Origin of the sequence: Methylobacterium sp. 37f (assembly GCF_023093475.1) — a bacterium.
Classification (GTDB): Bacteria; Pseudomonadota; Alphaproteobacteria; order Rhizobiales; family Beijerinckiaceae; genus Methylobacterium.
On sequence record NZ_JAGHKN010000007.1, the window covers coordinates 1 to 57,671 of the forward strand.

The 57,671-nt window shown below is 67.1% G+C and carries 41 protein-coding genes and 1 tRNA gene (1 of these 42 running past the window's edge); 24 read left to right on the top strand and 18 right to left on the bottom strand.

The window, feature by feature from the left end; genetic code table 11:
* Positions 1 to 397 precede the first annotated feature (397 nt).
* From J7U37_RS06625 to J7U37_RS06635, 3 genes are all read left to right on the top strand, one after another.
* Complete coding sequence (locus tag J7U37_RS06625) at positions 398 to 1,675, top strand: site-specific integrase (RefSeq protein ID WP_247635200.1); 1,278 nt, start codon at positions 398 to 400, stop codon at positions 1,673 to 1,675.
* A gap of 76 nt (positions 1,676 to 1,751) precedes the next feature.
* Positions 1,752 to 1,845: transfer RNA gene (locus tag J7U37_RS06630), tRNA-Met, on the top strand.
* Between the two features lie 99 nt (positions 1,846 to 1,944).
* Positions 1,945 to 3,696 carry a site-specific integrase gene (locus J7U37_RS06635; RefSeq protein ID WP_247635201.1) on the top strand — a complete coding sequence of 584 codons (1,752 nt, stop codon included), beginning with the start codon at positions 1,945 to 1,947 and terminating at the stop codon, positions 3,694 to 3,696.
* Positions 3,697 to 4,012: 316 nt separating this feature from the next.
* Here J7U37_RS06635 and J7U37_RS06640 read toward each other — a convergent pair whose 3' ends face one another.
* On the bottom strand, positions 4,013 to 6,298 hold the full coding sequence (locus tag J7U37_RS06640; protein ID WP_247635202.1) for a leucine-rich repeat domain-containing protein: 2,286 nt from the start codon (positions 6,296 to 6,298) through the stop codon (positions 4,013 to 4,015).
* Positions 6,299 to 6,886: 588 nt separating this feature from the next.
* On the opposite strand from J7U37_RS06640, the gene J7U37_RS06645 reads away from it, so the two are divergent.
* From J7U37_RS06645 to J7U37_RS06655, 3 genes are all read left to right on the top strand, one after another.
* The gene (locus J7U37_RS06645) at positions 6,887 to 7,612 is read left to right on the top strand and encodes a recombinase family protein (RefSeq protein WP_247635203.1); all 726 of its coding nucleotides are present in this window, start codon (positions 6,887 to 6,889) and stop codon (positions 7,610 to 7,612) included.
* 36 nt (positions 7,613 to 7,648) lie between these two features.
* Positions 7,649 to 8,851 (top strand): HNH endonuclease, encoded by a 1,203-nt coding sequence (locus J7U37_RS06650; protein WP_247635204.1) that lies wholly within the window; start codon positions 7,649 to 7,651, stop codon positions 8,849 to 8,851.
* Between the two features lie 187 nt (positions 8,852 to 9,038).
* Complete coding sequence (locus tag J7U37_RS06655; RefSeq protein ID WP_247635205.1) at positions 9,039 to 9,539, top strand: DUF488 family protein; 501 nt, start codon at positions 9,039 to 9,041, stop codon at positions 9,537 to 9,539.
* 54 nt (positions 9,540 to 9,593) lie between these two features.
* On the opposite strand, the gene J7U37_RS06660 is transcribed toward J7U37_RS06655, so the two are convergent.
* From J7U37_RS06660 to J7U37_RS06670, 3 genes are all read right to left on the bottom strand, one after another.
* Positions 9,594 to 10,676: a hypothetical protein gene (locus J7U37_RS06660; protein WP_247635206.1), complete on the bottom strand. Its 1,083-nt coding sequence runs from the start codon at positions 10,674 to 10,676 to the stop codon at positions 9,594 to 9,596.
* 359 nt (positions 10,677 to 11,035) lie between these two features.
* Complete coding sequence (locus tag J7U37_RS06665) at positions 11,036 to 11,863, bottom strand: hypothetical protein (protein ID WP_247635207.1); 828 nt, start codon at positions 11,861 to 11,863, stop codon at positions 11,036 to 11,038.
* Between the two features lie 3 nt (positions 11,864 to 11,866).
* A complete protein-coding gene (locus J7U37_RS06670; protein WP_247635208.1) occupies positions 11,867 to 13,585 on the bottom strand; it encodes an AAA family ATPase in 1,719 nt (572 codons plus the stop codon).
* Between the two features lie 707 nt (positions 13,586 to 14,292).
* On the opposite strand from J7U37_RS06670, the gene J7U37_RS06675 reads away from it, so the two are divergent.
* From J7U37_RS06675 to J7U37_RS06690, 4 genes are all read left to right on the top strand, one after another.
* Complete coding sequence (locus tag J7U37_RS06675) at positions 14,293 to 17,070, top strand: molybdopterin cofactor-binding domain-containing protein (protein ID WP_247635209.1); 2,778 nt, start codon at positions 14,293 to 14,295, stop codon at positions 17,068 to 17,070.
* Positions 17,067 to 17,582, top strand: a complete 516-nt coding sequence (locus tag J7U37_RS06680) for a 2Fe-2S iron-sulfur cluster-binding protein (protein WP_056187700.1) — start codon at positions 17,067 to 17,069, stop codon at positions 17,580 to 17,582. Before J7U37_RS06675 ends, J7U37_RS06680 begins: the two co-directional genes overlap by 4 nt.
* A gap of 11 nt (positions 17,583 to 17,593) precedes the next feature.
* Positions 17,594 to 18,211, top strand: a complete 618-nt coding sequence (locus J7U37_RS06685; protein WP_247635210.1) for an Isoquinoline 1-oxidoreductase subunit — start codon at positions 17,594 to 17,596, stop codon at positions 18,209 to 18,211.
* 329 nt (positions 18,212 to 18,540) lie between these two features.
* Entirely contained in the window at positions 18,541 to 19,611 is a 1,071-nt protein-coding gene (locus J7U37_RS06690; protein ID WP_247635211.1) for a hypothetical protein, read from the top strand.
* Here the strand turns inward: J7U37_RS06690 and J7U37_RS06695 are convergent.
* Positions 19,599 to 20,714: a helix-turn-helix domain-containing protein gene (locus tag J7U37_RS06695; RefSeq protein ID WP_247635212.1), complete on the bottom strand. Its 1,116-nt coding sequence runs from the start codon at positions 20,712 to 20,714 to the stop codon at positions 19,599 to 19,601. The genes J7U37_RS06690 and J7U37_RS06695 overlap by 13 nt on opposite strands.
* Before the next feature lie 327 nt (positions 20,715 to 21,041).
* Here J7U37_RS06695 and J7U37_RS06700 point away from each other — a divergent pair, with 327 nt between their 5' ends.
* The gene (locus J7U37_RS06700; protein WP_056187707.1) at positions 21,042 to 21,371 is read left to right on the top strand and encodes a multidrug efflux SMR transporter; all 330 of its coding nucleotides are present in this window, start codon (positions 21,042 to 21,044) and stop codon (positions 21,369 to 21,371) included.
* 122 nt (positions 21,372 to 21,493) lie between these two features.
* A complete protein-coding gene (locus J7U37_RS06705; RefSeq protein ID WP_247635288.1) occupies positions 21,494 to 22,675 on the top strand; it encodes a serine hydrolase in 1,182 nt (393 codons plus the stop codon).
* Between the two features lie 108 nt (positions 22,676 to 22,783).
* On the opposite strand, the gene J7U37_RS06710 is transcribed toward J7U37_RS06705, so the two are convergent.
* On the bottom strand, positions 22,784 to 24,886 hold the full coding sequence (locus tag J7U37_RS06710; RefSeq protein ID WP_247635213.1) for a TonB-dependent siderophore receptor: 2,103 nt from the start codon (positions 24,884 to 24,886) through the stop codon (positions 22,784 to 22,786).
* A gap of 635 nt (positions 24,887 to 25,521) precedes the next feature.
* On the opposite strand from J7U37_RS06710, the gene J7U37_RS06715 reads away from it, so the two are divergent.
* A complete protein-coding gene (locus J7U37_RS06715; RefSeq protein WP_247635214.1) occupies positions 25,522 to 26,136 on the top strand; it encodes an LpxA family transferase in 615 nt (204 codons plus the stop codon).
* Between the two features lie 125 nt (positions 26,137 to 26,261).
* Here the strand turns inward: J7U37_RS06715 and J7U37_RS06720 are convergent, their stop codons facing one another.
* From J7U37_RS06720 to J7U37_RS06730, 3 genes are read right to left on the bottom strand one after another with little or no spacing between them, the layout of a single operon-like run.
* On the bottom strand, positions 26,262 to 27,815 hold the full coding sequence (locus J7U37_RS06720) for a DUF4105 domain-containing protein (protein ID WP_247635215.1): 1,554 nt from the start codon (positions 27,813 to 27,815) through the stop codon (positions 26,262 to 26,264).
* Complete coding sequence (locus J7U37_RS06725) at positions 27,812 to 28,129, bottom strand: hypothetical protein (RefSeq protein WP_247635216.1); 318 nt, start codon at positions 28,127 to 28,129, stop codon at positions 27,812 to 27,814. Before J7U37_RS06725 ends, J7U37_RS06720 begins: the two co-directional genes overlap by 4 nt.
* Entirely contained in the window at positions 28,126 to 28,881 is a 756-nt protein-coding gene (locus J7U37_RS06730) for a hypothetical protein (RefSeq protein WP_247635217.1), read from the bottom strand. Before J7U37_RS06730 ends, J7U37_RS06725 begins: the two co-directional genes overlap by 4 nt.
* A 578-nt stretch (positions 28,882 to 29,459) precedes the next feature.
* Here J7U37_RS06730 and J7U37_RS06735 point away from each other — a divergent pair.
* The gene (locus J7U37_RS06735; protein WP_056187718.1) at positions 29,460 to 30,305 is read left to right on the top strand and encodes a DUF4239 domain-containing protein; all 846 of its coding nucleotides are present in this window, start codon (positions 29,460 to 29,462) and stop codon (positions 30,303 to 30,305) included.
* 10 nt (positions 30,306 to 30,315) lie between these two features.
* On the opposite strand, the gene J7U37_RS06740 is transcribed toward J7U37_RS06735, so the two are convergent.
* The 9 genes from J7U37_RS06740 to J7U37_RS06780 form a co-directional block, all read right to left on the bottom strand.
* On the bottom strand, positions 30,316 to 31,566 hold the full coding sequence (locus tag J7U37_RS06740; protein ID WP_247635218.1) for an O-antigen ligase family protein: 1,251 nt from the start codon (positions 31,564 to 31,566) through the stop codon (positions 30,316 to 30,318).
* 113 nt (positions 31,567 to 31,679) lie between these two features.
* The gene (locus J7U37_RS06745) at positions 31,680 to 33,191 is read right to left on the bottom strand and encodes a lipopolysaccharide biosynthesis protein (RefSeq protein ID WP_056187725.1); all 1,512 of its coding nucleotides are present in this window, start codon (positions 33,189 to 33,191) and stop codon (positions 31,680 to 31,682) included.
* A complete protein-coding gene (locus J7U37_RS06750) occupies positions 33,188 to 34,564 on the bottom strand; it encodes a glycosyltransferase family 4 protein (RefSeq protein WP_247635219.1) in 1,377 nt (458 codons plus the stop codon). The genes J7U37_RS06745 and J7U37_RS06750 overlap by 4 nt, the downstream gene beginning before the upstream one ends.
* Positions 34,561 to 35,820: a glycosyltransferase family 4 protein gene (locus tag J7U37_RS06755; RefSeq protein WP_247635220.1), complete on the bottom strand. Its 1,260-nt coding sequence runs from the start codon at positions 35,818 to 35,820 to the stop codon at positions 34,561 to 34,563. Before J7U37_RS06755 ends, J7U37_RS06750 begins: the two co-directional genes overlap by 4 nt.
* Positions 35,801 to 37,159 (bottom strand): glycosyltransferase family 1 protein, encoded by a 1,359-nt coding sequence (locus J7U37_RS06760; RefSeq protein ID WP_247635221.1) that lies wholly within the window; start codon positions 37,157 to 37,159, stop codon positions 35,801 to 35,803. The genes J7U37_RS06755 and J7U37_RS06760 overlap by 20 nt, the downstream gene beginning before the upstream one ends.
* Before the next feature lie 48 nt (positions 37,160 to 37,207).
* Positions 37,208 to 38,314 carry a glycosyltransferase family 4 protein gene (locus J7U37_RS06765; protein WP_056486187.1) on the bottom strand — a complete coding sequence of 369 codons (1,107 nt, stop codon included), beginning with the start codon at positions 38,312 to 38,314 and terminating at the stop codon, positions 37,208 to 37,210.
* Positions 38,315 to 38,424: 110 nt separating this feature from the next.
* Positions 38,425 to 40,626: a polysaccharide biosynthesis tyrosine autokinase gene (locus tag J7U37_RS06770; protein ID WP_247635222.1), complete on the bottom strand. Its 2,202-nt coding sequence runs from the start codon at positions 40,624 to 40,626 to the stop codon at positions 38,425 to 38,427.
* A gap of 12 nt (positions 40,627 to 40,638) precedes the next feature.
* Positions 40,639 to 41,805 carry a glycosyltransferase gene (locus J7U37_RS06775; protein WP_247635223.1) on the bottom strand — a complete coding sequence of 389 codons (1,167 nt, stop codon included), beginning with the start codon at positions 41,803 to 41,805 and terminating at the stop codon, positions 40,639 to 40,641.
* A 235-nt stretch (positions 41,806 to 42,040) separates the two neighbouring features.
* Complete coding sequence (locus J7U37_RS06780; RefSeq protein ID WP_056485743.1) at positions 42,041 to 43,129, bottom strand: acyltransferase; 1,089 nt, start codon at positions 43,127 to 43,129, stop codon at positions 42,041 to 42,043.
* Between the two features lie 416 nt (positions 43,130 to 43,545).
* Here J7U37_RS06780 and J7U37_RS06785 point away from each other — a divergent pair, with 416 nt between their 5' ends.
* The 10 genes from J7U37_RS06785 to J7U37_RS06830 all read left to right on the top strand — a co-directional run.
* Complete coding sequence (locus tag J7U37_RS06785; protein WP_247635224.1) at positions 43,546 to 43,800, top strand: acyl carrier protein; 255 nt, start codon at positions 43,546 to 43,548, stop codon at positions 43,798 to 43,800.
* Positions 43,797 to 44,960, top strand: a complete 1,164-nt coding sequence (locus tag J7U37_RS06790; protein ID WP_247635225.1) for an acyl-CoA dehydrogenase family protein — start codon at positions 43,797 to 43,799, stop codon at positions 44,958 to 44,960. The genes J7U37_RS06785 and J7U37_RS06790 overlap by 4 nt, the downstream gene beginning before the upstream one ends.
* Positions 44,960 to 45,916, top strand: a complete 957-nt coding sequence (locus J7U37_RS06795) for an amino acid--[acyl-carrier-protein] ligase (RefSeq protein ID WP_247635226.1) — start codon at positions 44,960 to 44,962, stop codon at positions 45,914 to 45,916. The genes J7U37_RS06790 and J7U37_RS06795 overlap by 1 nt, the downstream gene beginning before the upstream one ends.
* 4 nt (positions 45,917 to 45,920) lie before the next feature.
* A complete protein-coding gene (locus J7U37_RS06800) occupies positions 45,921 to 46,934 on the top strand; it encodes a DUF1839 family protein (RefSeq protein ID WP_247635227.1) in 1,014 nt (337 codons plus the stop codon).
* Between the two features lie 12 nt (positions 46,935 to 46,946).
* Positions 46,947 to 49,403: a glycoside hydrolase family 2 protein gene (locus J7U37_RS06805; RefSeq protein ID WP_247635228.1), complete on the top strand. Its 2,457-nt coding sequence runs from the start codon at positions 46,947 to 46,949 to the stop codon at positions 49,401 to 49,403.
* Positions 49,393 to 51,255 carry an alpha/beta fold hydrolase gene (locus tag J7U37_RS06810; protein WP_247635229.1) on the top strand — a complete coding sequence of 621 codons (1,863 nt, stop codon included), beginning with the start codon at positions 49,393 to 49,395 and terminating at the stop codon, positions 51,253 to 51,255. Before J7U37_RS06805 ends, J7U37_RS06810 begins: the two co-directional genes overlap by 11 nt.
* Positions 51,252 to 52,547, top strand: a complete 1,296-nt coding sequence (locus J7U37_RS06815) for a hypothetical protein (protein ID WP_247635230.1) — start codon at positions 51,252 to 51,254, stop codon at positions 52,545 to 52,547. The genes J7U37_RS06810 and J7U37_RS06815 overlap by 4 nt, the downstream gene beginning before the upstream one ends.
* 345 nt (positions 52,548 to 52,892) lie before the next feature.
* Positions 52,893 to 53,747 (top strand): MipA/OmpV family protein, encoded by an 855-nt coding sequence (locus J7U37_RS06820; RefSeq protein WP_247635231.1) that lies wholly within the window; start codon positions 52,893 to 52,895, stop codon positions 53,745 to 53,747.
* A gap of 561 nt (positions 53,748 to 54,308) precedes the next feature.
* On the top strand, positions 54,309 to 55,592 hold the full coding sequence (locus tag J7U37_RS06825) for an efflux RND transporter periplasmic adaptor subunit (RefSeq protein WP_247635232.1): 1,284 nt from the start codon (positions 54,309 to 54,311) through the stop codon (positions 55,590 to 55,592).
* A gap of 63 nt (positions 55,593 to 55,655) precedes the next feature.
* Positions 55,656 to 57,671 carry the 5' portion of a CusA/CzcA family heavy metal efflux RND transporter gene (locus J7U37_RS06830; protein WP_247635233.1) on the top strand. Its footprint extends 1,146 nt past the window's final position, so the window shows 2,016 of its 3,162 coding nt (coding positions 1-2,016); the start codon lies at positions 55,656 to 55,658; its stop codon lies beyond the right edge, outside the window.

Consider the following 57,671-nt stretch of genomic DNA (forward strand, 5'->3'; position numbering starts at 1 on the left):
GTTGTGTATAAGAGACAGCGTCCGGCCCCCGGCAAGGTGTCCCCGTAACCACGCTGAAGTTATCCCTGGCCTACGCAGTCGAACCTGCGACGGTAGCCGTTGACCGTTCACACCAAATCCGCTCGGGTGTTTGCATGACGACTTGGACACTCCACGCCGGCCCGGCTTTCGATGGGCGCCCCGCGATCGCCGCCGCCGCCCACGAGGACGCGCCGCTCGATCTGGAGACGGCCATCTGGTGCCCGGAGATCTGCCTGCCTGACGAGTGGTTCGGGCGCATCCCCGTGTTCACGGTGCCCGCCCTGCGCGGGGCCATCGAACGCGGCGAGCTCCGTCCGGAGCGGCACGGTCGGCTCCTGTTCGTGTCCCGTCGCATCATACGAGAGTGGAGAGAATCATGCCGCGCCGCGCCCTCGGGGCCCGCCTCTGGGAGAAGCCAGCCGAATACGCCGAGGACGGTAGCCTCAGGAAGCGGTCGGTCTGGGTCATCCGGGACGGGAAGCTCTCCGTCAACACCGGCTGCCCAGTCCAGCCTGAGCTTCCTGACCGCGGCCGCGGCGCGGCTGAGCCGGCGCTCGCCGACTACCTGACGCGCAAGCACAACCCGGCGAGGGAGGAGGACCGCGCCCTCGGCGAGATCCTCGTGACGGACGTCCTGACGGTCTACGCCGAGGACAAGGCGCCCCAGCACAAACGCCCTGAGAAGACTGCCGCCCGCCTCATCCAGCTCGGCGCCTGGTGGGAGGGCAAGCGCGTCTCGGAGGTGAATGGCAAGAGCGTCCGGGCCTACGGCACGTGGCGGAAGAAGACAGCATGGAAGAGCGCCCGGCCGGACAGCACCGGCAAGCGCCCGCGCACCGTCACGGACGCCGGGGTGCGCCGTGAGCTGGAGGACCTGCAGGCCGCGCTCAACCACTACCTGCGCGAGGGTCACATGCGGGCGGTGGTGAAGGTGCCGCTGCCCGAGAAAAGCCTGCCGAAGGAGCGGTACCTGGAGCGCGACGAGGCGGCGCGCCTGCTCCGGACCATGCTCCACATGCCGGAGATGCAGATGCGCCACCGCGGCCCCGACACTGGCAAGGTCGTCGCCACGAGCAAGCGTCCGGCGCGCCACCTCGCTCGATTCCTCCTCGTCGGGATCTACACGGGCACCCGCGCGGCGGCGATCTGCGGCGCGGGTTTCGCGCCAGCCGAGGGCCGGGGGTGGGTCGACCTCAAGCGCGGGATCTACCACCGCCGCGGCCTCGGTGTCGCCGAGACGAAGAAGAGGCAACCGCCGGTGCGACTCCCGAAGCGGCTCCTGGCGCACATCCGGCGCTGGGCCCGGACGCCCCGGAAGGACGGGACGATGCCGGAGTTCGTGGTCGAGTTCCGGTCGAAGCCCGTCGGCGAGGTCAACAAGGGCTTTGCGGCGGTCGTCGCCGCGGCCGGCCTCGGGCCCGACGTCACGCCCCACACCCTGCGCCATACGTGCGCGACCTGGATGATGCTGGCCGGCGTCGACCTGTGGCAGGCGGCCGCCTTCCTCGGCATGACGGTCGCCATGCTGGAGAAGGTGTACGGCCATCACCGCCCGGACTTCCAGGAGGAGGCGGCCGGCGCGCTCGACAAGGGCGGGCGCCGCGTGATCGAGACGATCGACGTCGAGGACGCCTTCACCCGCCGGGCAGCCTGACGTTCGCGTCTGTTCTACGGGGACAGGATGGGGACAGAAACGAGGGTGATCGGGGACGATTTGGGGCCATCCGGGAGGGTGGCCCAAGAGCGCGTTCGATGGGGATTTGACGTAGCGCGGACCCGCTCATAACGGTCTGGTTGCAGGTTCGAGTCCTGCCGGGCCCACCACCACTTCCTTAACGTCCTATCTTTATATAGGTCTTTCGGAATGCAGGGTTTTTCCGCTCCGACTGTCACACATTGATGTCACACAAGGACGGGCCTGACATGGCCCGATACCCGAACCTCACCCAACGAGGTCATAGGTACTATCTGCGCGTCCGTGTGCCCGCTGACCTGCGCCCGTTCGATAAAAGAACGCACGTTGCGGTCAGCCTTCGCACGAGTGACTACCGCGAAGCCGTTCGCCGGTACCGGGAGGAGCAAGCTCGCGTTGCGCGTGAGTTTGACGCACTTCGTACGGAATTAGCCGAGCGGAGCGCCACGACGTTAGCGCTCAATGAGGGTCGGCTCGAGGATCTGAGCAACGAACAACTTGAGACGCTTGTCCAAAAGTGGTTTGAGGGCCGCGAGCGCTTTCGTCGGCCCTCTATTCGATTTGGTGAAGAGGCCAACGTTCTTGAGCTTCTCAAACAGGACGCGGCGCAATTAGATGAGCCCGATGCCGCGCGATCCAGTGCGGATGCTCTCTTGATTGCGGCCGGCATGCCTTCAAGACGAAGACGTATCGGTAGAGATTTCCTTACCGTCGATCGCACCGGCAGGCAGTACCATTACCTCATTGAACTTGTGGCCCATGCTCTGAGAGCAGAAAACAAACTGGCGCATAACTTCGCTCTGGGTCGGCCAGTCGCAACCGATACTCTCCTATTTGCGCATGAAAGTACGGTTCAGCCAGCCGTATCTCCGGCGCATCTCTCAGTGAAGGAACTGATCTCACGATATCGCGCCGACCGCGAAATTGCCCACGGACGTGAAAGCACTGACCGCAAATACAGCCACGTTTTTAGGGCTTTGGAGGAGGCGCTTGGGCCAAGCAGGTTGGTTCAAAACATCCGGCGCGAGGACTGCCGCGCTGTTCGTGATTTTCTTGCCCGCGTACCGTCGAACGCGAGCAAACGCTTTCCGAGACTATCGCTCGCTAAGGCAATCGAAGCAGCTGAGATTAACGGCGTTGCACGACTATCCCCTACCACCGTAGCTTCCTACATGAATAATTTATCGGCTCTCCTGAACTGGGCTGTCCAAGAGGAGCTGATTGAGCGTAATCCGGCAAAGGGTCTGGTCGAGAAGGGGCGGGCCCAGGTGAAGCGGCGAGGTTTTACGCCTGCCGAGTTGAAGGTCCTGTTCAAAGCTCTTGCGCCAATGCGGTTCACTCACCCGCAACGGTTTTGGGTTCCAGCCCTTGCCCTTTTCACAGGCGCTCGAGCGGGAGAGTTATGTCAGTTGAGGGTTGCTGACGTAATCAAGGTACAAAGCATTTGGTGCTTGGACCTTTCAGAGTTTGATGCGGAAGGACGCAGAGTTGATGATAAGTCCTTAAAGACTGCTGCGAGCGAGCGCGTGCTGCCCATTCATCACGAGCTTCTCGAAGCGGGTTTCATCGACTACGTTGAACATCAAACCCGCGAGGGTTGTGAGATGATTTTTCCGCAGCTGGCTAGTGGCAGCAAGGGTTCTTACTCACACGAATTTTCTAAGTTCTTCGGGCGCTTTCTCGACCGGGTTGGTCTTGATCAGCCTGCGCTTGTCCTACACAGTTTCCGCCACGGCTTCCGGGATGCGTGTCGAGCAAAGAGCATTCCTGAAGAGACTTCTCGCGCATTGGGAGGATGGGCTTCCACTAATGAGGCCGCCCGCTATGGTGATCGTGGAATGGTGCCAGTGCTCAACCGAGCGGTTAAAAAGCTAAGTTACGGCGACTTTCGTCTTAGAGATTTTGCGAGCAACGTTCTTTCTCCTGATAGCTGTGAAGCCGTAGACAACGATGTTGGAAGACCACGCCGGAAGCGCTTGTAAGCGTCGTGGAAGGGATAGCTCCAGTGCAATGCCAATCCTTACAGGTGGAGATCAACACTGCTTCTGGCGGTCTCGCTGACGGCTTACATGCCTATCAAGTTGGAGCCTATCTTTCTCCGCCAAAGGGGGATTGGCTTTTGCACCCGGGTTCAAAACTACCACACGGTAGGAGCTTCTAGAATGCGATGGTGTGATGACCCGCCTCTACAGAAACGTCCGCTTCGAGCACCTTCAGACCGAACTGGCTGAGATTTACTCCAAGCGGTATCTTTAGGTTCGAGCCGCAGCTGGCGGACCCTTATGGTACACCCATTGCCTATGGGCCTTCCACTTTGAGCTCTTCCAGATGCGACAAGGAAAACACGTCGCTTACGTGCGTGCGCGTCAGATCGAGCTGCTTCAAGCCCGTCAGGGCCGCCAGGGGGGTTACATCGCTCACCTGTGTGCCTGCTAAATTAAGGCTGGCCAAGTTTGTCAGGGACGCCAAGGGCGTCACGTCGCTCACATTTGTGCTCGATAGATTAAGTTTTTTCAAATCTATCATGCCTGCCAGGGGAGACAGGTCGCTCACGTCTGTGCTCGCTAGATCAAGTACTTGCAAATCCATCATGTCTGCCAGGGGCGACAGGTCGCTCACCTTCGTGCCATCGAGATTGATATCTCTCAGCTCTATCATGTCTGCTAAGGGAGACAGGTCGCTCACGTCTGTGCTCTCTAGATCAAGTTTTTTCAACTCCATCATGTCTGCCAGTGGTGATAAGTCGCTCACCTTTGTGGATCCAAGTTGAAGAACTCTCATATCTACCATGCCTGAAAGAGGCGACAAATCTCTTACCTGAGTGCCTTCGATATTAAGTGACATAAGATTGTTCAATTTTGAAAGAACCGAAAGATCTGCCAAATTTGAATTCTCTAAATCAAGATATATTAAATTAGTTAGCTTAGAGATGCTGCTTAGATCAATTATTTTATTCCCCCATGCATTAAGGATTTTAAGCTTCTGAAGTTTTAGAAGGGGAGACAAATCGTCTATTTCTGTGTTCCCCAGACTTAGCTTCTCAAGATTGGTTAGGACAGCAAGTGGTGACAGATCATTCACCTGCGTACCTGTTAGGTCGAGGTCTTCCAAAACCCTCAAGCTCGACAGTGGCTCTGCATCGCTTATGCTTGTGCGCGCTAAGTCAAGGGATCTAAGAGCAGTCATGCCTGACAAGGGTGAGATATCAGTCACACTTGTATTCCATAGGTCAAGGATTTCTATCTTATTCAAAGTCGACAAAGCCGATATATTATTTATCGTCGTATTCCCTAGGTTGAGTTCTGTAAGATTATATAGCTTCGAAAGAGGCGAGGTATCAGATATGCCTGTCTCCCATAAATTGAGTTTTTCTAGGGCATATAAATCGGACAATAATTCGATATTATTTATATTAGATCCTTGAAAAGAAATCTCGCGGATGAACGGACGCCAATCGACTGGAGGGGCAAATCCTTGCAAAATCAAGATCTTAGCTTGCTCCTCAACATCGTCAGGAATAGCTCGAAGCGGCTCTACGAGCTGGTCTGCTGAGATCATCTCTGCCGATTGCCTTCCCCCCTCGACGAGGAAGCGCAAGGCTTGCCGCAAGTCCGGAGGTAAGGTTGCGGAAAATGCTTCAACCTGCGATGCGGCTATGGTTAGCGTTTCGATTGCTCGTTGAACAAGAACTACTTGCGTAGGAGATTGATGCTCAGATATCTGGGCAAGAGACGTTGCAACAACTTCGGCCTCTGCGAGGAGCAAATTTTTCGCATGGCCTATGGCTCGCGTGCCAGCCTTCTGGCCCTGGAAGTCTTCGGCCTCTGCGGTGTCGGCTAGCAATTCCATCTCGGCAGCATCCCGTTCAGAAATTGCCTGCTGTCCATGGGCAATTCGAGTAAATTCCCGGGCTGGTTGAAACAAGTCTGCTCGCACAAGGGCTCTGCCTGCTTCGTCATCTAAAGCTGCGACCGTTGGGAAGCCCCTCATCCAAGGTGCGGCTGTCCGCACAACATCAACCAGCAGACCGTGAATTTCAGGATCAAGTGGATCGTCTGAGTGAGCTGGGTTCTTTTGCAAACGGGTATCAGTTTCGAGAAACCTTCCTAATCTTAGTAACAATGCGTAGGCCTCACCGAGCCGCTCCGGCATTTGTAGTGGGTCGCATTCTAATAGGGCGTGGAATGCCGTGATCGTCCGTGGTAGAGCGTTCCACACGCGAGAATTAGAAAGTCGTTTTGCCGGTTCGATCAACTCTGCGGCAAAATCCCGAATAGCGGCCTGCATTCTCTGCCGTGATGGGTCTGCTGCTGCATGATTGTCCGTCGCACGTACTGTCCGATCCAAGGCAAACTGCTCACCTTGAATGAACCACTCTCCTCCGGCTGGGTCCGGCTGTGCCTGCGCAATAACAGTGGCAAGCTTTTCTGTGCGTGCAGCTATGTATGCATCACGTAATTTCCCACGAGTATACACGTGGTCACTGCCCTCAGGGGTCCGTCCGAATAGCGGCCGTAAAATCGGTTCGATTTCTGTTGGCAGCGACTTACCCTTGCACCAGTTCGAGACGGTGCGCTCCGACACGTACTCGTTGGCCCGGGAACTCTGCACGTTCGATCCGAACTCAGCATAGGTCCAGGGCTCTCCCTCTGCCGACCTAGGGCGCGTTCCACCTTTGAGATGCTCGGTCAGGAGCCGGGCAAAACGGGCTCGCGCTGTCTCAGCCACGGGTTTGCGGGCCATTGCGGTGCATTGCGGCGGAGGTCCTAATCATTGCGGTCAAGATGCGGCCAATAGGGCGACAGTTCAACCCAGGAGAGTTCGCCCATGCTCAATCGCCACCATCTCGCTCATGCTGCCTTGTTCGCCGTGTATGCCCTCACGGCTACCATACTCTTATCAGAAGGTGCGCTTGCCCACGCGGGCTGTGCCCTGACCGTGGCTGTGATCTACGCCAACATGGTCTTCTCGGAGTAGCTGTCGGAATTCCTGTTGCTGGCTGGGTGCGACCTCAATGCGTGCCCAACCAGCCTTTCAAGTGCACTGGCAGAAGTTTCAAGTCAGAAGACGTGCATACGGGCTTGTCGAACTTTGCACCCAGGTGCAAAGTTTCTCACCACCAACATCCCCACAATCCCTCCGCCTAAAAGCAGCACCCCTGGGAGCAGCGCGATGAGCCATGGCCGCTTCGTCTCATACGTCCGGTGCTCGACTGACCGTCAGGGAAAGTCCGGCCTGGGGCTCGATGCACAGCGTGAAGCAATTCGCATCCATCTTGCCGGCCGTACGCCGATCTCGGAGGTGGTTGAGGTCGAGAGCGGTACCCGTTCGGACCGGCCGAAGCTTCAGGAAGCGTTGGGGCTCTGCCGGCTGCATCGTGCGACGCTCGTGATCGCCAAGCTCGATCGCCTCGCCCGTAACGTCCACTTCGTCTCCAGCCTCATGGAAAGCGGCGTGGACTTCGTGGCCGTGGATTTCCCCACTGCGAACCGCCTCACCATCCACATCCTCGCTGCGGTGGCAGAGCACGAGGCCAAGATGATCTCCGACCGGACCAAGGCAGCGCTCGCCCGCAAGAAGGTCTGGTACGAGACCCGCACCGCCGAGGAGCTTGCCGAGCTACAGGCTCAGGGGCGGCCGACACGTCTCGGGGGCAACCGGGGCGGCCTGGAGGGTGTCGGACACCTGGGAAGGGCAGCCAGCGCATCTGTGAGGGGTGCCAAGGCCGACCGGCGGGCTGCGGATCTGGCTCCGATGATCCGGGGGCTCCTAGCCTCTGGAATGTCGAAGCGGGCGGTCGCACGGGAACTGATGCGGCGCGAGATCCCGACCCCGCAGGGCAAGGCAGTGTGGCATGGTCCCCAGATCGCAGCTGTGCTCGACCGAGGAGTGGCCTAAATTGAAGCTCGTACATGATCGCAAGGAAGGGCCATAATGCCGAAATGCATTTTCTGCGACACCACACTGGATCGTAGCACTAAGCCAGAGCACGTTCTTTTAAACGCGCTCGGCGGTCGTAAAACTACTACTCAGGTCATTTGTTCTGAGTGCAATAATCAGTTCGGGAACGGTATCGACAAGGCTCTCTCGGCTCAGGTCGAAGTTATCCGCAACATGCTACAGATGAAATCTGGGACCGGCAAAGCCGCGCCTATGCTGAGGAAAGTTCAGGCCGGCAGCGAAATCGTAAACATGTACGGCGATGGCATGATTGAGCCTGTCGTTAAGCCGTTCTCTTTTGAGAAGAGCCCGGACGGCAGTTTCAACGTCGAGATCAACGTAAGTTCGCTTGAGGAGGTGGACCGACTTATCCCGAACATCGCCGCATCGTTGGGCATGCCAGAGGCGGAGATCCGCAGCCAGCTGTTGAATGCCAAAGGCCGCGCGATCGAGAGACGGCCCGACACCGTACACTTCCCACTCTCCTTTGGCGGCCATGATGCGATCCGATCCGCAACAAAGGCCTGCCTCGTTCTATGGGCGCTCAAAGCAGGGAATGACGAACTCCGCGGGCAGATCTACGACGCGACGCGGACGTTCGTAACCGTAGGTAGTGACGATTTCTTGAAAGCACGTACCTCTCTCGACGACCGCTTGCTCAGTGATGTTGATCAGGTGAAGGAAGCATACGGCCCGCTCTTCAATCTTATTTACGTGCGTAGCAACGAGGTAGGCCGGGTTGTCGGGCACTTCACCTTCTACAACGTGTTGGGATTTCAAATTGTGCTGGCAGAAAGCGGAGGCTTGCCAAACGAAAAAATCGGGCTTGCTTCTAATCCGCTGTCCCCATCGGAGTGGTCCGATGAGGCCGCTGCCCTGTTCGACGTGTCTTTCGATTGGCTGGACTGTCCCGAACGTGACGAGACCTTCAAGGCCCAGCGTGAGCGTGTTTCCGAGGTTATGCGCACGTACGTTGACCGTTCTCAGCCAAAGGAGATCCACCGAATTGTCGATGCCGTATTCGAGAAGCATGGCGTGGGACAAGACGACCCCATTCCGGAGGAGTTGCGGAGCAGGATATTTTCGGAAATCAGCGCACGGGTTGCGGCTCACGCGCTGAGCCTACCGTTCGAAGAGGCGATTACGCAGGAACAATTGCAGTCGGTGTTGGGCAACCGGTTGCCGAAACCAGAATAGTTAGGGCTGCGATGCGGAGGTAGTACGAGAATTGACCCTTCTGATAGATGCCTTTTTACGTATCGCGCGAAGTCTGTAAGCTGTTGATGCGTCTGAGCTAATTTTTTCCGGACCCCTCTCCTGCGCACGCGCGCGTACGCGTACGCGTACGCAAGAGAATTAATGGGGGTGACGGCCAAAGGGATAGATGAAAGTCTTCTCGCAAGCACTTTGCCAAGAAGAAGAAATGATCAAGACTTCGAGTTGGTTCGATCGTATGCCGCCCGGCTACGTGAGGATCGGGATCTCGGTTGGAACACCTCGTGGCCAGCATGCGGCCCCGAAAATCATGGCCCTGGCTCCGGGGAGATCGTGGTTCCGCACGGCGGGGACGGAGGAGTATCGGGCGCGATACGCCGCTCAACTCTCCGCTCTCGACCCTGCTGAGATCGTCGCCGAGATCGACGCGAAGGCGCAGGGCCAGACCCCTGTCCTTTGTTGTTTCGAAAAGCTGACAGATCCCAGCGCATGGTGCCATCGGGGCTACGTCTCGGCGTGGTTCTGCCTCCACCTCGGCCTCGTGGTGCCCGAGCTTACCGACCCATCTGGTGCTTACGGCGGTGATCATCCGCTGCTGCCGAAAGAGTACCGTCGCCAATCTGTCTGTAAGCAGCCCGCGCACGCTGAGCTGTCGCTGTTCTCACAATAGGGGATTGCACCCAGGTGCAAAGAACCCGACGCGGCCTTCTTTTCCGCTGCGCGCCTATTGTCTTGGCAGTGCTCGCAGCGATGTGAGCGCAGAGCCGTAGTAAGGGGCGAGAATGTATTCTGTTCGACGCGCGCGGAGCGTTGCTCGTCCCTGTCGCAAGACACCAGACTGGATGAGGGTGTCCGCGATTTGTTGGATACGCTCATCGCTCGTGCGGCTCAGACCGTTATGCACGATCAACAGCGACAGGACGCGGTTCATTAGTCTCAGATCGTTGCCACAAGCCTGGGAGATGACATTCAGCAGGGTGACAAGGGCTGGAAGCCGAGGTGACGCCGAGCCTCGGCTGGTCACATAGGCTCTGAGGAAGTGGGTAATGCGGGCTGCCGCATTGCCTCTAACACCTACCAGCACGTCCTCTATGAAGGCCTGGGACCCAGAGTAGTGCCCTTTTGTAAGACGGCACGCTTTGAGGGGTGCGCCCGTATATCGGACCTCGACGCGGAGGCGGTCATGAGCTTTGGCATAAATTGAGAGATCGACCTTAGCCGCACCGAGACCGATCTTCATGGCAGGCATGTTGCCAGTCCGGCTCATTCCGTGGGTGGGCAGCACCCCATGGTTCTCCACTGCAAAGAGATCGGCCATACTTCGACCGTGCTCCGCGATATCTGCGACGCGTAGAGGTGCTCCGGCTTCCTTGAACTCGACGTAGACTTCCGCCTGCTGCATCGTCCACCGATCGAATGGGGGCATCCGCAGAAGCGGATCTTGCGATTGGCCGGCTTCGAGGTCGTGCACTGTACCGACCGTCTCTGCCACGACATCGAGCACGGCAGCAGCGTAGGTCTGCGTCAGACGTGCCCAATCCGTTCGGATCGCCATCGAGGCTAGGTGGTCGGGCACGAAGTTGTCGTTGCCATCAAGCGTGAGAGCACGGTTCAGGTTCAGTCCGATCGGACGCATGAGGTCGATGCGGTTCACCTCAGGCGATGCAGCTAGGTCTCGTATATGCCCAACCGAGGCAAACAGGCGCGTCGTGTTGAGTTCGAGAGTTCCCGCCCCCGACCACATCCCATCCCGCAGACTGATCGTGATCTGGAGGTTGAACAGCCAACGCTTGGCGGGGAACGTCACACGCAGGCTGCCCTTAGGCAGTTGTTCGACGTCGAAGAAAGCACCGTACTCGTCGTACTCACGGCTTCGTCGATGGAGATATGCCTTCAGGTGCTCGTGCTCGCAAGCACAAGATACGTTCAGGCCGGGCAGACCGAATTTGAGACGATCGATCCACCCGTGCTGAGGCTGAACCCCAGCCTTGCACCCAGTTGCAAAATCATAAAGCCATGTTCGTTTTCGGATGCGCGGTGCTGGGGGCTGTCTCACAGATATGAGGTATGGCCATTTTCGTGTTCCTGGGAAGGTCTATAGAGGGGGGCGGCGTTTTGCTCATACAGCCCTCGATAGCTCGAAACTGCCTCTCAGCGAGGACGCTTTCAAGCCATGGGTGGCAACACGGTACCAATTGCCTCCTGCCGTAGGTGTTCAATCGCAGCTGCGTCAGAGGCGATCCCACGCAGCAATGCTGCATCCCAACTGTTCTCCCCTTTTGAGAGCCGAGCGAGGATGAGTTCGATGTTGACTTGGTGCGTCACGCTTGCGCTCGTTAGTGTCTCATCTCTCATTTTCAGCTGACCCGGAAGTGACGACCAGTGATTAGCCATCGAAAGGTCAAACTGGATACCAAGCACATTTTCTAGATGGAAGCTGACAATCTCGCTGTTCGGCGCCTGTAACTCTGGCAAAGGACGGGGCCTGAAAGTCGCCGCCTTGTATGGTGGTATGATTTCGACAAGCCAGATCGGCTGTGCTGCCCACGGATCAAAGTACGGATGGATGAAGCGGCGTGGATTACCGCCGTGGATTGTTTTGCCTTTAACACCCGAATTACAGTGCTGACAGGCAGGCACGAGATTAGCTCGCATGATCGCGAATTCAGGGTAAGCGTTGCGAGGCAGATAGTGGTCGAGGTTGCCTGTTACCGGCGAGCCGCAGACCGGGCACGATTTCAGTCCTTCCTTACGACGCATACGGCGGAGCTCTCCCGACCCGCCCCGGCTATCAAAAAGCGAATACTGACGGCTGCCTACACCCGCCCCGAAGTTGTGCGGAGATACGGCGAACGGGCTTCCACCGCCTGCCTGATAGGTCCGGTATGCAGCAATCCAGTCGGCTACGTGCGGCGCCCAGAAGGCATCCTCGGCGAGTTCGTTAACGACAGCCTCATCGCCTGCAGCTGTTACGGGAAGAGGAAGATGTTGCATGGATCAGATCGCTTCGGGCTGCTCCGGCTCAGGCGAAGCAGGCAGGGGTTCTGCAAGCCGACGCGCGATAAAGGAGAGGCTCTCCGAATTTAGCTCGGCTCCGTACTGCGCAATAACACCCTCGATGCCCATGTCGCGCCCGATCTGATCGGCCCAATCGGTCAAGGTCTTTTGATAGCGGTGCGAGATACTGGTATCGCCGAAGACAAATTGCGAAATGCTGTCAATGGTGGCGCCGAATGTTTGCATGCGGGGCGTGTCTATGCTGATCGTGCGGTCTTTGAGGGTGAGGACATTAACACGCTCTCGTGGTGTCTCTCTCACGACGTATGCTGAGTGAGTTGCAATTATGGCGATTGATCGGGTGGACTGCAGCAGATTATCGAGGATTTCCATCAAGTCCGAAACAAAATTTGGGTGAAGGTGCGTTTCTGGCTCGTCGAGCAAAAGGAGACTGCCTTGCTCGATGGCGGCGGATGCCTGCGCCGCAAAGCGTAACATGGCATACTCGCCGCTGCTGAGGCTGCGCACCTCCATATGAGCATCCAAAACAATAGCTGGCCGGGACCAGTCGATCTGCTGGATTAGCCGGATCGAATTGAATTCATTTAGGCTCCGCCAGATAGGAAAGTATCTTTGCCCGTCAGGTTCGATGACGTATGGCAGTGCAATTCCTTCTTGACGAGCTCTCAAGGGTAGGTGGAGACGCCGCCATAAGCCGAGTGGCTCAAGCGCACCCTGGATCACATCCATGCGAGTGTTAAAGCCGTGCTCGCCAAATCCAATCCGTTCCTCCGTTTTTCTGCAGGCGACTAGCGCAGCAAGCAGCGGGTCAGCATGATCCTCACGAGAGGCGTTCACGGCGAAGTACTCGTAGTCGATGCCGTGCCATGCGCCGATCGAACGCGGGAAAGGATCAGTAGGAACCGAAGAGAAAACAATTACGCGCGAGGGTTGGAAGGAGGGTTGGAAGTGTGGCCGTAAGTAGCCTTCCTGATGTTTCGAATGGAGGCCATCGACGATTGATTTTAACAGCTGCGTCTTGCCGACGCCGTTACGTCCGATGAGGACGGCGGCGCGGTCATGGAAAATGCCGTCGCGGTTGAAGCGGAAGGTCAGCGTGTAGGGGTTGTCGGCACTCGGCAGATTGGCAGAAAACGCAAAGTCGATAGCTGCGTCCTCAACAACCTTGGGAAGGTTCTGCCGAAAATATCGGCTACCGCGCCTCAGGGCATCGTACGCGCTGTCACTACGCAGGGCGCCAATGTGGAAGTCTTCGTCGTCAATTAGGGCTAGCAGCTGCTCATTGGTACGTTCGGTACGAGCGACCGTCGCATCGTGCATTTTTCGAAGTGCGCTGACGCCGACATTAAAGCCAAGCGCTTCAATTACTTGCCGATAGTAGTCGCCCTTTGTGAGAAGCGCCACGAACGGGGTGGTGATTTGCTCAATTGGGAACACGTCACCGAACTTCTGTAGCAACTCGTTAAAAACCGGCTCACTCCATGGCCGTCCCTGGAACATCATTCGCAAGTGAAGCTTGAGCGGATCACCCTCAGTTGGGTGGATGTGCAGCTTCGCGAAGAAATTCCGCCCGTAATCATTCCAGTTGTCGCTATCTGGAAAAATTGCGACGAAAGGCGCAGCGCGCTCGCCAAGGTGCTGAAGCGACTTGGCAATCACAACGTCAACATGCACGTCAGCTGGAATGGCCTCGGGCATCTTAAACCCTATTTTTGATCGTAGCGCTCATATCAGCCTGGAGCATATATGCTCTTTTCGCTGTGACACATAAGTGATACACATGAACACGGCGAATGAAATCTAAGCGATTGAAAAGAATGAGGTTTTGTTTTCTGGATAGCTATCCTGCCGGGCCCACCACCGACGGCCTTTCCGGTCCATCCTGGGCCGATGCGAGAACAGGTCTGGTCGAATACGCGGCCTGAGGCTGCCCCGATTCCCCCTTGTTGGACACCTTTGGACCCCATCGCCCGGCGCGTCGTGCCGGATGGGGCTGTCCCGGGCATGAGCGGGCAGGCGCCACGGAAGAGGATGTCCGCCGGAGCGAAGTCGATACCGAGTAGGTTGCCTCGGCGACAATGTCCTTATTCGGACCCTTGCCGACGCGACAATAACGTTAAATTACATGTGTTAATTTACAAATATCTACCATCGATATCTATAATATATTTGAAAACTTATACCGAACAACAACTCGTCTATCAGTGGCAGATCAGCAACGCTTCGGGTTGACCGCAATTTTGCGTTTCGGCGTCTATCGATTTCATTAAGATATATGTTCATAGAGTCCGTATAGGACGTCTCGCGGGCGGGGTGTTGATCGGCTCTGCAAGATGTCGGCTCCAGATCGGGCTGCGGCGACCGGATCGACATGGAACGCCGAACGAAACCTGGAGAATTGGACCATGCGCGCGTCGCGCCGTGAATTTATGACTTGGGTCACCGCGAGCGGTATTTCGCTCAGCCTGTCCCGCCTCGCCGCCGCCCAGGAGCCCAGCTTCGCCGCCCGCGAGACCTTACCGGGCCGGAACCACTGGAATCCCGCCTCCGGCGGCCTCGGTCGCATCGACGGCAGCCCGAAGGTGACGGGGGCGAAGCTCTATGCTTCGGATTTCCGCGCCGCCGACATGCCGGGCTGGCCGCAGACCACCTCCCACGCCCTGCTGGTGCGGGCGCCGGACGCGTCCCGCGTCTATCTCGGCCTCGATCTCGCCCGCCTGGACGGGCCGCTCAAGCCTCATGTGGTGGTGACGGCGGACGAGGTGGCCAAGGCCAATCTCACGGTTCCGGACTTCTATGCCGGCGACCTGTTCTGTCCGGTGGGCAAGACGCCGCTCTATCTCGGCCAGCCCCTCGCGATGCTGATCTTCGACAGCTTCGACGCCTTCGACCGGGCCCGCCTCGCCTTCCGCGACGGCACCCTGGTCCAGTTCGGCGACGAGACCGGCCCGGTCGAGGGCGAGAATTACGGCGCCTTCCGCTTCACCCGCGTCGCCGGCCCGACCCCGCAATCGCCCGACGTCTACTCGCCGATCCTGGCCGGATGGGTCAGTCCGGGCCGCATGCAGCATTCGCCCCTGCCGGTCTGGGAGCCCTACGCCCGGGAGACCTCGAAGCCCTACGGCAAGGCGGCCCGCTACGGCGAGGCCATCCGCGCCGAGCTGACGGGGACCGACCCGGACCTGCTGGTGCTCGACCGGCGCTTCGAGACCCAGTCGGTCGACCCGATGTTCCTCGAAACCGAGAGCGGCCTCGGCTGGTACGACGGCCGGAGCCGAAAGCTCGAACTGGTGCTCGGCATCCAGTCGCCCTACGAGGGCGCCGAGGCCATCGCCACCCTGCTGAGCAAGGCCAAGGCCGCGTTCAAGCCCAAGCACATCGAGGCCGATTTCGCCTATATGGGCGGCGGTTTCGGCGGGCGCGACCACACCCCCTTCATCCTCTACGTCACCCTGGCGGCGATCTTCTTCCCCGGCCGTCCGGTGCGCCTGGCGCATGATCGCTTCCAGCAGTTCCAGGGCGGCATCAAGCGCCACGCCTTCAAGATGCACACGCGGATCGGGATCAGCCGCAAGACCGGCAAGATCACGGCCTTCGCGGCCGACCACGTCCTCGACGGCGGCGGCCTCCAGAACTTCTCCACCAACGTCGCCACGGTGGCGGCGGCGGCGGCCATCGGCATCTACGACATCCCGAAGGTCGACGTCACCACGGTGGCCCTGCACAGCCGCGGCGTGACGGCCGGCTCGATGCGCGGCTACGGCACCGTGCAGACCATGACGGCGCTCGAAACCCTGATCGACGAGGCCGCCGCGGCGCTGCCGCTCGATCCGATCGCGTTCCGCCGCCGCAACGCCCTGGCCCCCGACGGCCGCACCATGATGGGCAATCGCTACACCGTCTCGGTGCGGACGCTGGAACTCCTCGACAAGCTCGAGGCGCATCCGATCTGGACGGCGCGGGCGGCGGAGAAGGCCCGGCCGAAGCGCGACGGCATCGTCGTCGGCACCGGCGTCGCCTGCGTCACCAAGGATTACGGCACCGGCGCCGACTGCTCCATGGGCCGCATCGAGATCGACCCCCAGGGCCGCATCTCGATCGCCTGCGATCAGCCCGAGATGGGCAACGGCATGGGCACCGCGCTGGCGAGCCGGGTCGCGATCCACATCGGCGGCCTCGCCGACGAGGTCGCCCTCGGCCAGCTCGACGCCTTCGGCGCCCTGGCGCTGGTCACCTCCGGCAATTCGTACACGATGGATCAGGCGACGCAGGACGCCGTCGAGAAGAACAGCCGCTGGGTTCCGGCCATCAGCTCGGCCACCGCGGCCTCGAACGGCGCCCATGTGGGCACCCACGCGGCGGCCGAGGCGGCCCGCGTCATCTTCCGGTTCGGCCTGTGGCCGGCGGCCCTCGCGCTGTGGAACATTCCGGCCACCGACCACCGGGCCGAGCAATGGGCCGAGGCGCGGTGGCAGGAGGGCCGTCTGGTCTTCGCCGATCTGCCGCCGCTGTCCCTGCCGGATCTCGCGGCCAAGGCCCATGCGGCCCGGCTGGTGACCGGGGCGATGACCCACTGCTTCTCGCGGTGGGCCTTCGCCAGCGCGACCTTCCCGATCCAGGACAAGCGCTACCGCGCCGAGGCGGACGCCCTCGCGGTCCGCCACGGCGCCGGTCCGTTCGAACGGGTCGCCCGCGTCGCCGTCGCGTTCCCGCCCACCAGCAACAACCGGATCGGCACCACCTTCGGAGCCCAGTGCGGCACCGTCGTGCGCGTCGAGATCGACCGGACCAGCGGGGCGATCCGGATCGCCAAGGCCTATTCGGTGGTGGAATGCGGCCGCGCCCTGGTCCCGGAAGTCGTGCGGGGCCAGGCCCAGGGCGGCTTCGCCATGGGCGTCGGCTACACCCTGCTGGAGACCCTGCCGCTCTACGAAGGCGGCCCCGGCAACGGCCAGTGGAATCTCGGCCAGTACGTGGTGGCCCGCGGATCGGACCTGCCGCTGCACGATCTCGAAATCGAATTGCTGCCGCCGGTCTCCGCCGACGAGCCGCCCAAGGGCATCGCCGAGGTGGTCATGATCCCCGTCGTGCCCGCCATCCTCAATGCCATCTTCGACGCGACCGGCCACCGCTTCTATTCGCTTCCGGTCACCCCCACCATGCTCAAGGGAGCCCTGGCGTGACGGCACTGGTCATCACCATCAACGGTCGGGTCCATGGTCCGACGGAGGTCCGCGACGACCTCACCATGAACGACTTCCTGCGCGAATATCTTGGGATGACGGGTACCAAGTTCGGCTGCGGCGCGGCGCAGTGCCTGAGCTGCGCCATCATCGTCGATGAACCGGACGGGACGAGTTCCACCAGCCCGACCTGCATCGTCCCGGCCGTGAGCTTCAACGGCAAGACGATCCGCACGGTCGAGGGGCACGCCAAGGGCGACGAGCTCAGCGTGCTGCAGAAGGCCTTCATCCACCACTTCGCGTTCCAGTGCGGATACTGCACGCCGGGCTTCCTCAACGAGGGCCAGGTGCTGCTCGAGCGTCTGGCCCGGACGCCGGTGGCCCGGGCGGACGTGGAATCCACCATCGCCGAAGCCCTCGACGGCCACCTCTGTCGCTGCACCGGTTACGTCAAATATCACGAGGCGGTCCGCTCCGTGATCCTGGCCGAACCCCAGCGCTACCTCCTCTGAAAGCCCGGCCGATGACCTCTTCCCTCCGGACCCGTGGCCTCGCCGCGGCGGCCGTCCTCGCCGTGTGCCTGGTGCGGGTCGATGCGGCCGAGCCGGTTCCGGCCGGCCGGCTCGCCCCACCGCAGAGCTTCGACGCGATCGCCGACACCCACACGCGCTCGGCGGCGATCTTCACCGAACTCGGCAAGGTCCTGACCAGTCCCCGCTGCACCAACTGCCATCCGGCCGGTGACCGGCCCCGGCAGGGCGACCACAGCCGGCCCCACCAGCCGCCGGTGTTCCGCGGGCCCGACGGCTTCGGCACCGCGTCGATGCGTTGCGGGAGCTGCCACGGCGCCGCCAATTTCGGGCCCGGACGGATGCCGGGGCATTCCGACTGGCACCTCGCCCCGCGCTCGATGGCCTGGGAGGGCAGAAGCGTCGCCGAGATCTGCGAGCAGATCAAGGATCCGGCGCGCAACGGCCAGCGCAAGGTGGAGGACCTCCTGCACCACATCGGCCAGGACACCCTGGTCGGATGGGCCTGGGCACCCGGATACGGCCGGACGCCGGCGCCCGGGACGCAGGCCGAGGCCGGTGCCCTGGTGGCGGCCTGGATCGCCAGCGGCGCCGCCTGTCCGCTGAAATAGGGCCGGATCGCACGGGCTCGCGGCCCGGCATCGAACGCCCTCGTTCACGGAATACCCTGCCCCGGCGGTCTGTCGAAGCGATCGCGCGGCGGCAGGCTTCGCAACGCATGCGACCCGTGCCCGGCACCCGAGCCGGGTTCATGGTGCGCCCGGCGACGATCGGCCGGCCGGATGCGAAGGCGGAGTGGCGACATCAACCACGACCGCGACGAGCCCGGCTCGACCGCTGTCGGCCCGCGCTGCGGCGCGGCGGCGCACAGGCGCCGAACCGGCGAGCCCGACCGATGGGGCGGCTTATCGGGACTTGGACATTCACGGGAGAGACGTCGATGCTTACGTGTGCGGCCCGCCGGGGCCTGCTTCTGGCCTGCCGCGGGCATGTCCGTGCGGGGCTCGGCCTTGCGGGGCTCGGCCTCGCCGGTCTTGGCCTTGCCGGTCTTGGCCTCGCGGGTCTTGGCCTCGCGGGGGTCGGCCTCATCGGAACCGCGTCGGCCGCGGACGGGCCCGCAGCGCCAGCGCCGCCCGTGGGGCCGGTCGCGGCACCGCCCGCGCCCTCGCTCTTCAGCTTCTCAGACACCATCATCAGCTACCGGTTCCAGGGGCCGTCCGCCGAGCCCGGGATCAGCGTCCAGGGTCCGGACGGCCGGCGCGAGCCCCGCGCGGTGCCCAAGAACGTGGTCAACCTGTTCCACGCCAATACCTGGACCTACGGCACCAACCTGCTCTCCCTCGACATCCTGCGCTCGGGGTCCCAGGACCCGGCGGGCGACAAGTTCGGCAACTTCCCCGGCGTCGGCGCGACCGAGTTCTACCTGATCTACCGGGGCGTCCTCAGCGGGAACCAGATCTTCGACACCGACGCCTTCAGCATCCCGGGCCTCGTCAAGGATATCGGGCTGTCCTTCGGGGCGGACATCAACACCAAGGACACGACCTTCGATTCCGAGAAGCGCGCCGGCACCTTCGGCCTCAATTTCGCGTTCGACGTGCCGGCCGGATACGTGAATCTCAAGGTCCAGGCCTACAAGGAGTTCTCGCGCAACGGCTTCGCGGTGGGCCGCTTCCGCAGCGTCGAATACCGGATGACGCCGGAATTCGAGCTGACCTATGCGCTGCCCCTGAGCTTCACCGGACTGCCCCTCTCGCTCGCCGGCTTCAACACCGTGATCCTGCCCAAGGGCCGCTACGGACGCATCAACGAGAACGAGACCCAGGTCGAGTTCGTGTCGCAGACCAACCTGGTGCTGGATGTCGGCCAGCTCGTCGCCGGCACGCCCCACCGCTTCGAGGTGTTCGCCGGCTTCCAGTACTGGCACAACAAGTTCGGCGGCGATCCGCGCCGGACCATCAACACCGAGGAGAAGGCGCTGATCGCGGGCGTGTCGTATCACCTGCCGTGAGAGGATGTCCCGTCCGACGGTGCGCCTCCGGAGCGTCGGGCGCCAAGATCACGGATGCTTGGATCACGCAGGCTTGGATCACGCAGGCTTGGATCACGCAGGCTTGGATCACGCAGGCTTGGATCACGCAGGCTTGGATCACGCAGGCTTGGATCACGACTGCGAAGATCGCCGGGCGGGAAGCCGAAGCGCCGGCGGAAGGCGCGGTTAAAGGTCGGCACGTCGGTGAAGCCGCAGCCATACGCGATGGTGGCGATCTTCAGGCCGTCGTTGTCCGGCGAGGCCAGGTGGCGGTAGGCATGGGTCAGGCGCGCGGTCCGGATCTCCGCCGCGATGCCCTCGGTCTCGGCAAAGGCCCGGTAGAGCTGGGTTCGCGACAGCCCGAGCGCCGTGTGGATCTCCCGCGGGCAGAGGCCCGGGTCGTGCAGCCGCCGCTCGATCTGCGCCCGCGCCAGGGAGATCACCGCATCCCGCGACAGCTCCCTCCGCGACCGGCCGGCCGCCTCCGGGACGAGGCCCCGCAGCAGGTGCAGCAGGCTGTCCAGGGCCGCGTCCGCTTCGCCGTGGGACATCGCCCGCACCGAGCTCGCGAAGGCGCGGAACTGCGGCGCGAAGGCGGATGTCGCGGGTCGGCTCGCCAGAATCCGCCCCGAGAAGGCATCGGCATCGCCGAACCACGCCTCGAACATCCGGCGCGGTACGGCGATGCGGAGTTCCTCGTAGGCGTTCTGGGACCCGGCCATGAAGGGCCGGTTCCGGACCAGGAAGCTGATGTCGCCAGCGGCGATCCGCCCGCCGCGGTCGTGCTGCTCCTGGTAGCCGATCCCGTCGAGGGCCAGGGCGATGGCGACCTGCTCGGGGGCGTTCCGGTCGACATGGCCGCTGCCGAACCGCAACCCCACCGGCGAACTCGCCGTGTGCGTCAGCGCCCAGTCCGCCGCGGCCACGGCCAGCCGCCTGGCCCGAAAGGGCGCCCGCGCCTGGACCCGCTCCACGTCGCCGAAGGGCGCCAGCGCGGTGGCGCGCCAGAACGCGAACGCCTGACGGGGTTCGACGCAGGTCGTCGTTTCGATGACGCTGGGAACCACTGCCGGCCGAGACATCCTCAACGCTCCGATCACGTGGGGGTGCCGGCCCGGAGCCGGCGCGATTTCCACGGGTGTCGCGTTCCATAGCCGAACACGACGCGGCCCGGCAGGTCCAATTGTTGGAAACCGACCTGTGCCCGTCCGAGCCTGTTGACTCCGCCCAAGACTGGTCGCTCTCAAGATCCGCCACACGTGCGCCCGGCGAAAACAAGACTAGAGCCCGCAACGGCGCGCCTCATTCACGGGGCGCCACACCGGAAATTAACGCGCCCGGTGGTTCCTGTCGGGCGCACGCATCGCCCGGCGCTCCGTCGGCCCGCCGCTTCCACGGACGCTTCCCGCATGAATCCCTACCTGCTCCTCGCCTTCGCGATCAGCGCCGAAGTGACCGCGACGCTGGCCCTCAAGGCCGCCGACGGGCTGACCCGGCCGGTGCCGACCGTGATCATGGTGGTGGGCTACGGCACCGCCTTCTGGCTGATGTCGAACAGCATGAACATGCTGCCGATCGGCGTCGTCTACGCGATCTGGGCCGGGGTCGGCATGGTCGGGGCGGCCCTCGGCGGCGCCCTCCTGTTCGATGAGCCCATCACCCTGTCGATGATGGCCGGCATCGCGGTGATCGCCGTGGGCGTGACCATCCTGGCCTCGGGCCAGAGCGCGGCCCACTGATCCGCTTTCAACCCCCGGACATGGGGTCCCCCTCCCGCACGAAGGGCTGTCCTCCGGTGCTTTCTCACCCCGAGCGCGGCCTGCGGTCCCGCCCCCACCGCGCGGGGCGCCCGGCCCTGGCCCTGAAGATCGGGCTCGTGGCGGCCGGGCTCCTGAGCGCCGTCGCCTGGGCGGCCACGGCCCTCCTCGGCGTGCCGAATCCCATCACCCTGGTGGCCCTCACCGTCCTCGAGCCCTCGGCCGTCGAACCCTGGTTCGCGCGCCGGCCGGTGCCGGCGGCGGCGACCCCGCGGGTCCTGCCGGTCCGGCCCCGCCCGATCCTCGACCCTGTGCCGTGGAAGGGCGGGCGGGTCTCCCTGGCCGAGATGCTGGCCGCGACCCACACCAATGCGCTCCTGGTCACGCAGAACGGCATCCTGGTCCACGAATGGTATCGGCCCGGCTTCGACGGGGCGACGCGCTTTCCGTCCTGGTCGGTGGCGAAATCGGTGGTCTCGCTCCTGGTCGGGCAGGCGATCACCAAGGGGCAGCTCGCCGAGACGGACCGGGTCTCCGCCCTGCTGCCCTACCTGCGCCCGGATCTGCGCGACACCGCCGCCTTCGGCCGCATCACCGTCCGCGACCTCCTCGACATGACGAGCGGGCTCGCGGTGCCGGAGAACTACGATCCCTGGGACCCGCTGGTCGGCACGGCCGGGATGTACCTCACCCGCGACCTCCCGGCCTTCGTGCGGGACCACGCCCGCCTGTCGTCCCGGCCCGGCAGCAAGGGCCAGTACCGCAGCATCGACACCGAGGTGCTCGGGCTGATCCTGGCCGAGATCCAGGGCCGGCCCCTGGCCGACATCCTGTCGGAGCAGATCTGGAAACCGATGGGGGCCGAGGCGGAGGCGACCTGGAATCTCGACCGGCCCGGCGGGACCGAGAAGGCGTTCTGCTGCCTCAATGCCGTCGCCCGCGACTTCGCCCGCCTGGGGCTGATGGTGGCCGATCACGGCCGGGTGGGGGCGACGCGCATCGTGGCGCCGGGCTGGATCGAACGGATCGAGACGCCGGCCCGGCAGGAGGTCGACGGCTGGCCCTACTCGGCGCAGTGGTGGCACGTTCCGAACGGCGACGAGGACATCTCCGCCATCGGGGTCTACGGCCAGTACGTCTACATCAATCGCGACACCGGCACGGTGATCGTCAAGCTCAGCGACCACGGCGCGGAGCAGGACGAGGCCGACACCCTCGCGGTGATGCTCGCCCTCGCGCGCGCCCTCGCCCGGCCCGGCCCGACGGCCAGGCCGTCCCCCGAATGAGACGCAGGGCCCCGACCCGGCGGAGCGCGGAACCGTGCCAGCCTCGTGCGCGACCGCGATCCTCGACGCCGTGCCGAAGCGGCATTGGAAAACAAGCGTGGCGGGGATTTAGAAGCGAGCCGCAACGCCACCCATGATCGTGCGTGGAAGACCTGGAGTGGCGTAGCGGTTCTGAAACGCCCGGTCATAGAACGTCTCGTCGAAGAGGTTGTCGACGTTCAGGTAGACTCTGACGCCCGGCGTAATCTGATAATACGAGATCAAGGTGAAGACCGTGTATTCGGGAAGCTTGAAGGTCGACAAAGCCGTCCCGGCAACGCGTTGCCCGGCAAAACTGACGCCCCCGCCGAGCCCGAGACCCCGAAGGTCGCCGCTCTGGAACTCGTAGACGCTTTGCACGGAAAAGCTGTTCTCGGGGATATTCGCCAGCCGCGTCCCGACAGGAAGCGCGTTGTCACGGCTCACGGCCGCGTCGACATACGCGTAGGTGCCGATCACGCGCCAGCCAGGCGCCAGATAGCCCGCGAAACTCAGGTCGAAGCCACGGCTGCGGACCTCGCCTGCGGCCACGCTGAAGTTCACGTCGAGCGGGTCCGTTGTCAGGACGTTGGTCCGCTTGATGTCGAACACGGCCGCCGTGGCACTCAGGCGACCGTCGAGCAGGGTGAATTTGGCACCGGCCTCGACGCCCTCGCCCTCCTGGAACGCGAAGGGTCGGCCGGTCCGGTCCGCACCGGTGTTGGGCCGAAACGAGCGCGAGTAGTTGCCGTAGACGGAGACCGTGTCGAACAGGTCGTAGACCAAGCCGAGACGGGGGGTCGCAGCGGTACCCTGCAGGCGCGTGGTCCGATTGTTGAGGAAGGAGGTCGAGACGAGGCCGATGTCTTCCACGCGCACGCCAACCAGTGCGTGGAGGCGCGGCGTGATGTCGATCTGGTCTTGGATGTAGCCGGCGAAGCTCTGCGTGTTCTCCAGCAGGTTGCTGACGGAGGCCGTGAGTGGGGGCAGGCGCTGGCCGTACTGAGGGGTCAAGAGATCGAGGAAGAACGGGTTGGTCGTCGCGTTCGAGCGGTTGAAGACCTCACGGTAGCGATAGCTGTCATAGTCCAGGCCCGTCAGCAGTGTGTGGCGAAACGGACCCGTCTCGAATTTGCCCGCGAGGTTCACCTGCAGGTCGAGATCGGACCAGGTCAGGTCACGCCGCTCGAACGTGCGCCGCAGGGTCCGTCCGTCGGCAAGGACGCCGATGGCCCCCGCACCGTCGCCGGCGAGATTGCCGCCCAGCACCTGCGCCCCGGCGCTGACCACCCAGTTCGGGTCGAGCCGATGCTCGATGCGCAGTTGGCCGAGGGCGTTGTCGTTGCGAACCGGGGCGATCCCCGGTTCCCCGATGAAGCGGGTCCTTGGGAGGGCACGGAGGTTGCCGGCGATGGGCACGACGCCGCGGTCGAAGGTCTGGCTGGTGCTGATGAACTCCCCTTCGAGGGTGACGGTCGTGTCGGCGGTCGGCTTCCAGGCTATGACAGGCGCGAGGTAGTAACGGTCGCCGCGCACGAAGTCGCGGAAGCTGCCGTTGTCCTCAACGGCACCCGTGATGCGGGCGAGGACCTTGCCGTCCTCATCGAGGGCGCCTGTCGCATCGAACGTGCTGCGCTTGAGGTTGTAGCTGCCGTACTGCGTACCGATGGCGAAGCTGCGCTCGGCCAGCGGTTGCTTGGTGACGATGTTGAAGGTGCCGCCCGGATCGCCACGCCCGTACAGGAACGCTGATGGACCCTTGAGAACCTCGATGCGCTCGATGGAAGCGACATCGGGCGAATTCGGGAATCCTCGATTGATCGGAAATCCGTTGCGGTAGTATTCGCCGGTGGCAAAGCCCCGGATCGTGAACTCGGTCAGGCCCAAGCCTGCAAAATTGTTGGCGCGACCGACTCCGGCCAGGTCGAGAGCCGTGTCGACACGTGTGGCGGCTGCGTCTTCGAGCACCTGGTTCGGTACGACCACCACCGTTTGTGGCACCTCACGCAGCGGCGTGTCCGTGCGGGTCGCACTGATGCTGTCCTTGGCAAGATAGCCATCGACCTTGAGAAGTGAGCCGCCATCGCCCGCGACAGCAAGTTCTTCGAGTTGCACCGCCTGAGCTGCGTCCGTGGCAGGCTGGGCTTGGGTCGAATTCGATCCAAGGCCGATCACTGAAACAAGGGATGTCATCGAAAGGACAGCAGTCGATGCCACGCGAGCACCGTGGGACTTCTTATTCTTGATGGAGGGTGCCACGGACGCATACCAAAACTAACTCGGAGGCTGTGCGTTACGAGGCAGAAACATTTCCGGTCAACCTGGTCAGATCGAACTTCCAAGACGAAGACTTACATTCATTTCAATCTCGCTCTGTTGCTTTTTAAAGAGGTTCTAAATCGACCGACATCGCTGTGCCGTTGTGGCGCACGGGCCACATGAGCATGCCTGGCACCATCGGCGAGGCCCCCGGATCAGGCGAAGAGCGTCAGCGCACGCCCATCGCCCACCGGCCCGACGGCCAGGCCGTCCCCCGAATGAGACGCAGGGCCCCACTCCGGCGGAGCGGTGCCGATCCAAATCCTCGACGCTGCCGGTCAGAACTCGACGGTTGCGATGGAGCCTGACGGTTTGAGGCGGGTGGATAGCGGACCATGGCTCTCGATGCGGAAGCTGATGGCCCGGCGCCGCCCCGACCCGGACGCTCACCAACGCCGTCGCGGCGATCGAAACCTGCCGTTCGAGCCCGTGGCAAACGATTGACCGAGGCTGGTACGCCGTACACGGTCTGACACTCGAGGGTTGTGAGAATCACGAGCGCGTGCCGAATGACCATCGTTGATGCGCATATCGCGTCTTGGCGTCATGCGCCCTTTGCCGGGTGGGCGACGGGAGAGGCGTGGGATGTCATCCCCGGCTTGGCTGGCATGGTCGCGAGACTTCTGAAGACCCTCGGCTCCGAATACGAGATCGAGGGCGATATCGCCATCCATCGCACGACCAGGGTCGAGACCGGCGCCGTACTGAAAGGCCCTCTGATCGTTGGCCCGAAGTGTCTTATTGCTATGGGAAGCTTGATCAGAGGTGGATGCTGGCTCGACAGCGACTGCATCGTCGGACCCGGAGCCGAACTCAAGACGACCATCCTGTTTCGAGGGTCGAGGCTCGCCCATTTCAACTTCGTCGGCGACAGCATCCTTGGCCGGGATGTCAATCTCGAAGCGGGCTCGATCATTGCGAACTACCGGAACGAGTTGGCCGATCCCCGCCTCCGTATCGGCTATAACGGCACGACGCTCGAAGCGGACACGCTGAAGTTCGGCGCACTCGTGGGCGACGGATGTCGCATCGGCGCGAATGCGGTCGTTGCGCCCGGCGCCATCCTGGCTCCCGGAACGGTGGTCTCCCGCCTTGGATTGATCGATCAGCGCCCCGTTTCCTGAGCGTCCCCAAAGCGGACCGGCGGATATCGGTCCCTCACGGCCATCGGTCACGGCCTCACCGAGCAGCCCGCAAGCGGAGATTTCCGAGGCCTGCACAGGGTCGCGACCCAACCCCGCCCGCCATCTTACAAAGGCGGTGCGGTCCGGCGCTGGTCCAGCCAGCCGCGCTTGCGGGCCACGGCCTCGGCGCGCCAGTTGCGCACGAGGCGACGACGGACGCCCTGCCAGGGGATGGCGGGGAGCGGCGTGACCGGATCGACCAGGGTGCTGAGCGCGCGGGCGTAATCGAGCACGAGGCCCGGCGTCCAGGTCATCGCTCCGGCCCCGTTGCGCAGCACGGCGGCCGCCCAGAATTCCGGGCTCATCACGGCCCGGATCAGCATCCACCACGGCCGGCCGTGGCGATTGAAGCTGCCCTCGATGGCGGCGTCGAGGGCGTTGGCCACCGCCGTCGAGCAGTTCCGCCCGACGAGGTTATAGGCGGTGTCCTGCCGATACCGCGCCCAGAAGGCGCGCAGGCGCGCCCCGTCGACCCCGTGCAGCGTCACCGTGACGGTCGCCTCGCACCAATCGTCCGCCTCCGCGCGATAGCTCGGCAGGAAGCGGCCCGGCACGTTGTTCTCCGGCCCGGCCCGCAGGGTCGCGCGCAGATTGTCCGGCGACCGGTCGATCTCCACGGCGGGGTAGTGGCTCACGTAGAGTGGGGTGTCCGGCCCGGCGTCGTCCGCGCCGCCGGTCTCGCCCCGCCCGCACATCTCCAGCGAGGCGTGACCGGTGGAGATGTGGCCGCCCCCGTTCACCGAGACGACGTAGCGGTGGACGAGGCGCTGCCGGGCCGGAATGCTGGCCGTCCCGGTGGGGGTCCAGACATAGACCGTGACCGTGTCCGCGCCGCCCTCCGGCGTGGATCGGCCGACATCCGCCGGGAGGCGGCGCAGCCGCAGCCCCAGGAGCGCCACCTTGACGCCGCCCAGGATCAGGAAGGCGCCGATGCTGAAGCCGACCGTGCCGGCATACCAGGTCGGCCAGGGCTCCAGGGTCAGGAGGCCGAGGGCGACGCCGAGGCTTCCGTGGAACACCGACCAGCGCCAGCCCGGAAACCGCAGCACCTGCGAGAGGACGATCCGCGACGCGCCGTCGACCAGGAAGGCCGTGCCGAACAGCATCGCCAGCAGGAAGGTGCTGGAGGCCGAGGCCAGCATCGTCAGGACCGCGACCCCGAACAGCAGCGCCGCCTTGAGCAGGCGCAGGCGGCGCGCCGCCCCCGTGGCGATCAGGCCGCGGATGAAGGCCGCCACCGCCTCCAGGGCGAGCAGGAGGCCGAACCAGCGATCCGGAATGTGCGTCGCCCCGTCGAGGGCATCGGCCACCAGGGCCAGGCCCAGGATGATCCAGAGCACGCCTGCGCCCGTGACGAGGGGCCAGCGCCGGTGGACCGATTCCCGCCCGACCAGCAGCAGCCACAGGGGCAGGGTCCAGGGCCTGGCCGCGGGCGTGGACGAGGCCGCGAGCATGCCCACCACCGGGTCGCTGGTGCGCTTGGCCGCCCCGAGGTTGCGCAGCAGCCGGCCCTTGGGGCCGGGCCGGGTCGGACGACGGGCGCCGCCCTCGGGCAGGCTGGTCGCCGCATCGGCGCGCGCACCACCGGACCGAGGGTCCGGCTGAGACGATGTGGTCACGCGTGACTCTCCCAACCGTACGCTCGATGGCCACGCAGCGGATCGCGGCGACGAAAGACCAAGGAACGATCCCCGTCCGCCCCGGTCTTTTCCTGGGAAGCGCGCCGGTTGTCCAGATGATCCGATTTTCGCGACGCCGATATGGTTTCCGAATGAAGGGCGACAGGTCGGCTCTGGTTGACAGATCTGTCCATGATCGATCCCGTGAAGATGTCGTTGATCATGTCCTTGATCAGCGTGATTCTGGGATCAGAAAACACCCGATCGAAATCCGCGGGCTGTATCGCGAGATCTTCGAGCCTCCGGTTCTTCACGGGCGCGCCAGTTCCTCGACGGCGATCGTCATCGGCGCCACCGAGGGGCGGATCAGGCCGCGCGCCGGCGCGCCGAGTTCGAGAATCATCAGGATGCCGCCGGAGATCGCCAGGGCGCAGAGGAGCAGCGCGAAGATCACGGTGGTGTTGCGCGGCGCGAACAGGCCGAAGCTGGCAAACAGCATCGAGAGCCAGAAGATCATGAGAACCAGGAACGGGAGGGGCACCGCCAGACTCTTGCGCTCCACCAGGAGCCAGCGCGCATCCGCCATCTCGTCGACGATGCGCAGGGCCTGGGCCTGGACGCGCTGCGTCCGGTCCCCCGTGGGGCGAAGGTCGACGATCTGATCGCTGAGGGTTTCGAGCCGATGCAGGTTGTCGAGGCCGAGGCTGCCGTCCGGCCCCGACGTCGACAGCTCCTCGAGCTTCGTCCGCCCGTAGGTGTGCAGGTTGTCCTGGATCGGGAGCGTCTCGGGGCCGTAGCGCTTCAGGGCGCGGTCGAGCTTGATCAGGTCGACGGCCAGGGTCTGGATCGCGGTGGTGCGCAGCATGAAGGAGGCGCCGGCATTCGACAGCATGTGGCTGAGGACGAGGGCCGCCAGCGTGCCGACCACCGCCATGGAAACCGAGATGGCCGCGCGGGTCTCGCCGGACAGGTGCGGCGCCGGGAGCCGGCGCGCGGCCCAGACGCCCGCGAGCGCACCGAAGAAGATCGAGCAGAAGGCGATCGCGCTGACGAGAATCGAGGTCATGGGCGGATCTAGCGCCGAACCCGTCATCAAACCCTGAGAGGCGCGGGCGGGGCCGCCGCCTCGCCCGCGCCGGCCTCGGCTGCCGAATCCGGTCTCGACTCCCGCGCCTGCGATATTGCCCCGTCGCGCCGGCGGGCCGGCAGGATCACAGGGGCGGGTTGGAAGACGCGATCCGGATCGGGGGCGTCGCGCGACCTTCGATCCCGGTGAAACCAGCCGGAATACGGAGAAGGATCGCGGTCGAAGGCCGTCGAACACTTGAGGCCGACGATCTCCGTATCGATCGACAGCTTATCGAGCCTCCTGAGTTTACGGGGATCGGACGATGATGGTCCGTGTCGTTCTCCGGATCGATGTCCGATCTCCGTCAGCTTTCGCCGGCAAGATCTTTGTCGGCAGGGTTAGGGGCGCGTTACGGTCCAGGGCTGCCCGGGAGCGGCGTGACCGGGGCGGTCGTGACCACGCGGGCCGGATGTCGGCGTTCCGCGACGGTCGGGTTCACCGTTCGGTAGGCGCGGGTCCGTATCGTCGTGGCCGATTGATCGTGACGACCCATTGATCGTTGGGGAGAGACACACGTGGTCCTGAGCTATTGGCTCGATCAGCCGGTCTGGCTGATCTTCACGCTGCTGGCGGCGATCTTCGCGGTCTGCGGGGCCGTGATCACCCTCCTGTCGGTGTCGTCCGGCACGCGGCCCGGGATCACGAAGCTCGGGCTCGGCCTGGTGGCACCGTATTTCAGCGCCATCTCGGTGATGCTGGCGCTCCTGACCGGCTTCGTCGCCAACGATGCCTGGGAACGGCAGCGCCAGGCCTCGAAGATCGTCCAGTCGGAGAAGATGAACCTGCTGGCGGTGGAGGACCTCAGCATCGCCACCGCCTCCGACATGACGGAGATCCGGGCGCGGCTGCGGACCTACACCAACGCCCTGATCGACGACGAATGGCCCAAGATGGCGGAGCTGGAATCGTCGCGCCCGGCCGGCGAGGCCCTGGGCCGCCTGCTGCAGGCGGTGGCCGACCCCCGCCACACCACCGAGGCCGGCGCCGCGGCCCATTCGGCGCTCCTCGACGCGGTGATGAACCTGCGCGCGGCGCGGGGCGACCGGCTGAGCCTGAGCGAAGCCCATGGCGATCAGTCGAAATGGCTGACCCTGATGGTGCTGGCGCTGCTCACCCTCCTCTCCATCGGGCTGATCCACGTGGACAAGCCGGTGCCGCAGGCGGTGGCGATGATCCTGTTCGCGATCGCCACGGTGACCACCCTCGGGGTGATCGCCCTGCACGAGCGCCCGTTCGACGGGCCGATGCCGGTCAGCGCCGCGCCGCTGGAGGCGGCCCGCGCCGTGATGATGGCGGAACTCCGCAGCGAGAGCACGGCGGCCCCGACCTGTCAGATCGGCAGCCCGCCCCCCGCGCGGTGACGTGGCGCCCCTAGGATTCCGGTCCGTCGGAAAGCCGGGGCCGCACCGCGAGGGAGGCCAGCACCACCGCCATGAAGAACAGGAAGTACTGGTTCACCGACAGTTCCTCGAACATCATCGACGGCACCAGGAACAGGGCGCTGTAGGCCACGAAGGGGCCGGCGGCCGCGGGGGACCGGGCGATCCGCAGGAGCCCGGCGAGGAAGAGCAGCGTGACCGCGACGCCGCTCTGGAGCGCGAGCGCGACGAATCCGTTATGCGGGGTCACGAGGCCGGTGAGGTTGCGCAGCTCGTCGCGCCGCGCGACCTCGCCGACACCGAACGGGTATTCCAGCACGAGCTGCAACGCCGTGAAGCCCGACAGGAAGCGCTCGTCGGCGTTGCCCGTGACGTTGCTGTCGCCGGCAAAGCGCGTTTCGATGGTCTGTGCCAGCTTCTGGGGCAGGGGGATCTCGCCCGTCATCGAGAAGACGATGAGCAGGATACCGAGGCCGGCGAGGACGGGCAGCACCACCTGGAGCCGAATGCTCCGCCGCATCAGGACGACCAGGACCAGCAACGGCATGAACAGGCCGGAGCGATTGTTGGTCAGGGGGAAGCTCGCCAGCAGGGCCGCGAAGTAGGCGAGATAGATCAGGTTGAGGCGATACCGCAGGCTCAACAGGAGGGCGGCGGCCCCGCCCAGGGCGAAGACGTGGCCGGTCTCGTTGCCCGAGGCCCAGATCCCGCCTTGCTTGTCCTCGACGAACAGCTTCAGATCCTCGTCCAGCCCGTCGGTGGGCACGCCCAGGCCGAAGCGGTCCAGCGGCAGCCCGGAGGTCGACAGCAGCAGGACGACGAGCGAGCCGAGCAGACCCGCGAGCAGACCCCAGCAGAAGGCGTGCTCGAGGCGCCGATCGCGGAACATCACCAGCAGGATGGCCGCCAGCACGAAGTAGAGGAGCAGCACCAGCGTCAGGTAGACGTCGCCCGCCTGCATCTGCGCCTTCAGCACCAGCGACAAACCGATCAGGATGCCGATGGTAGCCAGCGGCACGACGTGGCGCAGGCCCTCCGTGATCACCGCCCGGCGCAGCCCGAACCAGGGAATCAGCAGGAAGGGCAGCAGGTCGGACAGGCGCTGGAACGGCAGCCCGAAGGTCGACGTGAGCACGTTGAGCTGCAGGGCGGCTCCGAACAGGAAGACGGCGGCGCGGTCGGCCGCCACCGGCACAGCCCGCGCGCCTCCCGTCTCGGCCGCCGGCATCGCTGGTCCCGCCATTGTCCCGGAGCCTCCGAGAGGACGCCGTCCGCCCGGACGGGCGCACCGGCGGCCTCCCGCCCATTCTGGCGCGCAAAGGTTTGCGAAGCGTGCAGGCGTCGGACCCGAGGCGGTCAGCCGGCCCGGCGGGCGAAGAACCCGAGGGCCGCGCGAACCGTCGGGCGCATGAACAGGAGGGCGAGCCCCCCGTAGGCGAGCATGCCTACCCCTACGCTGGCGAACAGGCCGAGGCGGTCGCCGAGGGCGTGGTGGATCGGGTCCTGGACCAGCAGCACCAGGCCCGCCATCGCGCCCGCGCAGGCCGTGGCGGGCATCAACACCCGGGCGAGGCGCCCGTTGCTCACCGGCACGAGGCGCCCGGCCCGGACCACGATAAGCGGCGAGAACAGGTAGGCCCGAGCCACGTGGCCGATGACCAGCGCCGTCAGCCCGAAGGGTCCCGTGAGGATCGCCGCCACGGCCCCGAGGCCGAACTGGGCGGCCGCGAGGGCCAGGGCGGTGCCGCTGTGACCGAGCGCCGTGAAGATCATCCACAGCAGGGAGGTGGCGACGAATTCCGGGGCCAGCAGCGACAGGATCCGCAGGACCGGCACCGCATCGTGCCACTGCTCGCCGAACAGGAACGGGATCAGCGTCGGGGCGACGGCGGCCATGCCGAAGAAGGCCGGCAGGGCCAGGAAGGCGGAGGTCCGGGTAAAGTCGTGGAAGGCGGCGGCGAGGTCGGCCGGACGATCCTGCAGGCGGGCATAGGTGGTGAGGCCCACCGCCGAGAGGGGGATGACGGCGACCTGGCTGACGAGGTCGATGCAGCGCCAGGCGAGGCGCAGATGCCCGACATCGGTGGTGGACAGGAAGTAGGCGGCGATCACCTCCTGGCTGCGGATCGAGAACATCAGCAGCAGGTTGGTGGAGAAGATGCGCGAGCCGAAGGCGATCTGGCTCCGGGCCGCCGCGAAATCCAGGCGCCGGGCCGGGAGCCAGGGCATCGCCGCCCAGGTCAGGAGCGTGGTCGCCGTGGTGGCGACGAGACGCTGAATCACGAGGCTCCAGACGCCGTAGCCGGACAGGGCCAGAGCCAGGGCGGCGCCCCCTCCGAGGAGGTTGGCGCCCAGGGCCCGCAGGGCGAGCTTGCGGAAGCCGAAGCTCCGCTGGAGGCGCGCCTCGTGGATCGCGCCCAGGGCCGAGAGCACGAAGCAGGCGGACAGCGCGGTGAGGGCGGGGCGCAGCTCCGGCAGGTCGAGCAGCCAGGCGATCGGCCACGACAGGCCGACGAGCGCCGCGGCATAGGCCACGCTGGAGGCGAGGGTCACCCAGAAGGCGGTGGCGGCGAAGTCCTCGTCGAGATCCGCCCTCTGGACCACCGCGTCGGGCAGGCCGCCCCGGGCCACGATCTGCAGGATGTCGATGAACACGGCCGCGACCGCGACGAGCCCGAATTCGGCGGGCTCGATGAGCCGGGCCAGCACCAGGAACACCCCGAAGCTGAGGACGACGTTGCCGACCGAGGCGAGCGCGACCCAGCGGGCCGCCGCGAAGGAGCGACCCGAGACGTCCGGTTCGTCGGCGAGTCCGAGTGCCGCCGGGGCGGTCGAAGCCTCGGCCGGAAGCAGGGCGGTGACGCTCACGCGCGCCCGGCCCGGCGCTCGGCCACGAGCTCGGCATAGAGGTCGAGGTACTTCTCGGCGACGCGCTCGGAGGTGGATTCGCGGATGACGTGCTGGAAGCTGCGCTCGTCCGGCAGGCCGGCGCGGCCCCCGGCGATCACGGTGCGGAGGCGCGCGGCGAGGTCCGCGTCGTCACCCGGCGTGAACAGCCACGCGGCATTGTCCTCGCCGATCAGTTCCGGGATGCCACCGGAGGCCGCGCCGATCACGGGAACGCCCATCATGTAGGACTCGTAGATCGTCCGCGGCGAGGGCTCGGCCCAGAACGAGGGCACGACGAGCACGTCGATCTCGCTCAGGAAGTCGGCGGGCTTGGCCCAGCCCACGAAGTCGATCGGCAGGCCCTCGGCCTGCGCCTTGAAGCGCTCGATCGAGTCGTCCATCGCCTGACCGGCCACGAGGCAGCGCCAATCGCCCGGGCCGACCGCACGGAACGCATCGATCAGCGTCCCCACGCCCTTCTCGACGTTGATGCGGCCGAGATAGCCGAAGGTCATGGGGCGGCCGGTGCGATCGATCCGGCGCCGGGCCTCGGGGTCACCCCCCGGCACCGAGCAGGAATAGTAGATCACCCGGCGGCGCTCCGGCGCCAGGTGCCGGAACAGGCCGTGGTTCACGTGGGTCTTCAGGATCTCGGTCCCGACGCTCACCACGGCCCCCACCGCCCGGTTGGTGATCTGCTTGGTGGCATTCACCACCTTGCAGCCCAGGTGCCAGTGCGTGCACGGCTTGCCGTGCCGGAACATCGCGGCGTTGCCGCAGATCAGGTCGTACTCGCAGACGGTGTGGACGATCGGGATGCCGCGCTTGGCCGCCTCGCGCCAGACCAGGGTCGAGACGTCGAGGAGCGAGTGGGTGTTGACGAGGTCGGGCCGGAAATCGTCCAGGACGCGGCCGAACTCGGCCGCGACGGCGAAATTCCACTGCTGTTTGAGCTTCGCCCAGGTGCGCCCGACCCGCGTCGCCTTCGGCCAGTCTTCCAGCCAGAAATCGTTGTGGTGGGCCATCCGGTAGACGGTGACGCCGTTGCGCACCGATTTCGGCTCCGGCTCGCGGGCGATGCAGGCGGCCGCGACGGTGTGGCCGGCCGCCACCAGCTCCTCGGCGAGGTGCTCCACCGAGCGCTCGGCACCGCCCACGATGTAGGGCGGGTAGAGCGCGCTGAGATGCAGGATGCGCAGCGGCCCGGTGCGCGCGCGCGCGACGGCCTCCTCGTCCCGGGATACCGGCGATCCGGTCGGTGCGGCCTCCAGCGCGGCGCGGGCGAGGCCCGGGTCGGGTGCGATCACGGCGGGCGCGATCATGGCGGGAGCGATCGTTGCGAAACCAGTCATGGGCGGCACTCGTCGAGGTGCGGGGGTTCGGAGAGAGCCGCCGGCGAACGGCGATGGTGAGAGGCTGCGCCGCGTGTGCGAACGGCGGCGTAGAGATCGAGATAGGCGTCGACGACGGCGGCCGGATCGGTGCCCTGCCGGACGGCGCCGGCGCGGGACAGGCCCTCTGCCAGACGGTCCGGCTCGGCGATGACCCGCGCCATCGCGGCGGCCAGGGCCGGCGCATCGCCCGGAGGAACCAGCCAGGGACCGTCGCCGACCTGCTCGCCGATGCCGCCCACCGCGGTTCCGATCACCGGCACGGCGCGGCCATAGGCCTCCGCCACGGTCCGGCCGAACGCCTCCGGCCAGACCGGCGGCACCACCAGGCAGTCGATGGCGTCGAGGAACACATCCCGCTCGGCATAGCCGACAAAGGTTACCGGCAAGCCTTCGGCCAGGGCGCGGTAGCGGTCGAGCCCGTCGGCCGCGCGGCCCGCGATGACGAGGCGCCATCCCTGCGCCGGCAGGCGGCGGCAGGCCTCCAGCAGCACGTCGGTGCCCTTGGCGGGTTCGATGCGTCCGAGGCAGCCGAACACCACCGGTGCGCCGGGCCGGCGGGGCTGGCGCGTCGAGGGGCCGCCCGGGGCGATCGGGTTCCAGATCACCCGGCGGAGCGATTCCGGGACGTCCGCGAAGAAGCCAGCCGCACGGTGGCGGTCCAGGATGTCGGTGCCGACGGCCGCGACCGCCGTGACGGCCCGCTGGCACTGGCGGTGCGGCGCCGCGTAGAGCCGGCACTTCAGGTGCTGCCCGGCGCAGGCGCGTCCGTGCTTCACCATCGCGCCATTGGTGCACAGGCTGGTGAAGTCGTGGAGGGTGTGGACCACCGGTCGCCCGAGGCGCCGCAGCAGGGGCCAGACCGCCGGGGTGATCTCGGAGATCGAGTGGGTGTTCACCACGTCCGGCGCGAAGTCGCGGACCGCCGCCTCCATGTGCACCAGGGTGTACCGGTTCCACTGGGCGGCCAGCTTGTAGCGCAGGCGGTCGAGGCGCCCGCGCTGCGGCCAGTCCAGCCCATGGAAGGGCGTGCCGTACCCGATCCGGTACACGGTCACACCGTCCTGCACGGTCGGCGCCTCCCGGCGCCGCGAGACGCACGCCACCGCGACGGCGTGGCCGAGGCTGGCCTGGGTCCGGGCGAGGGTCTCCACCATCAATTCGGCGCCGCCGACCTGCTCGGGGGCGTAGAGGGAGCTAAGGTGCAGGATGCGCATCCGCGGCCTCCCCGGTGGGTGTCGGACGGACGGTTTCCCGCAGGGCCTCGAGCAGCACGGCCTCGTAGCGCCGGGCGGTCTCGGCCCAGTCGTACCGGCGGGCATTGGCATGGCCGCGCGCGATCAGGTCCACCCGCAGGCCGGGCTCGTGGAGCAGGCGGCGCAGGCCGGCCGCGAGGGCCGAGGCGTCGGCGGGATCGAAGGTGAGGGCCCCGGCGCCCGCGATCTCGGGCGTCGCCGAGCGGTCCGAGCACAGAACCGGGCAGCCGAGTTCCTGCGCCTCCAGCACCGGAAGACAGAACCCCTCCGCGAAGGAGGGCACGCACAGGCAGGCGGCGCCCCGGTAGAGGGCGGCGAGGCGGGCGTCGCCGATCCGCGACAGGCGGGTCAGGCGAACCGGGGTCCCCGCGAGGCCGGCCGCGAGAGTGTCGTCCGGGTCGTCGCCCACATGGACGATGGCGAGTTCGGGGTGGGTCGGGGCCAGCGCGGCGACCGCCCGCGCGAGGGTGGCGAAGTTCTTGTTGTGGGTGGCGTTGCCCACGGCCAGCACGTAGGGTCCGGGAGCGACCTCCGAAGGTACGGCGATCTCCGAAGGCATGGCGACCTCCGAAGGCATGGCGACCTCCGAAGGCATGGCGACCTCCGAAGGCATGGCGACCTCCGAAGGCATGGCGACCTCCGAAGGCATGGCGACCTCCGAAGGCATGGCGACCTCCGAAGGCATGGCGACCTCCGAAGGCATGGCGACCTCCGAAGGCATGGCGACCTCCGAAGGCATGGCGACCTCCGAAGGCCGGGTGGCCCCTCCGTCCCTGAGCATGGCGGCGGAGGGCACGGTCCGGGTCCGGCCGCGGAGCGCCGGATAGAACCGCTCCAGGCTGGTCCGGGTGGTGTCGGACACGGCGATCACCCGGGCGCTGTTGCCGAGGACCAGGCGGAAGATCAGGTTCGTGGTCAGCGCCTCGCGCAGCCCCGTGGAGTCCGGGATCGTGCGGAAGTAGAGGTCGTGCACGACGCTGACGCGCGCCCGGCCGCCGAAGGGGGCGCCGTAGGGGTCGGCGTTGAGCACCACATCGATGGCCTCTGCCCGGCACAGGGCCGGGACGGCGAAGGCCTGCCGCAGGACATCGAGCACCATGACGCGCGGGCGCGGGACGGTGACGACCTCGACCCGCTCGCGGATCGCTTCGGGAAGCTGGTCGCGGGTCCAGGGCGACCGCAGCACGATCGTGACCTGACCCCGGTCGAGCAGCCCGGCGATCACCCGGAAGGCGACCAGCGCCACCCCGGACGGACGGCCGCCATGCTGGCTCGGCATGTTGACGAGGACGCGGGGCATCGTGGCTCGGAGGCTCTGAGACGAGAGGGGAGGGGGATCGCCGCGTCGTCAGACGCGGGCGGCGACCTGGCGGATCAGCGTGGCGAGATCGTCCTGCATCCGGGCGGCCCCGTAGCGGGTGAGGGCTCGCTCGCGGGCCCGGCGGGTGCGCGCGGCGAGATCGTCGGGATGGGCCAGGATCGCCGTGAGGGCCGCGGCGATGCGGTCGGGCCGCCGTGGCGGAACCAGGGTGCCGAGGGTGCCGCCCTCGAGGATTTCCGCCGAGGCGCCCGCATCCGTGGCGACCACGGGCACGCCGGCCAGCATCGCCTCGACCAGGGTCCGCCCGAACGGTTCGGGATCGACCGACGGGTGGACGACCGCATCGACGGCCTGCATCAGGCGGGGTACGTCGTCGCGCTGCCCGAGGAACAACACCCGGTCGGTCACGCCGCGCGCCGCCGCCAACTCCCGAAGCCGCGCCGCGTAGGCATCCTCGCCGAACAGGGCCGAGCCGACCACCACGCAGCGCAGACCCGGCACCAGCGCCAGCGCCTCGATCACCACATCCTGCCCCTTCCAGTGCGCGAGGCGGCTGAACACCCCGATGAGAGGGCCGGACGGCAGCCCGAGTTCCGCCCGCAGATCCGCGGCGGGACGCGGGTCGAGGATCAGGTCGAGGCCGTTGGGTACCACCGTCACCCGGTCCCGCCGCCCGCCGGCCTGCACGAAGGCCTCGGCTGCGGCCCGCGAGGGGACGACCACGCGCGCCGCGCAGGCATTGGCGAGGCGGGCCTGGACCGCGCGCTGCGCCCGTCCGAAATGGGCGCCGTCGAGGATGTCGTGCAGGTGCCAGACCAGGGGACGGCCCACGAGCCGGGCGGGCAGCGCCGCGAGCAGGAAGGCCTTCTGCGAATTGGCGTAGACCACGTCGCAGGCCCGGGCGGCCCGGCCGAGTTCGAGGGCGAGTCCGGCGAGGCGCCCGAGCACCGGAAGCGCGCGCAAGGGCGAGACATCCCGGCGCAGGCGCGTGAGGTCTGCGCCCCGGCGGGCGAGGCGGATGGTCAGGCCGGCGTTCCGCAGGGCGTCGGCGAGAGGGCCGCCCTCGAACAGGAACGCCGTCGAACCGGCCCAGGGCCGGACCACGTCCCGCAGGACGAGTTCGGCGCCCGACATGGTGCCGGTGTGGCTCACGAACAGCACCCGGGGCCGGGTGGCCGCCACGCGGTCCGGCACGGTCGTGTCGGCGGCATCGTGGGCCGCCCCGGTGGAGAGCGCCCCGGCCATCAGGCGGCCCCCGCGCGGTGCGGCAGGGGAAGCGGCGCGGGCTCGTAGGTCGGCTGGCCGCCCGGCTTCACCATCGTCATGGCGATGCCCAGCACCGCACCGCCGGCCTCGCGCAGGCCGGTGACGGTCTCGATGGTGTCGGAGAGCTGCGAGCGGCCGTAGCGGGCGCAGCACAGCACGCCGTCGACGTGCCGGGCCAGCATGTAGGCGTCCATCAGCAGGCTGGTGGGTGGGCTGTCGAGGAGCACGAGGTCGTAGCGCCGGCTCCAGGCCAGGAGGCCGGCCATGCGGGGGTGCATCAGCAGTTCCGTCGAGTCCGGCGTCGGCAGCCCGGCCGGAATGACGTCGAAGCCGTCGCAGGAGACCACCGCCGCGGCCGGATCGGTCGTGCCGCGGAGCACCCCCACCAGACCGGGGCTGCGCCCGAGCCCGAGCGTCGCCTCGAAATTCGGCCGTCGCAGGTCGCACTCGATCACCAGCACGCGGCGGCCGCTCGCGGCGCTGAGGCCGGCGATCGCGAAGGTCGTGAAGGATTTGCCTTCCCGCGGCTTGGCCGAGGTCACCAGGACCGTGCGCGAGCCGTTGCCGCCTGCCAGGAACAGGTGGGCATGCAGGGTGCGCAGCACGTTCCGCATCGCCGGATGTCCCTGCGCCCGCTCCAGGGCCTCGGCCAGGGGCAATTCGCGTCGGCGGTCGGAGAGGCGGCCGACGAGGCCGCCCGGATCGAGGCAGGGCAGCTGCGCGAAGACGGGAGCGCCGGTGCCGGCCACGAGTTGCGCGGGGGTGCGGACCCGCCGGTCCGCGAAGTCCCGCAGCAGGGCGGCGGCGGCGGCCAGCACGGTCGCCAGCACGAAGCCGCCCGCCAGGAACGGCACGGGTTTCGGCGAGAACGCTTCCTGGGGGATCTCCGCGAGGCTGACCAGCCGGGTGCTGCCGGTCAGGATGCGCCGCTCGGTCTCCAGCTCGCTCGCCCGCTTCACGAGGTCGGCGTAGCGGGCGCGCTTGATCTCCGCGTTGCGGACCATGCCCTCGATCGAGGCCTCGTCGTCCATGGCGGCGGCGGCTTCGGACTTGGCGCTGTCCATCTGCGCGCGCAGCGCCTTGGCCAGGGTGTTCGAGGCCTCATAGGTCTTGCGCAGGCCGTCGGCGACGTTGGTCCGTTCGCGCTCGATCTGGTCGCGCAGGCTGTTGCGCTCGGTCTGGAGCGCCCGCACGGACGGATGGTTGGGGCCGAGCAGGGTGCTCTGGTTGGCGAGCTGAGCGCTGACCCCGCTCAACTGCTGCTTGAGGTCGCCGACCGCCCGGCTCGCAAGGACCGCGGGGGCGCTGTCGGAGCCGCGACGGCGGTCGGCCTCGATCTCCTTGAGGCGCGCGGCGGCATCCGCCTTGGACCCCTCGGCGGCGGCGAGCTGCTGGCTGATGCCGGTGAGGCGCTCGGCGCTGATCGGCCCGGTCGCGCCCTTCACAAGGCCCTTGCGGCGCCGAAAGGCCTGGATGCGCGCCTCGTCGTCGCGGATCGAGCTGTCGAGCTGCTTGATCTCGGTGAACAGCCAGTCGGTCGCGGCCTTGCGGCTCGAGGCCTGCGCATTGCGCTGGTCCTCCAGGAAGGCGTTGATCAGCGCATTGGCCATCGTCTGCGCCACCTCGGGCAGCGGCGACTTGTAGGCGACGGCGATGACGCGGGATCGGCCGGCGCTGCCGACGAGATAGCGCTTCTGCAGGTACTCGACGAGCGCATCCCGGTCTGTGCCGAGCTTGATGCAGGCGGCGTCCTTCTTGTCGGTGATCCGGTCGGGCCGCCCCCGGGTGACGGCCTGGCGGCACTCGGCCATCACGGCCTCGGCGAGGCCGTTGTCGGCGGCCAGGCGCATCAGGCGGGGGGACCGGAGCACCAGGATCTGGCTCTCGAGATCGGCGGGGTCGCCGAGCTTCTGGATCCAGGCCATGGACGCATTGTTGGCGCCCGGCTCGGGCTCGGCCACGATCACGGACCCGCTGGCGACGTATTGCGCGGGCGTCCGGATCAGGAGGGTCACGGCCAGCCCGAAGACCGCGATGAACACCGTCGCGAACAGGATGCGGCGGCGCCAGATCTTGAGGAGAGGCGCCAGGAGATGGCTGCCGCGCTCGCGTTCGGGCGCGGCGCGGCGGCTCCCGGAGGCCGGGACCCGATCGGGCAGGTCGAGGGTGAGGAGGGACATGCGCGCCTTCCCTCAGGATACGGCTTCGAGGCGGGGCAACGGACGCGGCGGCTCGCAGGCCGCCCGGTGCAGTGCCATCTGCTCGTCGACGAAGCGCGAGAACCGGAGCCGGAACACCTCGGCGGAGAAGGGCTCGGCCTGGGCCCGGCAGGCCTCGCGGGTGAAGCCGCTCTCCTGCCGGATGAACTCGCGGATGCAGGCCGCGATGGCCTCGGGTTCCGGCGTCTCGAAGAACAGGCCGGTGCGGTGCGGCCCATGCGGCTGGACGGTCTCGCGCACGCCGCCGCGACCGAGCGCCAGCACGGGCGTGCCCTCCGACTGGGCCTCCACCACGATAATCCCGAAATCTTCCTCCGCCGCGAACACGAAGGCCCGGGCCGTGGCCATGAGGTGGCGCAGATCCGCGTCGGGCACGAAGCCCGTGAAGGAGACGTTCGGGGTGGCGATCGCGCGCAGCCGCTCGCCCTCGGGGCCGGTGCCCGCCACCACCAGGTTCAGGTCGGGAAGCTGCGCGAAGGCGCGCACGACGGCCTCGACGTTCTTGTAGGCGACGAGCCGGCTCGCCACCAGGAAGTGGTTCGCGCGCGCCACGTCCCCCCGCTGGCTCGACAGCGTGACGGGCGGGTGGATCACCTCGGCCGTGCGCCCATACACCTTGTGGATGCGCCGTGCCACGAACGCCGAATTGGCCACGATCGCGTTCGGTCCGGCCGCCGTCCTGTAGTCCCACAGCCGCATCCAGTGCAGGATCAGGCGGGCGACCAAGCCCTTCACGCCCTGCGCGCAGCCGCTCTCCCGCAGGTAGGTGTGCTGCATGTCCCAGGCGTAGCGCATGGGCGAGTGGACGTAGGAGACGTGGAGCTGGTCGGGGCCGGTGAGCACGCCCTTGGCGACCGCGTAGCTGCTCGAGACGATGAGGTCGTATGCCGACAGGTCGAACTGCTCGATGGCAATCGGCATGAGGGGCAGGTAGTGCCGATGACGGCTGCGCGCGAAGGGCATGCCCTGGAGGAAGCTGGTCCGCGCATCCCTGTACCCGAGCTGCGCCTTGTCCCGCTCGGACAGAAAGTCGAACAGCGTATAGACATCCGCCTGTGGATAGATCTTCAGCAGTTGCCGAAGCACCTGCTCGGCGCCGCCGACAACATAGAGCCAGTCGTGAACGATCGCGACACGCATCCGCACCATCCTCGCCGGCCCGCCGGTCGTTCGAACAGACTCCCTGCCGGTTGCCGTCAGGCCAGCCATATCAATCCGCGATCCTTCAATTCAGGTGTACTACGGTCGCCGCCGGTAAAGAAGCGGTATCTGGCGCGCTCCAAGTTGCGACAAAGTCGTGGCTGGAGGGCTTTATTGAAGAAATTGCGGTCATCATTTACCGGTGGTTAAGGCTGTCGCTGCGGAGCCGCGCCTTTCACGGTGTCACCGCTCCGGTCAGTGGTGCGGATCGGGGCCGCCGGTCGAGCCGGCGTCGAAGCGCGGCGCCCATGGGGGCTTCGACGCATCGAAACAGCCATTCCCCGAGGGCGACCGACGCGCCGAAGGCGATGACGAAGACCAGGACGACGCGGAGCGCTCCGGGCGCGACCAGCACGGCCGCCACCTTCGCGGCGCTGTGCAGCATCAGGTTGTGGATGAGGTAGAACGCATAGCTGGCATTGCCCTGTGACAGCAGCCAGCGCGAGCGCAGCACCACGCCGCCCCGCTCCAGCAGCACCACGGCGCCGACCGCCAGCAACGCGGCCGTTCCCCAGACCAGCGGCCGGGCGAAGCCCGTCATCTCCAGATCCGCACCGCGCGCGGCGGCCAGCGCCTGGGCGCCGAGGACGAGGGCGGCCGCGGCAACGAGGGCCGTGCCGGCCAGCCGCCGGACGGGAAAGCCCGCGGGCGGCTGGCCGAGGCGTAGATAGACGTAGCCGAGGCCCGCCCCCGCGGCAAATTCCAGCACGATGGGCTTCGTGTAATAGGCCCAGTACAGGCCCGGCACCGGCGCGAGGCTGAGAAGGGCGAGTCCGAGGAAGCCGGCGACCAGCCCGATCAGACGGGCCTTGAGCGAGGCGACAAGCAGGAGTCCGGCGAAGCCGGCATAGAAGAACATCTCGTAATTGAGCGTCCACCCCACCGAGTTCAGCGGCTCGACGTAGCCGTTCCGGGAGAACGGAAGGAACAGCAGGGACTGCACGACGTAGTCGGGCCGGAGCGCGACGATCCCGATCGGCTTCAGGCCGGCCAGGACGATCAGCACCAGCGCGAGGGTGACGAGCCAGTAGACCGGAACGACCCGGATGGCCCGGCGCAGCAGGAAGGACCCGGGCGTCTCGCCGCCCCCGGCCGTGCTCACGAACATGATGAAGCCCGACAGGACGAAGAACACGTCCACCCCGACGGCCCCGAAGGCGAGGGCGTCCGGTCGTGGCAGGATCGGGGCCGCGTACAGGCCGAAATGGGTCAGGAAGACCAGGTAGGCGGCCAGGGCACGCAGAATCTGCAGGTTGTAGATCATGTCTCGCCGCCGGACCGCGTGCGGTCGTCCACCCGGCAGGGGCGGCACGCAGCCAGCGCCTGTCCTGTCGAATGAAGCCCCGCGGCGCCTCCGAAGTCACGAACTTTCGCGGGTTATCCTGAATCGTGCCGATCTTCCGCGGACAGGATCAGAGTTTATTCATCGCTGGGATGTCTCGATCTTGTCTTGCGCCCATCCTTCGCGAACGCACGGCAACGCTTGCCCGTGTCTGGAGATGGCGGAAATGCGGAGCCTGTTCAATGTCGCGGATTCGAGCGAGGGGATGTTTGCCGCGCTAGTCCACCTGTCGACGCACCAGGAGCCAAGAATAGCGGGTTTACCAATTAATCTTTAGTCGTTTGACAATCTCGATTGCTGATCAATACATGGACCTCCTTCGGGAATGGAGCGGTGCCTTGGTTACCTCAGACGATATTCGGACGATTCTCGGTTCGAACGAGGCGCTCGCCCCCGTTGCGCAGCAGATCTCCGAGGACGACAGTCTGTTCGACCGCGGTCTCGATTCGTTCGGCTCTGTGCAGCTGATGCTCGCCCTCGAGGAGCGCTTCGGCATCGAGTTCCCGGACGAGTTCCTGACCCGCCGGTCCTTCTCCACGATCCGGGCGATCCGCGAGACCGTGTCCGCGGTGCTGCAGTCGGTCGCGGCGTGAACGCCCTGGCCCAGCGTGCCCAGCGCGCGGCGGCCGTGGCGGCCCAACACGCCGACGTGGTCGACCGCGAGGGCCGCTTTCCGGCCGAGGCGGTCGCGGCGCTGAAGGCGGAACGGCTGCTGGGCCTTCAGATCCCGAGCCAGTTCGAGGGCGAGGGCGCCGGTCTGCGCCAGGTGGCGGTGGTCTGCAGCACCCTCGGCCAGGCCTGCAGCAACGCCGCGATGGTGTTCGCCATGCATCACATCAAGGTCGCGAGCCTCGTGGCCCACGGGCTCGACAGCGCCTGGCACTGCCAGCTCATGGAGCGGATCGCTCGCGAGCAGCTGCTCGTGGCCTCCTCGACCACCGAGGCCGGCATCGGCGGCGACCTGCGCACCAGCTTCTGCGCCGTGGAGGCGGAGGACGGCGTGTTCTCCCTCGGCAAGGATGCGTCCGTCATCTCCTATGGCCGGCAGGCCGATCTCATCCTTGCCACCGCCCGGCGCCATCCGGACGCGGCGGGCTCCGATCAGGTGCTGGTGGCCCTCCTCGCCGACCAGATCTTCCTGGAGCGCACGAGCGTGTGGGACACTCTCGGGATGCGCGGCACCTGCAGCGACGGCTTTCGCCTGGAGGCCCGGGGCCTCCCGGTCGCGCAGATCCTGCCGAAGCCCTTCGCCGAAATCGCCGCCCAGTCGATGCTGGCCGCCTCGCATCTCCTGTGGAGCAGCGTCTGGTTCGGCATCGCGAATGCGGCCGTCGATCGCGCCCGCGCCTTCGTGCAGGGAGAGGCCCGGCGCCAGCCCGGACAGGTCCCGCCCACGGCCCTGCGCCTCGCCGAGGTCTCAAATACGCTCCAGGCCCTGCGGAGCGCCATCGTCGCCGCCCTGGTCCGTTACGAGGACGTACAGGGCGATGCCGACGCGATCGGCTCCATCGGTTTCGCGGTCATGCTCAACAACTTGAAGACCACCGCGTCCGAGATGGCCGTCGACATCGTGCAGCGTGCCCTCGCGATCGTCGGCCTCGCTGGATACAAGAACAGCACGCCTTTCAGTCTCGGCCGGCCCCTGCGCGACGTCCTGTCGGCACCGCTGATGATCGGGAACGACCGCATCCTCGCCAACACCGCCAAGCTCCTGCTCGTGCAGAAGGGTGGCGGACAGCTCATGAGCGCGTGATGGAATCGACCTTCTCACTTCCCGCCGACACCATCGCCGACGATGCGGGGACCGACGCGCCGAGCTTTCTCGACCGCCTGTTCAACCAGGGCCTCCTGGTCCGCACCGGCGTCGAGGGCCTCTACGGCCGCAGCGGCGACTTCGAGAGCGTGGTGGATGCCCTGGAGCGCCTGATCACCCGCCTCGGCGCGGCGGATGGGGCCGAGGTGATGCGCTTTCCTCCCGCCATGAGCCGGCCCGCCTTCGAGCGCAGCGGCTACCTGAAGGGCTTCCCGAACCTTGCCGGCACGGTGCACAGCTTCTGCGGCAACGAGGCGGAGCACGCCGAGCTTCTGGCCTGCGTCGAGGCCCGGAACGACTGGACCGGCCAGCAGCGGGCGACCGATATCGTCCTCACCCCGGCGGCCTGCTACCCGCTCTATCCCGCCGCTGCTGCGCGAGGCCCCCTGCCCGCCGGGGGCGGCCTGTTCGACCTGCAATCCTACTGTTTCCGGCGCGAGCCGAGCCTCGAGCCGACCCGGATGCAGCTGTTCCGGATGCGCGAATACGTCCGCATGGGCAGCCCCGAGCAGGTGCTGGCCTTCCGCGAATCCTGGCTCGCCCGCGGCACCGAGATGATCCGCAGCCTCGCCCTGCCGCTGGCGATCGATGTCGCCAACGATCCGTTCTTCGGCCGCGCCGGGCGCATGCTCGCCAACAACCAGCGCCAGCAGAACCTGAAGTTCGAGCTGAACGTGCCGGTCAACAGCGTCGAGAAGCCGACCGCCTGCCTCAGCTTCAACTACCACCAGGATCATTTCGGCACGACTTGGGACCTGCGCCAGGCCGATGGCAGCGTGGCCCACACCGCCTGCGTCGGCTTCGGCCTGGAGCGGATCACCCTCGCCCTCCTGCGCCATCACGGCCTGGACCTCGCCGCCTGGCCGGATTCCGTGCGCGCCACCCTGTGGGGCTGATCCGGTGACTGCCGCTCTCGCCCGGACGTCGCCCGTGCCCGGCGCCGACCAGCCCCATGCGCCGCACCCGCTCCACGGGGCCGACCGCAACTGGCCGGAGACGAATTGCTACGTCGACCTCTGGATCGAACTCCTGCACGGGCGCGGCCTCGTGCCGGAGGCGATGCTGGGCTTCACCCTGCGGCAGGATTTCGAGGGCGACCAGTTCACCTTCTTCAAGCCGCCCGCCGCCGACCTTGAGCGGCTCTACGGACTGGAGGTGCTGGAACTCGCGGTCTACGACGGCCTCGAGACGCATGCCCGGGCGCTGGCCGCCCGCGGACGGCCGGTGCTGGTGGAGGTCGATGCGATCCACCTGCCGGACACCCACGGCACCACCTATGGCCGGGACCACGGCAAGACCACGATCGGCATCCTGGCCCTCGATCCCGAGGCCCGGGAACTCGACTATCTCCACAATGCCGGCCGGTTCCGGCTCTCGGGCGACGATTACCGGGGCATCTTCGGTCCCGCGGTGCTGCCGCCCTACGCCGAATTCGTGAAGGCGGTCGCCAAGCCCCTGGGCGCGGCCGATCTCCCGGGCGCCGCCCTCGACCTCCTCAAGCGCCATCGCGCCCGGGCACCGGAGCGGAACCCGGTCGTGGCCTTCCGTGACACCCTCGCGGCGACGGCGCCTGCCCTGGTGACCCGCCCGCTCGCCGTCTTCCACGCCTACGCCTTCAACACCACACGCCAGCTCGGGGCGAATTTCGAGCTGCTGGCGAGCCATCTCGCCTGGCTCGACGGCACCGGGCTCGCCGGCACCGGGCTCGAGGGAATGGGGCGCGGTCTCTTCGGTCCCGCATCCGAGGCCGCCCATCGGCTCGGCGCCGAAGCGAAAGCCTTCCAGTTCCAGCTCGCCCGGGCTTTCCACCGGCGTAGCGCCGACGGGCTGACCCCGCGCCTCGACCGGCTCGCCGCCACCTACGCGGACGTGTTCGATGCCCTCGACCGCGCCCTCGACCGCGTTCCCGGCTGAGCGAGGCGGATCGTGGCTCGTCTTCGTTCGATCGGGGGGGTGGCGCCGCGGGCGGTAGCCGGCCCCTGGCGCCTCGCCCTGACGCCGCCCGGCGCCTGCGCCGGACCGGGCGACTTGGTGGAACGGGCGACCGACTGGATTCCGGCTCCCGTCCCCGGCACCGTTGCGGCCGCCCTGCGCGACGCCGGGCGCTGGTCGGAGGCTGCGCCGACGCCGATCCACGATCGCGACGCGTGGTATCGGACCAGCCTGCGCGAGACCGGTCCTGTGCGCTTGCGCTTCGAGGGTCTGGCGACCCTGGCCGAAATCTGGCTCGACGGCGTTCCGGTGCTGGTCACCCGCTCGATGTTCGAAGCCTACGTCATCGACGCCGATCTCCGTCCCGGAACCGATCTCGCCTCAGGAACGGATCTCGCGCTCTGCTTCCGGTCCCTGACGGCGCAGCTCGAACGGCCATCGAAGCGCGGCCGCTGGCGTCCCCGGATGGTCACTCCCGGCGCCCTGCGCCACGTGCGGACGAGCCTCCTGGGCTTCATGCCGGGCTGGTGCCCAGCGATCGATTGCGTCGGCCCCTATCGGCCCGTGACGGTGGAGCCGGCCCCGTCGCGGCTGGCAGAGGCCGATCTGAGGGCCTCCCTCGACGGCGCCACCGGGTCTCTCGCCGCACGGCTGCGCATCCCCGGCAGGGCCGCCTCCGTCACGCTCCGGTGCGACGGGCGGGAGGTCCACCTGACCGAGGCCGAACCCGGCCTGTTCGTTGGCACCCTGGAGCTTCCCGGCGTCGCGCCCTGGTGGCCGCACACCCACGGGACTCCCCATCTCCACCCGGTGACAGTGGATATCGACGGCATGCCCTTCGATCTTGGGCGGACCGGCTTTCGCACCCTGTCGCTGACCCGGCCCTTCGAGGCGGGGCTCGCACTCGCGGTCAATGGCGTGCCGATCTTCTGCCGGGGCGCCAACTGGATGCCGACGGATCTCGTCGGCCTCGGATCGGAGGAGGACGCCGCCCTCGTCGCCCTGGCCCGCGAGGCCGGCATGAACATGCTGCGCGTGTCCGGCACCACGCTGTACCCGTCGTCCGCGTTCTTCGATCACTGCGATGCCGCCGGCCTCCTGGTCTGGCAGGACCTGATGCTGGCGAACTTCGACTATCCCCACGACGATCCGGACTTCGCCGCGAGCCTCGCCCGCGAGGTGGCGGGATTTCTCGACCGCACGCAGCTCGCGCCGTCCCTCGCGGTGCTCTGCGGCGGCAGCGAGGTCTGGCAGCAGGCCGCCATGCTGGGCGCCCCGTGCAGCGTCTGGGCCGATGCCTTCTGTGCCGAGACCCTGCCGGCGCAGGTCGCCACGATGCGCCCCGACCTCTTGGTGGTGCCGAACTCGCCCTCGGGCGGCGACCTGCCGTTCTCGGTGAGCGCCGGCTGCACCCATTATTACGGCGTCGGCGCCTATCGCCGCCCCCTGGAGGATGCCCGCCGGGCCGAGCTGGGCTTCGCCACCGAGTGCCTCGCCTTCGCCAATCTTCCGGATCCCGAGACCCCGGGCGGGATGGACCCGTCCGACCCGGCCTGGGACGCGGGCATTCCCCGCGACCGGGGGGCCGACTGGGATTTCGAGCAGGTGCGCGACCATTATGTCGCCCTCCTCTACGGCGTCGATCCCGCGACCCTGCGCGCCACCGATCCGCAGCGCTACCTCGAACTCGGCCGGGCCGCCGTCGCGGAGGTGATGGAGGCCACCTTCGCCGAGTGGCGCCGGGCGCGCTCCCCCACCGCCGGCGGCCTCGTCTGGTTCCTGCGCGATCTCGGGCCGGGCACCGGCTGGGGCGTGATCGACCGGACCCAGGCCCCGAAATCCGGCTGGTACGCCCTGAAGCGCGCCTTTCGCCCGGTTCAGGTCACCCTGTCGGACGAAGGGCTGAACGGGCTCCATCTCCACGTCCACAACGAGACCGCCGAGGCGCTGACCCTCGGCCTGCGCCTGACCTTCGCGGATCGGACCGGCCGGGTCGCGGCGAAGGCCGAGCGCGCTGTCGCGATCGGCCCGCGGGCCTCGCTGACCCTGTCCTCCTCCGAGATGCTCGGCCGCTTCTTCGATGCCACCGACGCCTATCGCTTCGGGCCGCGCATCCACGATGTCGCCCAGGCCTGCCTGACCGACGCGAGCGGCACCGGCCTGGCCGAGAGCTTCCACTTCCCCGGCCCGCGACCGATCGCCCGCACCGCGATCGGCCTGCGCGTGGAGCCCGTCGCCGGGGCTCGCACGCCGACCCTGCGGATCACGACGGATCACCTCGCCCTCGGTGTGCGGGTGAAAAGTCCCGGGGCGCGGCCATGTGACAACGGTTTCCACCTCGCGCCCGGGACGGAGCGGTTCGTCACGTTTCCCGGCGCCCACCACCTCCCGCAGGGGGAGGTGTCGGCCCTCAACAGTCAGGACATCGCGAGGTTCGGTCATGGTGTCTGATGTTCGCTCCGGAATCACGGGCGGTGCCGCCCCCTCGGCCGCCCCCTCGTCCACTTCCTCCTCCGCTCTCTCGGCCACCACCCCGGTGACCTTCGGCGGCCTGTTCGGCTGGCTCCACCCGGCCGCGGGCCGGCGCGGCGTCGTGCTGTGCGGCGCGCACGGCTTCGAGCAACTGGCCGCCCACCGGCCCTGGCGGGCGCTGGCGGAAGGGCTCGCCGCGGCGGGCTGTCCGACCCTGCGCTTCGATTATCCGGGCGAGGGCGATTCCGGTGATGCCAGCGATGCCGGCGAGGTCCGGGTCGAGACGTGCGTCGCGGCGATCGGCCAAGCGGTCCGCTTCCTGCGCGAGGCGACCGGCGTCACGGAGGTCGTCCTGGTCGGCCTGCGGCTCGGGGCCAACCTCGCCGTCCTGGCGACCCAGGCGGAGCCGGTGGACCGGCTCGTCCTGCTGGCGCCGGCCGCCACGGGGCGGGCCTACCTGCGCGAGATGCGGCTGCGCGCCCGGACGGTCGGGGGCGTGGCGGAGGGGCCGGGTCCGGTCCAGACCCAGACCCAAGCTCAGGCCTCCGACAGCCTCAGCGTCGGCGGCTTTCGCCTGGGTCCGGCCTTCCTGGCCGACCTCCAGAACCTCGACGCCAGCGCCATCGTGCGTCCGCCGGCACCGCAGGTCCTGCTCCTGGCCTCCGAGACCAAGGCCCTGGCGGCCCGGCTGACCGCCCTCGGCAGCGAAGTCGAGGCGGGGCCGTTCCCCGGTCTGGCCGCGCTCATCGGGGACCCGATCTTCGCCGAAATCCCGGATGCGGCCTTCGCCCGCGTCACGGCCTTCGCTGCGGCGGGGATGACGCGCACCGAGCCGGCCGTTCCCCTGCGCCTCGCCCCGGCGCGCCTCGACGGCCCCGGCTGGACCGAGGCACCGGTGCGGTTCCGCCCGGACCTGTTCGGCATCCAGTGCTCGCCCCGACGGAGGGAGCCCGATGCGCCGACGGTGCTGTTCGTGTCCACCGGCATGACCGTGCATTCGGGCTGGGGCCGGCAGACCACGGATCTCGCCCGCTCGCTCGCGGCCGACGGTGTCCCGTCGCTCCGCTTCGACCTCGCGGGCATCGGCGACAGCGGCGACCGGCCGGACGCGCGCAAGCCGCCGTTCGCCCCGGACGGGTTCGAGGACATCCGCCGCGCCCTCGACGCAGTCGCCGAGACCGGCAGCCGCGTCGTGCTCGTCGGCAATTGCAGCGGCGCCTACGCGGCGTTCCAGGCCCTGTGCCGGGACGCGCGGGTCGATGGCGCCCTCCTGATCAACCTCTACTGCTTCGACTGGGACCCGGGCCAGGACGTCGACGCCGTGATCCGTCAGGTCTTCGGCAGCACCTCGACCTATGCGGCGCTGCTGACCCGGGGCGCGACCTGGCGGCGGCTCCTGAGTGGCCAGATCCGGGTCGGTGCGATCGGCGCGACGCTGGCCCGGCGCGGGCTCGCAACCGCCCTGCGCCGCCTTCGGCGCCTGGTGAAGCCCGTCTCCCCCGGCGGCTCAGCCGCCCGGCGGGTGGCCCGGCTGCGGCGCCGCGGCGCCACGATCCGCCTGATCTACAGCGCGGGCGATCCCGGGCTCGCCGCCCTGCGCCGCCATCTCGGCCGCTCCCCCGGACGGGCGGACCGCCGCCTCGGCGCACCGGTCACGATTGTTCCGGACATCGACCATAACCTCAGTTCGGCGGAGGCGCAGGCGCTGCTCGGACGGCATCTGCGCGAGGTCCTGCGGGCGGTCCAGGACGCGCCGCGACCGAACTCCGTGCCCGCCCCGCGCACCCTCGACCCGCGCGCCGTCGCCCGCGTTGTCCTGGGTCGGGCATGAGCGGCCTCACCCGCCGCGCGGCCCTCGTCCTGACGGCCGGGGCGCTCGCGGGCCGGGCGGAAGCCGAGACCGTGCCGACGCATCGCTGCGCGGATCTCGTCGACGCCATCGGGATCAACGTGCATTTCGGCCATGGCGGCACGCCCTATGTGGAGCGCTTCGCGGCCTGTGCGGCGGCCCTCGACGACCTCGGCGTGCGTCACCTGCGCGACGACATCGTGCTCGTCGGGTCGGAGCCGGCCGGGCAGTTCGCCCGCATCGCCACCCTCGCCCGCCGGGGCTATCGCTTCAGCCTCGTGTTCTACGACGGCCTCACCCCCGGCCCGCGGGTGCCACCGGAGCGGTTCGCCGAGATCGCCGGCTGGGCGGCGGACGGACTCGTCATCGCGGAGGGCGGCAACGAGCCGCCGGTGGCCGCCGGGCCGGGCCTCGCCCGCCTCTCCGCCGCGCATCAGGCGGCCCTGTTCCGCGCCGTGCGCGAGGACCGGCGCTTCCCCGCCGTGAAGGTCGCCGGGCCGAGCTACATCCAGGCCAACATCGCGGCCGCCGAGAACCTGTCCGGATCGGTCGACTTCGCCAACGTCCACGCCTATCCGGGGCTCGAGCATCCCGAGACCCGGGGCGCGGGCAGCCTCGCGGGTTTCCTCGCGGCCGTGCGGCCGGTCTTCGGCACCGCGCCCGTGATCGTCACCGAGAACGGCTACCACACGGCCCTGGCCACCCGCAGCGCCCACCTGCCGGTCTCGGAGGGCATCCGCGCCCGCTACCTGCCGCGTCTTCTTCTCTGGAGCTACCTGCAGGGCGTGCGGCGAACCTACCTCTACGAGCTGATCGCCTCCTTCGACCGGGGCGACACCGACCCGGAGAGCCGGTTCGGGCTCCTGAACCCCGATGGCACGCCGGGCGCCTCGTTCGTCGCCGTGCGCAGCCTGATCCGTCTGTTCGGCGGCCACGCTGCGGAAGCCGGCCCTGCCGCGGGAGGCGGCCCCGACCCGATCGGCGTCACCTTGCCCGAAACGGTGCCGGACCTCGTGACGGCCCGCTTCCACCGGGCGGACGGCGCCGTGCTGCTGCCGTTCTGGCTCGGGCTCGACGGCTGGGACCGGCAGGCCCGCGAGCCCCGTCCCGACATCCCGGCGCGGTCCGTGACTCTGCGCCTGTCCCGGCCGCCGCACGCGGCGCGGCTGCACCGCTTCGGCGACGACGGGTCCGTGAGCGTCAGCGTCCTGCCGCCGGCTCGACAGATCGCGCTGGCGGCTTCCGACCGGCTCGGCGTGCTGGAACTCCGGTAGCCTCGGCGCGAACCGCACCCTGCGGCGGATCGACGGGTTGCGGCCGCCCGGCGTGCGGGATCGTTCATCATTTCCGCCGGGATGTGCTGGGCTAGTCTGTGGAAGCGTGCCGCGGCAATTGACTTTCCCATCCCCTTGACCCCTTCGATGGGCTGGTGCGCCAACTCCATCAATAGATGGTTCGGTGCTCTCTTGATCGATGGTCCGGTCCTCCCGGCCACCATCACTCTCCCCCCTCACACGGCATGTTCGCCGGGTCCGATGACGCGCGGAACTGGGCTTGCGGGCTTGGGGGACCCGGCTTGCGAGACCCGGACTGGGGGGGCAGCTTTGGAAGGCAGCGGAATGATGATGGGCTCCGAGCGATCCTCCGGTGAAACGCAGGTGGCGCCCCCGGGCGGACGCAGGCGCCTCGCCATGGCGGCGATGATCCTGTCGGCCGCGGGAACCTGTCCGGGGGATGCGCGGGCCGACGATCTCGGGAGCCTGTTTGCGCCCGGCACCGTCTACACCATCGGCGCACTCGCCGGGACGGGGCCGCGCTTCCAGGGCTCGGACCGGACGTCGCTCTGGGGCTTGCCCTACCTGTCGTTCCGCCGGGCCGGGGAAGCGCCCGAATGGTGGTCGCCGGACGATGGCCTCGACGCCACCCTGGTCGAGGCGGGCGCCGTGCGGATGGGCCCGGTGATCGACCTGCGGGAGGGGCGTTCGGCGCGGGATGTCCACTTCACCCCGGGCCTGCCGACGGTGCCCCTCACGGTGGGGCTCGGCGTCTTCGGAGAGCTGTGGTTCGCGGACGAGACCCTGCGCCTGCGCGCCGAGGTGACCCAGGGCGTCCGCGCCCGTGACGGTATCCAGATCAAGCTCGCGGGCGACGCGATCGGCCGGTTCGGGCGCTTCACCCTGAGCGCGGGCCCGCGCCTTGTGCTGGCCGACGCCGCGTCCCAGCGCATTGATTTCGGCGTTTCGGGGCGCGCACCAGGTCTCGCATCCTACGATCCGAAGGGCGGCCTCCGCTCGGCCGGAATCGGGGGCGCCGTCGCGTATGACTGGTCGGAGGCTTGGCAGACCCTGGTCTATGCCCGTTACGACCGGCTGCTGTTCGACGCCGCCCGCAGTCCGATCGTCCAGCGCTTCGGGTCGGTCGATCACGTCTCGGTCGGAGTCGGCGCGACCTATTCCTTCCGGGCAACGCCCTGAATCATGCGTGCCGCGCCAACGGATTTCGAGCACGATTTCGAGAGTCGTGATGCAAGGATGCATCAACGCATGTTAATCGACCGGGAAGCGGTTTTTGCCGGGATTATTCCTGAACTTGTCTGGCAGATACCCTCCCGTCTGGGAGGCGTCACGTGAAACGCGCATGATTCGCCGGTGCGACCGGTCCGATCGACGGAGCCGGACTCCATCATGTCTCCGATCCCGGCTTCGACGACACGCGCCCCCCGGCAGCCATCCCGCTCGCGCACCGGCGACGGTCCTGCGGATGCCCGGATCGGTGGTGGGCGCCTCGAACCATGTCACGCAAATGGAGTGCGGACCCGCTATGGCGTCGCCCGGTGCGGCCGTGTCTCCGATTCCCGGTCCCATCTCGGACCTGGGGCTGGCCGGATTGCGGCTCCGCGCCGATCCGGGACGACGATCCGGGACGGTGACGCGCCCCCGACCTTCGCCTGACGCCTTCGTCCGGGGTGGCGTTCGCCTGATCCGCGATCGCTCCGGATGCCGCTCCACGACCAACCCGAAACGAAATTGCGCCTGATGACCAGGACACCCCGTGCGATCGCCAGGATCGTCATTCCCCTCGGGCTGCTGACCGGCGCCGTCGTGGCCGCCGGAATCTGGCCCGGCCCGACCCTGGGCTTCATCACCTGGGCCGGGGCCTCGATCCGGGCGCCCTTCGCCGCGCCAGATGCCCCGGCTGCGGATGTCGTCCGCACGCGGGCCGCGCCGGTGGCCCGTGTCTTCCGTCCCAGCCCGGCGCAGCGCGCTGCCCTCGGCATCGTGCCCGTGACGGTGCGGAGCTTCCGGCCCGAGGGCATGGCGGAGGGCCGCATCGCCCTCAACGACGACGAGAACGTGCCCGTCACCTCGCCGTATGCCGGACGGGTGACGAAGGTTCTGGTGCGGGCGGGCGACGAGGTGAAAGCGGGTGACGTCCTCCTCACCCTCGAGGCGACCGACATGCTCCAGGCCCAGAGCGACTACCAGGCCGCACTCAACACGATCGCCAAGGCGACTGCCCTGCTGAAGCTGGACCAGACCATCGCGGCCCGGCAGCAGGAGCTGTTCCAGGCCAGGGCGGTGGCCCTGAAGGACTATCAGGCGGCCCAGAACGACGTGATCGGGGCCCAGAGCGACCTGCGGACCGCCGAGGCCAGCCTGGATGCGGTGAAGAACCGCCTGCGCCTGCTCGGCAAGACCGATGCGGAGATCGCCGCCTACGAAAAGAAAGGCACCCTGAGTTCCGAGACCCAGATCCGGGCGCCGATCGCCGGCACCATCGTCCAGCGCAAGGTCGGGCTCGGGCAGTACCTGTCGAGTTCCAGCGACCCGGTCTTCGTCATCGGGGACCTCTCGACGGTGTGGCTGGTGGCCAACGTGCGCGAGAGCGAGATCCCCCGGGTCCGGATCGGCCAGGAGGTCGCGGCGACGGTGGCGGGCTTCGGAGACCGGGTCTTCAAGGCGCGGGTCGACTACCTGGCGGCCAGCCTAGATCCGGCGACCCGCCGCCTCGCCGTGCGCAGCCAGGTCGAGAATCCGGACCAGATCCTGAAGCCCGAGATGTTCGCCAGCTTCACCCTCTTCACCGGGCCGGAGCAGTCGACGCCGGCCGTGCCGACGGGCGCCATCGTCTACGAGGGCGCCCGCGCGCATGTCTGGGTCGCCCGGCCCGACGGCGCCATCGAGGCCCGCGACATCACCCTCGGCCTCACCGCCGGCGGCATGGCGCAGGTGACGGACGGGATCTCCGCCGGCGAGTCGATCGTCACCCGGGGTGCCGTGTTCATGGATCGGGCGACGAGCGGCGACAAGGCCTCCTGAGGGGCCGCACGCCCCTCCCACATGAACAGCTAGCCATGAACAGCCAGCCATGAACAATCCGCCATGAACAGCCTCATCGTCTTCGCCCTGCGCCAGCGCGTGCTGGTGTTCCTGCTGTTCGTGGCGATGCTGGCGCTCGGCTATGCCAGCTACACCCAGCTCAACATCGAGGCCTATCCCGATCCGGTGCCGCCGCTGGTCGACGTCATCACGCAGAATCCCGGGCAATCCGCCGACGAGATCGAGCGCTACATCACCATCCCGCTGGAGGTGCAGCTCGCCGGCATTCCCAACGCCACCGTGGTGCGCACCATCTCGCTGTTCGGCCTCTCCGACGTGAAGGTGCAGTTCACCTACGCCTTCACCTACCAGGAGGCCCTGCAGCGGGTGCTCAACCGGCTGGCGCAGCTGCCGCCCCTGCCCAACGGCGCTCAGCCGCAGATCTCGCCGACGAGCCCCGTGGGCGAGATCATGCGCTACAAGGTGACGGGTCCGAAGGGATACTCCTCCACCGACCTGAAGACCCTGCAGGACTGGGTGCTGCAGCGCCGGTTCAAGGCGATCCCCGGCGTGGTCGACGTGACGGCCTTCGGCGGCCGGACCAAGGAATACGAGATCGCGGTCGACCTCAACCGGCTCCAGGCCCAGGGCCTGACCCTGGTCCAGCTCGTCACGGCGCTGAACAATTCAAGCATCAATGTCGGCGGCCAGACCCTCAATGTGGGCGAGCAATCGGCCGTGGTCCGGGGCATCGGCCTCATCCGCGACATGGACGACATCCGCGACACGATGCTGACGCAGGTCAACGGCGTGCCGGTGCTGGTCCGCGACGTCGCCGAGGTCCGGGTCTCGCACGCGCCGCGCCTCGGCATCGTCGGTCATGACGGCGACAACGACATTGTCGAAGGTATCGTCCTGATGAGCCGGGACGGGCAGAGCCTGCCGACGCTGCGTCTGGTCAATGCCGAGATCGACAAGATCAACGCCAGCGGCATCCTGCCTCCCGACGTGCGGGTCGAGCGCATCTACGACCGCAGCGGCCTGATCCACACCACCACCCATACGGTGATGCACAACCTCGTCTCCGGCGTGGTGCTGGTCTTCGTCGTGCAGTGGCTGTTCCTGGGGAGCCTGCGCAGCGCGGTCATCGTGGCGGCGACCATCCCGTTCGCCCTCGGCTTCGCCATCCTGATCCTGGTCCTGCGCGGGGACTCGGCCAACCTCCTCTCCCTCGGCGCCATCGATTTCGGCCTCATCGTCGATGCCACCGTGATCATGGTCGAGAACGTGTTCCGGCATCTGGCCGAACCCGAGCATTCCGAGGATCAGCCTCCGCCGGGTGGCCTGACCGGGCGGCTCGGCACCATCGCGATCGCGGGTGCGGAGGTGAACCGGGCGATCTTCTTCTCGGCCACCATCATCATCGTCGGCTTCCTGCCGCTCTTCACCCTGACGGGCGTCGAGGGCCACATCTTCGGGCCGATGGCCAAGACCTACGCCTACGCCCTGATCGGCGGCCTCCTGGCCACCTTCACGGTGTCGCCCGCGCTCTCGGCGCTCATCCTGCCGAAGCGCGTGGAGGAGCGCGACACGCTGATCGTGCGCCTGCTGCGCTTCGGCCACGTGCGGATCCTGCGCCTGGGCCTGCGCAACAAGGTGCTGTCGCTCCTCCTGCTGGCCGCCCTGCTCGGCGCCTCCGGCATCGCCGCCCGGACCCTCGGCCTCGAGTTCCTGCCGAAACTCGAGGAGGGCAATCTCTACATCCGCGGCACCATGCCGGCCTCGATCTCCCTCGAGGCGGGCAACGCCTCCGTCGAGCGCCTGCGCAAGATCATCGCCGAGGTGCCCGAGGTGGTGACGGTGCTGTCGCACCAGGGCCGCCCGGATGACGGCACCGACGCCACCGGCTTCTTCAACGTCGAAATCCTGGCGCCCCTGAAGCCGTTCGACACCTGGCGCAAGGGCCTCGACAAGGAAGGGCTGGTCCGCGACCTCGCGGCCAAGCTGGACGAGGCCTTCCCCGGCATCGAGTTCAACTTTTCCCAGTACATCGAGGACAACGTCCAGGAGGCCGCTTCG

Coding starts and splice junctions, on each gene's coding strand:
- J7U37_RS06625 (WP_247635200.1), top strand. CDS start 398: ATGCCGCGCCGCGCCCTCGGGGCCCGCCTCTGGGAGAAGCCAGCCGAA.
- J7U37_RS06635 (WP_247635201.1), top strand. CDS start 1,945: ATGGCCCGATACCCGAACCTCACCCAACGAGGTCATAGGTACTATCTG.
- J7U37_RS06645 (WP_247635203.1), top strand. CDS start 6,887: ATGAGCCATGGCCGCTTCGTCTCATACGTCCGGTGCTCGACTGACCGT.
- J7U37_RS06650 (WP_247635204.1), top strand. CDS start 7,649: ATGCCGAAATGCATTTTCTGCGACACCACACTGGATCGTAGCACTAAG.
- J7U37_RS06655 (WP_247635205.1), top strand. CDS start 9,039: ATGAAAGTCTTCTCGCAAGCACTTTGCCAAGAAGAAGAAATGATCAAG.
- J7U37_RS06665 (WP_247635207.1), bottom strand. CDS start 11,863: ATGCAACATCTTCCTCTTCCCGTAACAGCTGCAGGCGATGAGGCTGTC.
- J7U37_RS06670 (WP_247635208.1), bottom strand. CDS start 13,585: ATGCCCGAGGCCATTCCAGCTGACGTGCATGTTGACGTTGTGATTGCC.
- J7U37_RS06675 (WP_247635209.1), top strand. CDS start 14,293: ATGCGCGCGTCGCGCCGTGAATTTATGACTTGGGTCACCGCGAGCGGT.
- J7U37_RS06685 (WP_247635210.1), top strand. CDS start 17,594: ATGACCTCTTCCCTCCGGACCCGTGGCCTCGCCGCGGCGGCCGTCCTC.
- J7U37_RS06690 (WP_247635211.1), top strand. CDS start 18,541: ATGCTTACGTGTGCGGCCCGCCGGGGCCTGCTTCTGGCCTGCCGCGGG.
- J7U37_RS06695 (WP_247635212.1), bottom strand. CDS start 20,714: ATGTCTCGGCCGGCAGTGGTTCCCAGCGTCATCGAAACGACGACCTGC.
- J7U37_RS06700 (WP_056187707.1), top strand. CDS start 21,042: ATGAATCCCTACCTGCTCCTCGCCTTCGCGATCAGCGCCGAAGTGACC.
- J7U37_RS06710 (WP_247635213.1), bottom strand. CDS start 24,886: ATGACATCCCTTGTTTCAGTGATCGGCCTTGGATCGAATTCGACCCAA.
- J7U37_RS06715 (WP_247635214.1), top strand. CDS start 25,522: ATGACCATCGTTGATGCGCATATCGCGTCTTGGCGTCATGCGCCCTTT.
- J7U37_RS06730 (WP_247635217.1), bottom strand. CDS start 28,881: ATGACCTCGATTCTCGTCAGCGCGATCGCCTTCTGCTCGATCTTCTTC.
- J7U37_RS06740 (WP_247635218.1), bottom strand. CDS start 31,566: ATGGCGGGACCAGCGATGCCGGCGGCCGAGACGGGAGGCGCGCGGGCT.
- J7U37_RS06750 (WP_247635219.1), bottom strand. CDS start 34,564: ATGACTGGTTTCGCAACGATCGCTCCCGCCATGATCGCGCCCGCCGTG.
- J7U37_RS06755 (WP_247635220.1), bottom strand. CDS start 35,820: ATGCGCATCCTGCACCTTAGCTCCCTCTACGCCCCCGAGCAGGTCGGC.
- J7U37_RS06760 (WP_247635221.1), bottom strand. CDS start 37,159: ATGCCCCGCGTCCTCGTCAACATGCCGAGCCAGCATGGCGGCCGTCCG.
- J7U37_RS06765 (WP_056486187.1), bottom strand. CDS start 38,314: ATGTCGGGCGCCGAACTCGTCCTGCGGGACGTGGTCCGGCCCTGGGCC.
- J7U37_RS06770 (WP_247635222.1), bottom strand. CDS start 40,626: ATGTCCCTCCTCACCCTCGACCTGCCCGATCGGGTCCCGGCCTCCGGG.
- J7U37_RS06775 (WP_247635223.1), bottom strand. CDS start 41,805: ATGCGTGTCGCGATCGTTCACGACTGGCTCTATGTTGTCGGCGGCGCC.
- J7U37_RS06780 (WP_056485743.1), bottom strand. CDS start 43,129: ATGATCTACAACCTGCAGATTCTGCGTGCCCTGGCCGCCTACCTGGTC.
- J7U37_RS06795 (WP_247635226.1), top strand. CDS start 44,960: ATGGAATCGACCTTCTCACTTCCCGCCGACACCATCGCCGACGATGCG.
- J7U37_RS06810 (WP_247635229.1), top strand. CDS start 49,393: ATGGTGTCTGATGTTCGCTCCGGAATCACGGGCGGTGCCGCCCCCTCG.
- J7U37_RS06815 (WP_247635230.1), top strand. CDS start 51,252: ATGAGCGGCCTCACCCGCCGCGCGGCCCTCGTCCTGACGGCCGGGGCG.
- J7U37_RS06820 (WP_247635231.1), top strand. CDS start 52,893: ATGATGATGGGCTCCGAGCGATCCTCCGGTGAAACGCAGGTGGCGCCC.
- J7U37_RS06825 (WP_247635232.1), top strand. CDS start 54,309: ATGACCAGGACACCCCGTGCGATCGCCAGGATCGTCATTCCCCTCGGG.